56 protein-coding genes and 4 tRNA genes (2 of these 60 cut by a window edge) are annotated in these 55,645 nt (G+C 68.3%); 29 read left to right on the top strand and 31 right to left on the bottom strand.

Annotated features, from left to right (window positions below; genetic code table 11):
- Both FOH10_RS30640 and FOH10_RS30635 read left to right on the top strand, forming a co-directional pair.
- Positions 1-787, top strand: the 3' portion of a protein-coding gene (locus FOH10_RS30640; RefSeq protein WP_143983279.1) for an MFS transporter. Its footprint begins 680 nt before the window's first position; the window shows 787 of its 1,467 coding nt (coding positions 681-1,467); its start codon lies beyond the left edge, outside the window; it ends in the stop codon at positions 785-787.
- A gap of 209 nt (positions 788-996) precedes the next feature.
- Entirely contained in the window at positions 997-2,007 is a 1,011-nt protein-coding gene (locus FOH10_RS30635; protein WP_244961443.1) for an alpha/beta fold hydrolase, read from the top strand.
- A gap of 394 nt (positions 2,008-2,401) precedes the next feature.
- On the opposite strand, the gene FOH10_RS30630 is transcribed toward FOH10_RS30635, so the two are convergent.
- Positions 2,402-2,968 (bottom strand): dTDP-4-dehydrorhamnose 3,5-epimerase family protein, encoded by a 567-nt coding sequence (locus tag FOH10_RS30630; RefSeq protein ID WP_143983277.1) that lies wholly within the window; start codon positions 2,966-2,968, stop codon positions 2,402-2,404.
- A gap of 2 nt (positions 2,969-2,970) precedes the next feature.
- Complete coding sequence (gene rfbA, locus FOH10_RS30625; RefSeq protein WP_143983276.1) at positions 2,971-3,870, bottom strand: glucose-1-phosphate thymidylyltransferase RfbA; 900 nt, start codon at positions 3,868-3,870, stop codon at positions 2,971-2,973.
- 246 nt (positions 3,871-4,116) lie between these two features.
- On the opposite strand from rfbA, the gene FOH10_RS30620 reads away from it, so the two are divergent.
- Positions 4,117-5,103 (top strand): alpha/beta hydrolase, encoded by a 987-nt coding sequence (locus tag FOH10_RS30620; RefSeq protein WP_143983275.1) that lies wholly within the window; start codon positions 4,117-4,119, stop codon positions 5,101-5,103.
- A 65-nt stretch (positions 5,104-5,168) separates the two neighbouring features.
- Here the strand turns inward: FOH10_RS30620 and FOH10_RS30615 are convergent, their stop codons facing one another.
- Complete coding sequence (locus FOH10_RS30615; RefSeq protein WP_029930390.1) at positions 5,169-5,867, bottom strand: DUF8020 domain-containing protein; 699 nt, start codon at positions 5,865-5,867, stop codon at positions 5,169-5,171.
- 425 nt (positions 5,868-6,292) lie between these two features.
- On the opposite strand from FOH10_RS30615, the gene rfbB reads away from it, so the two are divergent.
- Complete coding sequence (rfbB, locus tag FOH10_RS30610; RefSeq protein ID WP_143983274.1) at positions 6,293-7,297, top strand: dTDP-glucose 4,6-dehydratase; 1,005 nt, start codon at positions 6,293-6,295, stop codon at positions 7,295-7,297.
- A gap of 63 nt (positions 7,298-7,360) precedes the next feature.
- Here the strand turns inward: rfbB and FOH10_RS30605 are convergent, their stop codons facing one another.
- Both FOH10_RS30605 and FOH10_RS30600 read right to left on the bottom strand, forming a co-directional pair.
- The gene (locus FOH10_RS30605) at positions 7,361-9,157 is read right to left on the bottom strand and encodes a DUF2142 domain-containing protein (protein ID WP_143983273.1); all 1,797 of its coding nucleotides are present in this window, start codon (positions 9,155-9,157) and stop codon (positions 7,361-7,363) included.
- Complete coding sequence (locus FOH10_RS30600) at positions 9,154-10,128, bottom strand: glycosyltransferase (RefSeq protein WP_143983272.1); 975 nt, start codon at positions 10,126-10,128, stop codon at positions 9,154-9,156. Before FOH10_RS30600 ends, FOH10_RS30605 begins: the two co-directional genes overlap by 4 nt.
- 246 nt (positions 10,129-10,374) lie before the next feature.
- On the opposite strand from FOH10_RS30600, the gene FOH10_RS30595 reads away from it, so the two are divergent.
- The gene (locus tag FOH10_RS30595) at positions 10,375-10,869 is read left to right on the top strand and encodes a GtrA family protein (protein WP_244961442.1); all 495 of its coding nucleotides are present in this window, start codon (positions 10,375-10,377) and stop codon (positions 10,867-10,869) included.
- 123 nt (positions 10,870-10,992) lie between these two features.
- Positions 10,993-12,897, top strand: a complete 1,905-nt coding sequence (locus tag FOH10_RS30590; protein WP_143983270.1) for a glycosyltransferase — start codon at positions 10,993-10,995, stop codon at positions 12,895-12,897.
- Between the two features lie 97 nt (positions 12,898-12,994).
- Here the strand turns inward: FOH10_RS30590 and FOH10_RS30585 are convergent, their stop codons facing one another.
- A complete protein-coding gene (locus FOH10_RS30585; protein ID WP_143983269.1) occupies positions 12,995-13,585 on the bottom strand; it encodes a TetR/AcrR family transcriptional regulator in 591 nt (196 codons plus the stop codon).
- A gap of 21 nt (positions 13,586-13,606) precedes the next feature.
- Here FOH10_RS30585 and FOH10_RS30580 point away from each other — a divergent pair, with 21 nt between their 5' ends.
- Positions 13,607-13,984 carry a hypothetical protein gene (locus tag FOH10_RS30580; RefSeq protein WP_143983268.1) on the top strand — a complete coding sequence of 126 codons (378 nt, stop codon included), beginning with the start codon at positions 13,607-13,609 and terminating at the stop codon, positions 13,982-13,984.
- Complete coding sequence (locus FOH10_RS30575; RefSeq protein WP_143983267.1) at positions 13,981-14,481, top strand: hypothetical protein; 501 nt, start codon at positions 13,981-13,983, stop codon at positions 14,479-14,481. Before FOH10_RS30580 ends, FOH10_RS30575 begins: the two co-directional genes overlap by 4 nt.
- A 42-nt stretch (positions 14,482-14,523) precedes the next feature.
- On the opposite strand, the gene FOH10_RS30570 is transcribed toward FOH10_RS30575, so the two are convergent.
- The 7 genes from FOH10_RS30570 to FOH10_RS30540 all read right to left on the bottom strand — a co-directional run bounded on the left by FOH10_RS30570 (position 14,524) and on the right by FOH10_RS30540 (position 20,931).
- On the bottom strand, positions 14,524-14,979 hold the full coding sequence (locus FOH10_RS30570) for a hypothetical protein (protein WP_143983266.1): 456 nt from the start codon (positions 14,977-14,979) through the stop codon (positions 14,524-14,526).
- Between the two features lie 91 nt (positions 14,980-15,070).
- Complete coding sequence (locus tag FOH10_RS30565; RefSeq protein WP_143983265.1) at positions 15,071-15,919, bottom strand: SDR family oxidoreductase; 849 nt, start codon at positions 15,917-15,919, stop codon at positions 15,071-15,073.
- 197 nt (positions 15,920-16,116) lie between these two features.
- Complete coding sequence (gene rsgA, locus FOH10_RS30560; RefSeq protein ID WP_244962135.1) at positions 16,117-17,250, bottom strand: ribosome small subunit-dependent GTPase A; 1,134 nt, start codon at positions 17,248-17,250, stop codon at positions 16,117-16,119.
- 221 nt (positions 17,251-17,471) lie between these two features.
- Positions 17,472-18,398: a galactofuranosyltransferase GlfT1 gene (gene glfT1, locus FOH10_RS30555; RefSeq protein ID WP_143983263.1), complete on the bottom strand. Its 927-nt coding sequence runs from the start codon at positions 18,396-18,398 to the stop codon at positions 17,472-17,474.
- On the bottom strand, positions 18,395-19,216 hold the full coding sequence (wzt, locus tag FOH10_RS30550; RefSeq protein ID WP_143983262.1) for a galactan export ABC transporter ATP-binding subunit Wzt/RfbE: 822 nt from the start codon (positions 19,214-19,216) through the stop codon (positions 18,395-18,397). The genes glfT1 and wzt overlap by 4 nt, the downstream gene beginning before the upstream one ends.
- Before the next feature lie 4 nt (positions 19,217-19,220).
- The gene (wzm, locus tag FOH10_RS30545) at positions 19,221-20,054 is read right to left on the bottom strand and encodes a galactan export ABC transporter permease subunit Wzm/RfbD (RefSeq protein ID WP_052373382.1); all 834 of its coding nucleotides are present in this window, start codon (positions 20,052-20,054) and stop codon (positions 19,221-19,223) included.
- Positions 20,055-20,334: 280 nt separating this feature from the next.
- Entirely contained in the window at positions 20,335-20,931 is a 597-nt protein-coding gene (locus tag FOH10_RS30540; protein ID WP_029930374.1) for a bacterial proteasome activator family protein, read from the bottom strand.
- A 110-nt stretch (positions 20,932-21,041) separates the two neighbouring features.
- On the opposite strand from FOH10_RS30540, the gene FOH10_RS30535 reads away from it, so the two are divergent.
- A complete protein-coding gene (locus tag FOH10_RS30535) occupies positions 21,042-22,247 on the top strand; it encodes a cysteine desulfurase-like protein (protein WP_039808579.1) in 1,206 nt (401 codons plus the stop codon).
- A gap of 175 nt (positions 22,248-22,422) precedes the next feature.
- Here FOH10_RS30535 and FOH10_RS30530 read toward each other — a convergent pair whose 3' ends face one another.
- Positions 22,423-23,424 carry an NAD(P)H-quinone oxidoreductase gene (locus FOH10_RS30530; protein ID WP_143983261.1) on the bottom strand — a complete coding sequence of 334 codons (1,002 nt, stop codon included), beginning with the start codon at positions 23,422-23,424 and terminating at the stop codon, positions 22,423-22,425.
- 313 nt (positions 23,425-23,737) lie between these two features.
- Here FOH10_RS30530 and FOH10_RS30525 point away from each other — a divergent pair, with 313 nt between their 5' ends.
- From FOH10_RS30525 to FOH10_RS30510, 4 genes are all read left to right on the top strand, one after another.
- On the top strand, positions 23,738-24,913 hold the full coding sequence (locus FOH10_RS30525; protein ID WP_143983260.1) for an alpha-hydroxy-acid oxidizing protein: 1,176 nt from the start codon (positions 23,738-23,740) through the stop codon (positions 24,911-24,913).
- 136 nt (positions 24,914-25,049) lie between these two features.
- On the top strand, positions 25,050-25,463 hold the full coding sequence (locus FOH10_RS30520) for a MarR family winged helix-turn-helix transcriptional regulator (protein WP_081592153.1): 414 nt from the start codon (positions 25,050-25,052) through the stop codon (positions 25,461-25,463).
- Positions 25,464-25,562: 99 nt separating this feature from the next.
- Positions 25,563-25,650 (top strand) — tRNA-Ser (locus FOH10_RS30515).
- Between the two features lie 251 nt (positions 25,651-25,901).
- Complete coding sequence (locus FOH10_RS30510) at positions 25,902-26,936, top strand: alpha/beta hydrolase (protein ID WP_186000630.1); 1,035 nt, start codon at positions 25,902-25,904, stop codon at positions 26,934-26,936.
- Between the two features lie 9 nt (positions 26,937-26,945).
- Here FOH10_RS30510 and FOH10_RS30505 read toward each other — a convergent pair whose 3' ends face one another.
- The 4 genes from FOH10_RS30505 to FOH10_RS30490 form a co-directional block, all read right to left on the bottom strand.
- Positions 26,946-27,680, bottom strand: a complete 735-nt coding sequence (locus FOH10_RS30505) for a helix-turn-helix domain-containing protein (protein ID WP_143983259.1) — start codon at positions 27,678-27,680, stop codon at positions 26,946-26,948.
- 245 nt (positions 27,681-27,925) lie between these two features.
- A tRNA-Arg gene (locus FOH10_RS30500) sits at positions 27,926-27,998 on the bottom strand.
- 36 nt (positions 27,999-28,034) lie between these two features.
- Positions 28,035-28,124, bottom strand: a tRNA-Ser gene (locus tag FOH10_RS30495).
- A gap of 107 nt (positions 28,125-28,231) precedes the next feature.
- On the bottom strand, positions 28,232-28,921 hold the full coding sequence (locus FOH10_RS30490) for a dienelactone hydrolase family protein (protein WP_143983258.1): 690 nt from the start codon (positions 28,919-28,921) through the stop codon (positions 28,232-28,234).
- A gap of 64 nt (positions 28,922-28,985) precedes the next feature.
- Here FOH10_RS30490 and hisC point away from each other — a divergent pair, with 64 nt between their 5' ends.
- The gene (hisC, locus tag FOH10_RS30485) at positions 28,986-30,065 is read left to right on the top strand and encodes a histidinol-phosphate transaminase (protein WP_143983257.1); all 1,080 of its coding nucleotides are present in this window, start codon (positions 28,986-28,988) and stop codon (positions 30,063-30,065) included.
- A 71-nt stretch (positions 30,066-30,136) separates the two neighbouring features.
- Here hisC and FOH10_RS30480 read toward each other — a convergent pair whose 3' ends face one another.
- From FOH10_RS30480 to FOH10_RS30465, 4 genes are all read right to left on the bottom strand, one after another.
- Positions 30,137-30,865, bottom strand: coding sequence for a maleylpyruvate isomerase family mycothiol-dependent enzyme (locus FOH10_RS30480; RefSeq protein ID WP_143983256.1), 729 nt, complete (start codon positions 30,863-30,865; stop codon positions 30,137-30,139).
- Between the two features lies 1 nt (position 30,866).
- The gene (locus tag FOH10_RS30475; RefSeq protein WP_308212897.1) at positions 30,867-31,619 is read right to left on the bottom strand and encodes a DUF998 domain-containing protein; all 753 of its coding nucleotides are present in this window, start codon (positions 31,617-31,619) and stop codon (positions 30,867-30,869) included.
- Between the two features lie 350 nt (positions 31,620-31,969).
- The gene (locus tag FOH10_RS30470) at positions 31,970-32,404 is read right to left on the bottom strand and encodes a very short patch repair endonuclease (protein ID WP_143983255.1); all 435 of its coding nucleotides are present in this window, start codon (positions 32,402-32,404) and stop codon (positions 31,970-31,972) included.
- Between the two features lie 118 nt (positions 32,405-32,522).
- Positions 32,523-33,665, bottom strand: a complete 1,143-nt coding sequence (locus FOH10_RS30465; RefSeq protein ID WP_143984414.1) for a DNA cytosine methyltransferase — start codon at positions 33,663-33,665, stop codon at positions 32,523-32,525.
- A gap of 405 nt (positions 33,666-34,070) precedes the next feature.
- On the opposite strand from FOH10_RS30465, the gene FOH10_RS30460 reads away from it, so the two are divergent.
- Positions 34,071-34,586: a putative glycolipid-binding domain-containing protein gene (locus FOH10_RS30460; RefSeq protein ID WP_051036660.1), complete on the top strand. Its 516-nt coding sequence runs from the start codon at positions 34,071-34,073 to the stop codon at positions 34,584-34,586.
- Positions 34,587-34,588: 2 nt separating this feature from the next.
- On the opposite strand, the gene FOH10_RS30455 is transcribed toward FOH10_RS30460, so the two are convergent.
- On the bottom strand, positions 34,589-35,539 hold the full coding sequence (locus tag FOH10_RS30455; protein ID WP_143983254.1) for a prephenate dehydrogenase: 951 nt from the start codon (positions 35,537-35,539) through the stop codon (positions 34,589-34,591).
- A gap of 58 nt (positions 35,540-35,597) precedes the next feature.
- Here FOH10_RS30455 and FOH10_RS30450 point away from each other — a divergent pair, with 58 nt between their 5' ends.
- The 3 genes from FOH10_RS30450 to FOH10_RS30440 all read left to right on the top strand — a co-directional run bounded on the left by FOH10_RS30450 (position 35,598) and on the right by FOH10_RS30440 (position 36,760).
- A complete protein-coding gene (locus FOH10_RS30450; RefSeq protein WP_029932879.1) occupies positions 35,598-36,137 on the top strand; it encodes a tRNA adenosine deaminase-associated protein in 540 nt (179 codons plus the stop codon).
- A complete protein-coding gene (locus FOH10_RS30445; protein ID WP_051036661.1) occupies positions 36,138-36,623 on the top strand; it encodes a nucleoside deaminase in 486 nt (161 codons plus the stop codon). It begins immediately after the preceding gene.
- Positions 36,624-36,669: 46 nt separating this feature from the next.
- A tRNA-Ser gene (locus FOH10_RS30440) sits at positions 36,670-36,760 on the top strand.
- Positions 36,761-36,846: 86 nt separating this feature from the next.
- Here FOH10_RS30440 and FOH10_RS30435 read toward each other — a convergent pair.
- The gene (locus FOH10_RS30435) at positions 36,847-37,917 is read right to left on the bottom strand and encodes a tyrosine-type recombinase/integrase (RefSeq protein ID WP_143984412.1); all 1,071 of its coding nucleotides are present in this window, start codon (positions 37,915-37,917) and stop codon (positions 36,847-36,849) included.
- 99 nt (positions 37,918-38,016) lie between these two features.
- On the bottom strand, positions 38,017-38,712 hold the full coding sequence (locus tag FOH10_RS30430) for a hypothetical protein (protein WP_143983253.1): 696 nt from the start codon (positions 38,710-38,712) through the stop codon (positions 38,017-38,019).
- Positions 38,713-38,809: 97 nt separating this feature from the next.
- On the opposite strand from FOH10_RS30430, the gene FOH10_RS30425 reads away from it, so the two are divergent.
- The 5 genes from FOH10_RS30425 (at position 38,810) to FOH10_RS30405 (ending at position 43,169) form a co-directional block, all read left to right on the top strand.
- Complete coding sequence (locus FOH10_RS30425) at positions 38,810-39,028, top strand: DNA-binding protein (RefSeq protein WP_143983252.1); 219 nt, start codon at positions 38,810-38,812, stop codon at positions 39,026-39,028.
- The gene (locus FOH10_RS30420) at positions 39,025-39,792 is read left to right on the top strand and encodes a bifunctional DNA primase/polymerase (RefSeq protein WP_143983251.1); all 768 of its coding nucleotides are present in this window, start codon (positions 39,025-39,027) and stop codon (positions 39,790-39,792) included. The genes FOH10_RS30425 and FOH10_RS30420 overlap by 4 nt, the downstream gene beginning before the upstream one ends.
- 254 nt (positions 39,793-40,046) lie before the next feature.
- Positions 40,047-41,024 carry an AAA family ATPase gene (locus tag FOH10_RS30415; protein WP_186000629.1) on the top strand — a complete coding sequence of 326 codons (978 nt, stop codon included), beginning with the start codon at positions 40,047-40,049 and terminating at the stop codon, positions 41,022-41,024.
- A gap of 219 nt (positions 41,025-41,243) precedes the next feature.
- Positions 41,244-41,510, top strand: coding sequence for a hypothetical protein (locus FOH10_RS30410; RefSeq protein ID WP_143983249.1), 267 nt, complete (start codon positions 41,244-41,246; stop codon positions 41,508-41,510).
- A gap of 462 nt (positions 41,511-41,972) precedes the next feature.
- Positions 41,973-43,169, top strand: coding sequence for a phage major capsid protein (locus FOH10_RS30405; protein ID WP_143983248.1), 1,197 nt, complete (start codon positions 41,973-41,975; stop codon positions 43,167-43,169).
- Positions 43,170-43,310: 141 nt separating this feature from the next.
- Here the strand turns inward: FOH10_RS30405 and FOH10_RS35075 are convergent, their stop codons facing one another.
- Together FOH10_RS35075 and FOH10_RS30400 are read right to left on the bottom strand one after the other, a co-directional pair.
- Positions 43,311-43,472 (bottom strand): hypothetical protein, encoded by a 162-nt coding sequence (locus tag FOH10_RS35075; protein ID WP_186000628.1) that lies wholly within the window; start codon positions 43,470-43,472, stop codon positions 43,311-43,313.
- Positions 43,469-43,717, bottom strand: a complete 249-nt coding sequence (locus FOH10_RS30400) for a hypothetical protein (protein ID WP_143983247.1) — start codon at positions 43,715-43,717, stop codon at positions 43,469-43,471. Before FOH10_RS30400 ends, FOH10_RS35075 begins: the two co-directional genes overlap by 4 nt.
- A gap of 254 nt (positions 43,718-43,971) precedes the next feature.
- On the opposite strand from FOH10_RS30400, the gene FOH10_RS30395 reads away from it, so the two are divergent.
- Positions 43,972-45,093: a helix-turn-helix domain-containing protein gene (locus tag FOH10_RS30395; RefSeq protein ID WP_143983246.1), complete on the top strand. Its 1,122-nt coding sequence runs from the start codon at positions 43,972-43,974 to the stop codon at positions 45,091-45,093.
- Between the two features lie 224 nt (positions 45,094-45,317).
- Here the strand turns inward: FOH10_RS30395 and FOH10_RS30390 are convergent, their stop codons facing one another.
- The 3 genes from FOH10_RS30390 to FOH10_RS30380 all read right to left on the bottom strand — a co-directional run bounded on the left by FOH10_RS30390 (position 45,318) and on the right by FOH10_RS30380 (position 48,176).
- Positions 45,318-46,109, bottom strand: a complete 792-nt coding sequence (locus FOH10_RS30390; protein ID WP_221937897.1) for an alpha/beta fold hydrolase — start codon at positions 46,107-46,109, stop codon at positions 45,318-45,320.
- Positions 46,110-46,362: 253 nt separating this feature from the next.
- A complete protein-coding gene (locus FOH10_RS30385) occupies positions 46,363-47,028 on the bottom strand; it encodes a response regulator transcription factor (RefSeq protein ID WP_143983245.1) in 666 nt (221 codons plus the stop codon).
- Positions 47,025-48,176 carry a sensor histidine kinase gene (locus tag FOH10_RS30380; protein ID WP_143983244.1) on the bottom strand — a complete coding sequence of 384 codons (1,152 nt, stop codon included), beginning with the start codon at positions 48,174-48,176 and terminating at the stop codon, positions 47,025-47,027. The genes FOH10_RS30385 and FOH10_RS30380 overlap by 4 nt, the downstream gene beginning before the upstream one ends.
- A 152-nt stretch (positions 48,177-48,328) precedes the next feature.
- Here FOH10_RS30380 and FOH10_RS30375 point away from each other — a divergent pair, with 152 nt between their 5' ends.
- Positions 48,329-48,886: a hypothetical protein gene (locus FOH10_RS30375; RefSeq protein ID WP_143983243.1), complete on the top strand. Its 558-nt coding sequence runs from the start codon at positions 48,329-48,331 to the stop codon at positions 48,884-48,886.
- Between the two features lie 21 nt (positions 48,887-48,907).
- On the opposite strand, the gene FOH10_RS30370 is transcribed toward FOH10_RS30375, so the two are convergent.
- Positions 48,908-51,241, bottom strand: coding sequence for an MMPL family transporter (locus FOH10_RS30370; protein ID WP_143983242.1), 2,334 nt, complete (start codon positions 51,239-51,241; stop codon positions 48,908-48,910).
- A 277-nt stretch (positions 51,242-51,518) separates the two neighbouring features.
- Here FOH10_RS30370 and FOH10_RS30365 point away from each other — a divergent pair, with 277 nt between their 5' ends.
- The 4 genes from FOH10_RS30365 to FOH10_RS30350 form a co-directional block, all read left to right on the top strand.
- A complete protein-coding gene (locus FOH10_RS30365) occupies positions 51,519-52,040 on the top strand; it encodes a TetR/AcrR family transcriptional regulator (protein ID WP_244961441.1) in 522 nt (173 codons plus the stop codon).
- A gap of 36 nt (positions 52,041-52,076) precedes the next feature.
- The gene (locus FOH10_RS30360) at positions 52,077-52,625 is read left to right on the top strand and encodes an RrF2 family transcriptional regulator (protein WP_081592155.1); all 549 of its coding nucleotides are present in this window, start codon (positions 52,077-52,079) and stop codon (positions 52,623-52,625) included.
- 102 nt (positions 52,626-52,727) lie between these two features.
- Positions 52,728-54,461 carry an ABC transporter ATP-binding protein gene (locus tag FOH10_RS30355; protein ID WP_143983241.1) on the top strand — a complete coding sequence of 578 codons (1,734 nt, stop codon included), beginning with the start codon at positions 52,728-52,730 and terminating at the stop codon, positions 54,459-54,461.
- Positions 54,462-54,528: 67 nt separating this feature from the next.
- Positions 54,529-55,645 carry the 5' portion of an ABC transporter ATP-binding protein gene (locus tag FOH10_RS30350; protein ID WP_143983240.1) on the top strand. It continues 845 nt past the right edge of the window, so the window shows 1,117 of its 1,962 coding nt (coding positions 1-1,117); its start codon is at positions 54,529-54,531; the stop codon falls past the right edge of the window.

Genomic DNA, 55,645 nt, shown 5'->3' with positions numbered 1-55,645 from the left:
CACCGTGGTCACCGCCCCCGAGGTGGGTTGGGCGTCGGCGCGCACCATCGGCTCGTTCGTACTGGCCGCGGCGCTGTTCGCCGGATTCATCGCGGTCGAGAAGCGGGTGCGGTATCCGCTGGTCCGCCTGGGCATCCTGCGCAAGGCCACCCTGGTCCGCGCCAGCCTCGCCATCATCGCGGTGGGCGGTTCGTACTTCAGCTGGCAGTTCATCACCACGCTGTACTTCCAGGACACCCTCGGCTGGTCGCCGCTGCACCTGGCGCTCGCCCTGCTGCCGGTGGGTCTGCTGGTGGTCACCTCGGCCTTCGTCTCCGACAAGCTGGTCGACCGCTTCGGCACCGGGCCGATCATCGCCATCACCATGGCGGTCATGGCCGTCGGCTACCTGATGTTCCTGCGCGTCGACACCGCCCCGAACTATCTGACGGTCCTGCTGCCCGCCATCCTGCTGATCGGCATCGGCTGGGTCGGCTTCCCGGCCATCAATATCCAGGCCACCAGCGGTATCGACAATGACGAGCAGGGGCTCGCCGCCGGCGTGCTGCAAACCGCCATGCAGGTCGGCGCGGCCATCGTGCTGGCGGTGACCACCGCCATCGTCACCTCGGGCGCGCACACCGACCCCAGCCCGGCCGCCATGCTGGACACCTACCGTCCCGGCCTGGAATTCGCCGCGGGCGTGGCCATTGTGGGAGCCCTGGTCGCCCTCACGGTCTACCTGCCGAAGCGGCGCAAGAACCGTGCGGTCGAGCAGACGGAGGCCGAACTGCAACTCGTCGGCTGACCCGATCTCCGGCTCGGCGACGGCTCTCCCTCGTCGCCCGCCGGGCCGGATCGCTGGGGCGCATCGCACACGCGATGCGCCCCAGCGCTTTCAGCATCACCGGCGATATCGCCACCCGCCGCCCGGCGGTGACTCCTGTGTCCGTGACTCCTGTGTCCGTGCGGCGCGTCCTACCGTCGTTGCCGTGGTCGGGTTGTCACGATGTCAGCGTGAGTCGCGACAGGCTGGCTGCGGTGTTCGCACGTCGTCGGGCGCGGCTGCGGTCGCGGCGCTACGCCACCGCGGCGCTGAATCCACCCACCGCGCCCGGCGCGACCGTGCCCGTGACCACCCCGGACGGGGCGCGATTGCGGGTGCGCGTCTACGGTCCGGCCGAGGGGCGGCCGATCGTGCTCGTCCACGGCTGGGGCTGCTGCCTCGAATACTGGAATCCGCAGATCAACGCCTTCGCCGAGGAGTACCGCCTGATCTGCTACGACCAGCGCGGGCACGGGGAGAGCGGTCTCGGCGCGGATGGCCCGAGTATCGATCAGCTCGGCGACGACCTGGCCACCGTGCTGGCCGCCACCCTGCGTCCGGGTGAACCGGCGCTGGTGGTCGGGCACAGCATGGGCGGAATCACCGTGCAGGCGTGGGCCGCCCGCCACCGCGACCAGTTCGACTCCCACGCGGCGGGTGCGATCCTGGCCAACACCACCTCGGGCCGCATCGCCACCGGCACCGAACTGCTGCCCGGCTTCAATGTGCCCCTGCGGATTCTCGGCCGCCGCGTCCAACTCTCGGCCCGGCTGCTGGTGTCGCTGCTCGGTCTGCCGCTGCCGATTCCGGGCGGCCCACTGGTGAAGTGGCTGATCCGCTGGCGCATCATGTCCCGCAACGCCACCCCGGACGAGGTGGCCTTCGTCCTGAACATCGTGCGCTCCTGCCCGCCGCGCGGCCGCGCCCGCGTGGAGCGGATGCTCGCCGAATTCGATCTGGGCCCGGCCGCCGAACACCTCACCGTCCCGACCACCGTGATCGCCGGAGACCGCGACCGCCTGCTCCCCCTGGCCATGTCACGCGCCCTCGCCGACGCCCTGGCCCGGGTCGGCAGCCTGGTGGACCTCCACATCCTGCCCACCGGGCACGCCGCGAATATCGAAGCCACGAACCGTTTCAACGCCGAACTGGCAGCCGCGGCCCGCCGCGCCTTCGACACCCCGAGCGCGACCACCGGCTGATACCGGGCCACGCGGTCGCGACGCCGGCTGGGCGTCGGTTCTCGGCCTGCGGCGAACGGTCAGCGTCCTGACCGGGGTGCCATGAGCGGCGGGCGGCACGCCTCGCGAAGTGGTGGGTGCCGCGACCGTCCAGTCGCACGGCAAACCACGCGGATCCCGGCTCCGGACGTGGCGGCCGGTGTCATCGCGAGCGATCGGACGGCGCGGAGCCGGGGGTTTCGTGCGCCCGGGATTCTCAGTGCACCGGGATTGCCGGTGCACCTGGGTCGTCAGTACGACAGCGCACTTGGGTCGTCAGTGCGACAGCGCACCTGGGTCGTTAGCGCGACAGCGCACCTGGGTCGTTAGCGCGACAGCGCACCTGGGTCGTTAGCGCGACAGCGCACCTGGGTCGTCAATACAACAGCCGTGCGTCCGACAGTGGGGGTGCGGCGGCGTCCTTGGCCGAGCGGATGACCGTGAGCGGCTGCCCGTCTCGACCCACCGTCGGCCATTCGATGCCGATGGCCGGATCGAACGCGTCCACCTCACCGTCGAATTCGGGGGTGTACTCCAGGGAGCACAGGTACGTCACGGTGGAGTCGTCCGCCAGCGACAGCAGTGCGTGCCCCAGCCCCTCGGCCAGGAACACCGACCGGCGCGTCACATCGTCGATCACCACGGCGTCCCACCGGCCGAAGGTCGGCGAGTCGGGCCGCAGATCCACCACCACATCCAGGAACGCGCCCCGCACACAGGTCACGTACTTGGCCTGCCCCGGCGGATTCGCGGTGTAGTGGATGCCGCGCAGCACCCCGGCGGCCGAGGTGGAGACGTTCACCTGCTGGAGATCGAAGGGCCGCCCCACCGCCTTCTCGAATTCCGACGCCTTGAACTGCTCGAGGAACACCCCGCGCGCGTCACCGTGCAGCCGCGGCGTGAACTCCCACGCGCCGGGCACCGACAGTTCCCGTATCTCCACCGTCAGTGCTCCCGTCCCAGTGCGCCCTGCTCCCACTCCCGGCCGTGCTCCAGCAGATTCAGCAGGTAGGTGCCGTAACCCGAGCGTTCGAGCGGTTCGGCGATGGCGCGCAGCTGTTCGTCGTCGATGAAGTTCATCCGCCAGGCCACCTCTTCGGGTACCCCGATCTTGAGGCCCTGCCGCTCTTCGATGGTGCGCACGTAATTCGCGGCGTCCAGCAGTGAGTCGAAGGTGCCGGTGTCGAGCCAGGCGGTGCCGCGGGCGAGCACCTCCACCCGCAGTCTGCCCTGTTCGAGATAGGTGCGGTTGATATCGGTGATCTCGTATTCGCCGCGCGCCGAGGGCCGCAGCCCGCGGGCGATCTCGACGACGTCGTTGTCGTAGAAGTACAGCCCCGGAATGGCGTAGTTGGAGCGCGGCCGCTTCGGCTTCTCCTCGATGGAGATGGCCTTGCCCTCGGCGAATTCCACCACGCCGTAGGCGGTGGGGTCGGAGACCCGGTAGGCGAACACCGCGCCGCCGTCGAGCCCGTCGAAGCGGTGCAGCGTGGTGCCGAGTCCGGGTCCGTGGAAGATGTTGTCGCCCAGCACCAGTGCCGCGCAGTCGGTGCCGATGTGCTCGGCGCCCAGGACGAAGGCGCGGGCGAGCCCGTCGGGTTCCGGTTGCACCACATAGGAGATGGACAGCCCGAACCGGCTGCCGTCGCCGAGCAGGCGCGCGAAGGCGTCGCTGTCCTCCGGTGTGGTGATGACCAGGATGTCCCGGATTCCCGCCAGCATGAGCGTGGACAGGGGGTAGTACACCATCGGCTTGTCGTACACCGGGACCAGCTGTTTGCTCACCCCGCGCGTGATCGGGTGCAGCCGTGAGCCCGTGCCGCCCGCCAGGATGATTCCGCGCATGTCACAGCAGTCTGCCAGTTGGGTCGCGGGCGGGGGCGGGGAGGTTCCGACTCGACCGCGAATCGATCACGGCCGGTTTACCGCAATGCCCTTGTGGCCATTAAGTGTTGCGTACGTCACGTTCTCATGGTGTTCTGAAACGACGCTATGTGAGATGTCAGCGCCGACTCTCGCGCGCCGGGTGCCCGAGCCCTGTTCGGTCCCTGGACGAACGGCTCGGCGCGCCAACAACGAGGTAGGTGCGCGATGACAGCGACAAGTGACAGCGTCCCGGTGGCCAACCCGCACGGCATCAGCGTGTACGCACACGCCCTGGCGGCGGCCTGCCGCACCGTGGTCCGGCCGCTCGGTGGCCTGGTGCCCGTCAACGCGCGCACCATCCCGGTGGCGGCGACGGTGATCAACGGGCTGTCGAAATTCCGGCCGCAGCCGCGCGGGGTGGAGCGGGAGCAGGTGCGGCTCAGGGACTTCCGCATGGAGATCGTGCGTCCCGCCGGAGCCCGCAGTTCGCTGCGCGACGGCGCGATCATGTACATGCACGGCGGCGGCTTCTTCCTGTGCGGGCTGGACACACACCGCCCCGTGGTGGCCGCGCTGGCTCGGCGCACCGGGCTGCCGGTGGTGAGTGTGGAGTATCGGCAGCTGCCCGATACCGACATCTCCGGTTCGGTCGACGACTGCCTGACCGCCTACCGCTGGCTGCTCAGCCGGGGCGCGGATGCCTCGCGCATCGTCTTCGCCGGTGATTCCGCCGGTGGCTACATGACTTTCGCGACCGCCCTGCGCGCCCGCGATCAGGGGCATCCGGTGCCTGCCGGGCTGGTCGGCCTGTGCCCCGCCCTGGACCTGGACTGCACCGAGAAGCGCGCCCACCCGAACATGCGCCGGGACCCGCTCATTCCGCTGTCCGCGCTGGAATCGGTGGTGCGCATCGGAGCTACGGTCGACGGCTGCCTGGACCCGCGGCTGTCACCGGTCAACGGCGTGCTCGCCGGGATGCCCCCGGCCCTGCTCATCGTGGCCGAGGACGAGGTGCTGCGCCGCGACAGCGAACTCATGGCCCAGCGCCTGGCCGCCGCGGGCGTCCCGGCCACCCTGGAGGTCTGGCGCGGTCAGGTGCACGCCTTCATGGCCATCTTCCCGGGTATGCCGGAGAGCCGGGCGGCGCTGGCGTCGGTGGCCCGCTTCGTCCGCGCCCGCCTCGAAGCCGAGCAGCTGATGCGCACCGCCTGAGCGCCCCGAACACGGCGAACCCGCCCGGTCTCAGACCGGGCGGGTTCGCTTGTGGCGCTTGCCGATTACTTGGCCGGCGGCACGAAGGGCGAGTTGATGATGTTGAAGTAGTTGATGATCTCGACCACGGCCACCGGGGCGGTGATCAGGATGGTGCCGACGATGCCGACGAAGCTGGCGGTGGCGGCGGCGCCGACGAGGCAGCCGATGACCGGGCCCGCGCCGAACATGGTCGCGATCGGCAGGCTGGCGGCGAGGCCGACGGCAGCACCCAGCACACAGCCGACGATGCCGCCGAGCACGGTGGTGGTCAGGCCCGCCAGGGTGGCGGCCATGCTGATGTTGTCCTTCATGCGCGAGTAGGCGGCCTTCTCACGCTCGTACTCGTTCTTGAAACCGGCCTGGTCCTGGAACGGCAGGGCGACCGGCTTGTAGACGGCCTTGTCCATCTCGATCTCGGGGGTCAGGGTGGCGGTGTTGCCACTGATCTCCGCGGCGACCGGGAACAGGAAGTCGTCCACCTGGACCATGAGCGGGCCACCGGCCATCACGGTGCCATTGGCATCCTTGATCTTGAACAGACCGTCCTCGACGGCGACCGAGCCGCCGGCGGCCGAGATCTGGAGAGCCTTCTCCTTGACCTCGTAGGAGACCTCGACACCCTGGGCGGGGGCCGGAGCCGGGTCGGCGTGCACGGTGCCCGCGGTGACGCCCAGGGCAGCGATAACCATGGCCGACGTCGCGGCGAATTTCCTCATCAGCATTCTTTGAAACCTCGATACGAAGAGCTCGGGGGGACACGGGAATACAAATCGAGGTCAGCTAACGATCGGTGAACCTACTGTGACCGTTCATTCAATTCTTGTTCACCACAGCGCCGTACGCGTTGGTCGGCTCCTGGAAACACGCAGGTCGCGACCGGCTTTCTCGAACCTTCCGGACGGAATCGACAATCCGGACCGGCAAGTTTGTGTTCGAGATCACAAATAGTCGAGGTATATTCGTGACCGAATCGGGCGAATGTCGCGAGTTGGCGGCGAAATTGCGACATTTCGGCGCGGATTCCAGCCTACGGCGGTATTCGGTGTTTCCACCGCGTATCCGAATGCGCGCAGCCGGAACGCCGCCGCTGTGCTCGTCGGGTTACCTGACCGCCCCGGCCCGCCGCGAAACTCGGTAGGGTTCTGCTGTGCGACTGCTCGTAACCGGTGGCGCCGGCTTCATCGGCGCGAACTTCGTTCATCAGACCGTGAACCGACGGCCCGGCGTTCATGTCACCGTGCTGGACAAACTCACCTATGCCGGAAACCGGGCCTCACTGGACCCGGTGGCCGACCGCATCGAGTTCGTGCACGGTGACGTCGCCGATGCCGCGCTGGTGGACCGGCTGGTCGGGGGCGTGGACGCGGTGGTGCATTTCGCCGCCGAATCACACAACGACAATTCCCTCGCCGATCCGTGGCCGTTCGTCCAGACCAATATCGTCGGCACCTTCGCGCTGCTCCAGGCGGTGCGCAAACATCAGGTGCGCTACCACCACATCTCCACCGACGAGGTGTACGGCGATCTGGAACTCGACGATCCGACCGCGTTCACCGAGAACACGCCATACAACCCGTCCAGTCCCTATTCGGCCAGCAAGGCGTCCAGCGACATGCTGGTGCGCGCCTGGGTGCGCTCGTTCGGCATCCGGGCCACACTGTCCAACTGCAGCAACAACTTCGGCCCGTACCAGCACGTCGAGAAATTCATTCCGCGGCAGATCACCAATCTCATCGACGGTATCCGCCCCCGCCTCTACGGCGCCGGACATCAGGTGCGCGACTGGATCCACGTGGACGACCACAACAGCGCGGTATGGGAAATCCTGGAGCGCGGGCGCATCGGTCAGACGTATCTCATCGGCGCCGACGGCGAACGCGACAACAAATCGGTGGTGCGGCTCATTCTGGAGGCATTCGGCCGCGATCCGGACGACTTCGACCACGTCACCGACCGCCCCGGCCACGACCAGCGCTACGCCATCGATTCCACGCTGCTGCGCACCGAACTCGGCTGGACACCGGAATACCGCGACTTCCGCGCGGGACTGGCCGCCACCATCGACTGGTATCGCGCCAACGAATCCTGGTGGCGGCCGCAGAAAGCCGCCACCGAAAGCGCCTACGCGGCCGCGGGCGAGAAGGTTCTGTAAGCCGCGGAAGTCCGGTAGGCCGCGCGATATCCCGCACGCCGCGCGGCTTCTACCCCGGCTACCTCAGCCCCAGACGATGGAGCAGTATTTCGCGGCCGCGGCGATGAGCGCGAATACGGTGGCGGCCACGATGACGACGGCCGGTCCGCGTGACGGCGTCCGCCCCTCGGAATCGGTGAGCCGCAAGGGCATCCAGCGCAGCACCACCGCCATGGCGGCAATGGCCAGCGGCACGAAATACCGGCCCTGCACACCGTCGATGATGTAGTAGCCCACCGGGGTGAAGGACATGTACAGCGTCACGTAGATCATGGCGACGCTGGCCAATACGGTCAGCGCCACAATGGCGGTGCGCGCGTTACTCGCCCCCGGCAAACGATCGGCAATGCCGACGCTCACCGCGAAGGCGAGCAGACAGGCCAGCATCGTGATGGCCGGAACATCGATGTAGGCGAAGCCCAGTTCGCCGAAGAACTGGGTGAACCAGCGCTGGTCGCGCAGCCACACACTGTCGCCGAACACGCTCAGGAAGCGCAGCGGATCGCTCAGGATCTCCGAGAGCTGATCGCCCGGCCGCACGGTGCCCCACTGGTGCCGGGGCCGCATCAGGCTCATGCCCTCACCGGTCGGGGCGGCGACCTTCATCCACGCCGCGAACACGCCCGCACCGACGGCCGCGACCACCCAGGGCAGGAAGCGCAGCGGTCCGCGCAGACCGTAGCGCCGCGCCGGAATCAGCACGGTCAGCATGGCCAGCAGCACGTAGGTCGGCTTGCTGATCGGCAGCAGCACCGTGGCGGTGAGCGCCGCGACGGTCTCCGGCCGGGTCAGCCGGTCGCCGAGGAACAGCCCCTTCACCAGCAGCGCCGACACCAGGATGGCCAGCGCGTTGGTCATGGTGTCGGCGGTGACCGTGCCCGCCTGGAAGACCGCGATGGGCAGCACCGCCACCGTGAACGCCAGCCACTGCACCCGGTGCCCGCGCAGCGTCCGCAGCGCGAAGCCGACGATCAGCACGTAGGCCAGCAGACCGGACAGCCGGGTCACGGTATTGAGCGCGCCGACACTCAGGTCGAGCGCCTCGGAGAGCCGAATGCCCAGGGCCGCGGGGACATACGGAACGGGGGAGTAGGCGGCGGTATTGGTGAACCACACATCCCGGGTCTCCGACGTCACCGGTGCCGCGCCCAGGCGGTCGTAGACGCCCGGATCGGCGACCATCGGATCGGGTTCTTCGGGATTGTTGTTGTAGTCCTGGAATGCGTAGCTCATCAGCGCGTCGATGCTGGTCGGCACCTGACCGCCGTAGGCCACGTCGCGATCGTCGGCGATCTGTTCGGGGGTGAACCCGCCGTGCGCCACCTGATACGCCCGCCCGAACTGGGTGATCTCGTCGTGGCCCCAGAACGGCGGGGTGGCGACGGCGAACAGCGCCCCGAAGACCCCGGCAACCACGACGAAGGCCAGCGCCGCCGTACCGAACCGCCGTTCGACGGCGTCGACGATGCCGCTCATCCGACCGGCCCGCGTCGCACCGACTCCCACCTTGGCGGGCTGCGCGCGCTCGTCGGCGGCGACGGCCGCGTCGGTCGCCGTCGACGTGGCGCTCACGTCTTCGGGCGCAGCCGGTTTCGCGGCGCTCACCGCGTTCGGCCGCCGCACCTCGTCCCAGATCGGGGTATCGGTGGCAGCGGCCGGTCCGTCGCTTTCCGATGCGGCAGCGGCTGTCGTATCGGAGGTCGTCGCGGTGCTGTCGCCGCGCGTCCCGTTGCCGTTCTTCGATTCCACCGCGCCATTCTCCGACTCCACGGCCGAGTCTCCGGCCGACGCCGCGCCGGATTTGTCGGATACCGAGGTCATCGGCGCGAACCGCCGGAATGCTCGGGCTCCCGTTCTCCGGCTCCGACGGCCGAGTAGCGCAGATAGATCAGTCGCGCGGCCTCGTGCCGGGAGCGCTTGATGCCGTCGAGAATCAGACCGGCCGTCCACGCGAGCGTGCCGAACAGCAGCAGCGTGAAGCCGAGGAACAGCGTGGGGAATCGCGGCACCTCGTGAATCCGATAGAACTCCACCACGATCGGAACGATCAGAACGACCGACAGCAGCCAGGCCAGCGTGCCGAACAGCCCGTAGAAGGCGACCGGCCGCTCGTGCCGCGCCAAACCGATGATCAGGCGCAGGATCTTGAACCCGTCGTGATAGGTGCGCAGTTTGGATTCACTGCCCGCCGGGCGATCCCGGAAGCCGACCGGCACCGCGGTCTGCGGCACCCGCAGATGCTGCGAATGCACCGTCAACTCGGTCTCGATCTCGAACTCGCGCGACACCGCCGGGAAGCTCTTCACGAAACGCCGGGAGAACACCCGGTACCCGCTCAGCATGTCCTCGACGTTCTCGCCGAACACCTTGCCGACCACGCCGTTGAGCACCTTGTTGCCGGTCTCGTGACCGACCCGGTACGCGGACTCGCCCGCGAGTTCCCGCCGCACCCCCAGTACGTGGTCGTACGGACCCTCCAGCAGCGTCTTGATCATCAGCGGTGCGGCCGCGGCGTCGTAGGTGTCGTCGCCGTCGATCATCAGATAGATGTCGGCCTCGATATCGGCGAAGGCGCGGCGCACCACGTTGCCCTTGCCCTTGCGGTACTCGGTCCGCACGATCGCTCCGGCCTCGCGCGCCCGCTCCGCGGTCGCGTCGGTGCTCAGATTGTCGTAGACGTACACGACGATGCCCGGCACGGCGGCCTTCAGGTCGGTGACGACCTTCGCCACCGCGGCCTCTTCGTTGTGGCACGGCACGATGGCGGCAATGCGAAGCTCGGTGGACTCCACCCGGTCAATCCTTGCGATCGGAAGGGATAACGACATCGGGAGGGTACAGGCAGTGACCCCCGCCGCACCCGCTCACCCTCTCATCCCTCCGGCATACCCGCACCCCGAGGCCGCATGCCTCGCGTGTCGGCTCCGACTCGCCGTACGACGGCGCTGCTGCCGCCGCCCGGCCGGGTGTGCGCGGTCCGGACTGTCTCGAGCCCGCGACGGATCGCGCATCTCCGTTTCTGCGGTACCGTCGGCCCGGTGTCCACCAGTGAGCCCACGGTCACCGAGCCGGATCGAGGCGTGTCCCTGACCGGCAAGGCGCGCGCGTTCCTGCGCAAGGGCGGCGCCTTCCTGGTGGTCGGCGCCATCGGATTCCTGGTCGACGCGGGCACCTACAACGTGCTCGTGTTCTGGGGTGGCGAGGGCCCGCTGTTCCACGCCCCGCTGCCCGCCAAGATCATCGCCATCGGCGTGGCCACCGTCGTCACCTATTTCGGCAACAAATGGTGGACCTACTCCGATCACGGGGGCGAGACCGGCACCCGCCACATCCTCGTCTACGCCCTGCTCAATGTCATGGCCATCGGACTGCAACTGAGCTGCCTGGGTTTCTCCCGCTATGTGCTCGGGCTCGACAGTCCCTTGGCGGACAACATCTCCGGAACTCTGGTGGGCCAGGCGGTGGCCATGGGCTTCCGATTCTGGGCGTACGGGAAGTTCGTATTCACCGGCCCGCGCGACAATGACGGCTAGCGCGGGTTCACGGTGCTCGGCGGCGGACGCATTGATATTCTCGCCCCGCCGAGCGCGTTCGTGGAACTGCGTCCACGTCATGGTTGAGCCGGTTTCTGTGGTAATTCGAGGGATAAGGGATTCATGGTGGACCAGTCGGGTGGGCAGGCCGTGACCGAGATCAGCGACCGGGAGACCGTGGCCGCGCCGGAGGCCCTGCGTGCCGATCACGCCGCACCGGAGCGGCTCGTGCTGGCGCGCGGCGTCTTCACCGGCCCCGCGCCGCGTATCAGCGACGATCTGTACGCGGTCGTCAAGGGCGGCAAGGCGACCCGGGAACGCTTCACGCTGCGCCTGCCCAAGGGCGCGAGCGCGCACACCAACACCTACTTCGGCCGTTTCGCCGCCAGCTACTGGCAGCGCTGGACCACGGTCACCGAGGTCGAGGCCACCCTCACCCTGGAGGTGACGGGCAAGACCCTGGTCCGCCTGGCCGCCTCCGACATCGCGGGGCACCGGCGCGTGGTCGCCACCGCGGAGACCCGGGAGAGCGGCCGCGTCGCGCTGCGCGCCGCCCTGGACATGTATGTCGACGGCGGGGCCATGTGGCTGGAGATCGACGCCGTCGGCGGTGAGGTGCTGATCAGCGACCTGCAGTGGACCGCGCCCGCGCCGGAGCGGGTGCGCCCGGTGGCCATCGCCATCTGCACCTTCAACCGGGCCGAGGACTGCGCGCACACGGTGGCGGCGCTGGCCTCGGATCCGACCGTGCTCGACGCCATCGACGCCGTCTACGTCGTCGACCAGGGCACCGACCTGGTGCAGGACCGCCCGCTGTTCCAGCAGACCCAGCCGCGTCTGGGTGACAAGCTGCGCTACATCCGGCAGCCGAATCTCGGTGGGGCGGGCGGCTTCACGCGCGGGCTCTACGAGGTGTCGGCGGCCAATGAGCACGCCGACGTCATCCTCATGGACGACGACATCCTGTGCGAGCCCGAAACGGTGCTGCGGCTCAACGCCTTCGCGAACGTGACCGTGGAACCCACGCTGGTCGGCGCGCAGATGCTGTTCCTCTACAACCCCGATTACCTGAACGTCGGTGCGGAGGAGACCGATCTCGGCAAGCTGCGGCACGGCCAGAAGGTGTCGAAGGCGCTGCGCAACACCAGCATGCTCAAGAAGCATCAGGAGCGCCGCGTGGACGCCGGGTACAACGCCTGGTGGACCTGCCTCATCCCGGCCGAGGTGGTGGCGCGCATCGGGCTGCCGGTGCCGATCTTCTTCCAGTGGGACGACGTCGAATACGGTCTGCGCGCCCGCGAGCACGGGTTCGTCACCGTCACCCTGCCGGGCGCCGCCGTCTGGCACGCGGACTTCTACTGGAAGGACTTCGACGACTGGGCGCGCTACTTCTCCTCGCGCAACTCCCTCATCGTCTCCTCGCTGCACGCCGACCTGGACCCCAAAGCCGTTACCCGGCAACTGCTCCGCGAGATCGGCGAGTACCTGGTCGGCATGCAGTACGGCCTGGCGCACACCACGCTCCAGGGCATCGAGGACTACCTGAAGGGGCCGGAGGCGCTGCGCGACGGCGGCCAGGCCGCGCTCGCCGCCGCCCGCTCCTCCCGCGCCGACTATCCGGAGACCGTCAAGCATTCGGCCGCCACCGCCCCGGTTCCCAACGCGCACATCGGCATCCGCCGCGCGGGCGGTGAACCCAGCCGCCCCCTGCTGATCCTGTTCAAGCGTGCCATCACGCAGTGGACCGGTCGCACCCAGCCCGGACCGGTCGGCGTCACCCGCGAGGACGCGCACTGGTGGCACATCTCGCTGTTCGACCACGTGGTGGTCACCGACGCCTCGCAGTCCGGCGTCCGAATCCGCAAGCGGGACAAGGCCACCGCCCGCCGCCTGCTGCTGCGCGCCATCCGGGTGCTGCGGCAGCTCCGCCGCGAACTCCCCGACCTGCAACGCCGCTACCGCGCCGCCATGCCGGAACTCACCAGCCGCCGGAACTGGGAGCGCCTCTACGGCATCGACGCCGAGTGACGACGCGCTGATCCCCCCGCCCCCACAGCGATCCGGCGACGCTTCGCCCCATTGAATCTGCCACGCCCGCCGCGCACCTGCAACCGGGTTTCAGGGCCTACCGCGCGGCGGTGAGCAGTGCGCGGGTGGCCGATGGCAGGTCTGCTTCGAGCCAGTCGGGCAGGCCGTCGCCGTGGGCGTGCCTGCGGATGGCGGCATAGGGCAGGTCGACGATGGCGCGGGCCACCGCGTCGAGTTCGCGCGGGCCGTCGCTGCCGTAGATGCCGCGGGCGATGCGGTGCAGGTGCTCGATGAGCGGCGCGTTCATGGTGGTGAGGCGGTCGCCGAACGCGGTGTCGGGTGCCCCGTCCAGCAGGTCGCTGGGCCGCAGGTTGAGCAGCAGGCGGGCATCGTCGAGGGATTCGCGGCCGAAGGCGACGGAGGCGGCGCAGATGGCCACCGCCGCCTCGATCGGATCGTCCACGGCGGCGGCCTCGAGCACCCGGGCCTGGAAGCGCTCCAGCGCGCGGATCCACGCGGCGGTGAGAACCCCGTTTCTGTTGCCGAAGCGGTGGTAGAGGGTGCCCACGGGCGCGCCGCTGGCCTCGGCGATGGCGGCCACCGAGGCCGCGCGCGGGCCGTCACGCAGCACCAGCGAGCGGGCTGCGTCGAGGATCACGTCGGTGTCGTGCTTCCGGGGAGGTGCCATGAACTAGTACAGTCCTTCTATATGGAGCGTTTGCCCTATATTGATCAGCATTCCAGGATAGTCGCCGCCGATCGGGAACGGACCTGGGCAGCCCTGCTGCGATCGGCCAGCGGTAATCCCGACGATCTCAGCACACTGCCGCACGGATTCGGGCTCGACGAGGCCGAGCCGCCCCGACGTTTGACGCTCACCGGCGCGAATCGGATCACCAGCTACGGCATCACCTGGCGGCTGGAGGAGGTGGACGCGCACCGCACCCGGCTCACCGCCGAGAGCCGCGCCGCATTCCACGGCCGTATCGGAAAGCTCTACCGCGCGCTGGTCATCGGGACCGGCGCGCACGCCTTCGTCGTGCGGCGATTGCTGCGCCGCACCGCGGCCGCGGCGGCCCGGTCATGACGCCCGGACAGGTGTGGGGCGCCGACTCCGGCGAACTCGCCGCGCGCATGCCCTGCGACAGCCTGATTTCCGGGCCGTCGTTGATCTGTGACCGGGCGGTCGCCATCGACGCCCCGCCCTCCGTGGTCTTCGCCTGGCTGTGCCAGCTGCGCAAGTCCCCGTACAGCTACGACCTGCTCGACAACTTCGGCCGCCGCAGCCCCCGGGTACGCGATCCGGAATTGACGAATCTGGCGGTGGGGCAACGCTTCATGGGCGCGTTCGACCTCGTCGACTTCACGCCCGGCGAGCACATCACCCTGGGCACGTCGCACGTGGCGGTCACCTACGCGGTGCGGGTGCACGCGGACGCGGGCAGCCGCCTGCATGTCCGGGTGCTCTTCCGGGGGCCGCGCGTCATCACCGTCCCGCTGGCATTCGGCGATTTCGTCATGATGCGCAAGCAGCTGCTCACCCTGAAGGAGTTGGCCGAGCGGGAGGCACGGGCGGCGGCCTGACCCCTCGGCGCTGCGGAGAGCCGAGGGGTCGGGCCGTCTCGATCAGCCGGCGGAGCCGCTGGGGCCCGAGGCGGGCGGATCGTTGTCGACCTCGGCGTGGTCGTGACGGATGGTCTGCGCGAACGTCGGCACCGGGCGACCCGGCTCGAATACGGGCGGTGGCACGTCCACGGTCCCGTCCAGCCGCGTCGTCGGCGGCTGCGACTCCCAGCTGCCCGGCTCGGTGAAGGCTGGGCAGTTCACCTGCACGTCCACCGTCGCGCGGGGCGATACATAGGTGGATACCGGCACACTGTCGTAGATCGTGTTGCCGCCTACCCCGCAGGTCGCGACCGAGTCGATCCGGTACGTGTCGTCGGTGTCGTTGCGACAGGTGAAACCGTCGCAGGAGACGCCCGGCGCGAGTTCCTGAGCGGTCGCGGCGGGTGCCGTCATGGCGACGGCACCCGCGAACAGTGTGGCGGTGCCGATCCCGATGAGAAAACGTCTCTGCCCCATAGGAATTGCCTCCTTCGGTCTGAAAACTTCCTTACCGAAGGCTTATCGGGCGAAGATCATTTCAGTTACGCAGCGACGCAAGCTGTTTCGTTCACAGGAAGAGATCCGTGGTCAACGGCCCATCGCCCGGCACCACCCGGTACCTGTCCAGATCGGTGACCCCGTGCGCCGCCAGCACCTCGTCGTCGATGAAGAAATTGCCGCTGGTGTCCTTGGCAGGGGAGGTGAGCACCAGATAGGCCGCGTCCGCGTAGATGTCCGGCGTGCGGGAGGTGGCGATCATCTGTTCCCCGCCGAGCAGATTCTTCACCGCCGCGGTGGCGATGGTGGTGCGCGGCCACAGCGAGTTCACGCCGATGCCGTACTTGCGCAGTTCCTCGGCCAATCCCAGCGTGGTGAGCGACATGCCGTATTTGGCGATGGTGTAGCCGAGTGAACTGCCCGCCCATTTCGGGTCCAGGTTGAGCGGCGGGGACAGGGTGAGGATGTGCGGGTTGCGGCCCGCCGCGGCGGAATCCTTCAGCGCCGGGATGCAGAGTTTGGAGAGCAGGAAGCTGCCTCGGCAGTTGATGTCCTGCATGAGGTCGTACTTCTTCATGGGCAGCACCTCGGTGGGCGACAGGTCGATGGCCGAGGCATTGTTGACCACCATGTCGATGCCGCCGAAGCGCTGCGTGGTGAGCTGGACCGCCTCGGCCACCGCTTCGTCGTCGCGGACGTCGCCGACGAACTTGAGTACCTGGCCGCCCGCCTGCTCCAACTCGGCCGCCGCGGTGTGGATGGTGCCCGGCAGCTTCGGATGCGGCGTATCGGTCTTGGCGATGAGCGTGATGTTCGCCCCGTCCGCCGCCGCCCGCCGGGCGATCTCCAGCCCGATCCCGCGGCTGCCACCCGACATGATCATGGTCTTGCCCGCCAGCGGCTTCGCAGCGTCTGTCATGGGTACCACTCCTGTTCGTCTGCCTTCGCCCCGTTTCGATCATCCGCGCGTCGGCACGCGAACGGGGTGAAAACCTGCCGAATCGGACACTAAGCCACGGTCGGTCTATATGCAACTAGGTGCATAGTGACCGCACGACCGATGCTGAAAGACCGGACGGTCGGCGGCGCCCCCGCCGACCGTCGCGGTTCTCGCCCTCAGTGGTGGCCGCGGTCCTTGTACATGCGCCGCTGCTGCTTGGCGATATCCCGCCGGACCTTCGTGCGCTCCGCCCGCAGCCGGTGATCGGTCCGCGCCGCCATCCACTCGTTCTCCCGCGAAAGCTTGCGGTAGCTGTCGAAGCGGCGCTGCGGCAGCGCACCCGAATCGAGGGCCTCCCGAACCGCACACCCGGGCTCCCGTTCGTGCGCGCAGTCGCTGAAACGGCATGCCGCGGCGAGGGATTCGATATCGCTGAAGGTGCGGCCGATACCCGCGCTCGCATCCCACAGGCCGACCGAGCGCAATCCGGGCGTATCGATCAGCGCGCCCCCGCCGGGCAGCGGGCGCAGCTCCCGGTGCACCGTGGTGTGCCGCCCCCGCTTGTCGTTCGCGCGCACGGCCTCGGTGGCGAACACCTCCGCGCCGAGCAGTGCGTTGGCGAGCGTGGATTTTCCGGCTCCGGACGGACCGATGAGCGCGACCGTGCCGGTCAGCACCGACACGAGCACATCCATCCCCAGTCCCGTCGACGCGCTGACGCCCAGCACCGTCGCCCCCGGCGCGACCGCCCGCACCTGCTCCAGCGGAACGGTCACGGCCGCATCGGCTTTGGTCAACACCACCACCGGTCGCGCCCCGGATTCCCAGGCCAGTGCGAGCAGGCGCTCGATCCGCCCGAGATCCACATCGCCGTCGGCGGGCGAACAGATGAGCACGGTGTCCACATTGGCCGCCAGCACCTGATCGGCCGACCGCGCCCGGGAATCCGAATGCCCCGACACCGCCGCCCGCACAATGGCGGTGCGGCGCGGCAGCAGCATGCGCACCACCGCGTCGTTCAACATCCGCCGGGTATCCGGCCGCGCACCGGAGTCACTGCCCAACCCGACCCAGTCGCCGGTGCACAGCCCGCTCACCTCGGAGTCGGCGCGCGGGCAGCGGGCGCGCACGACCACCGCCGTCATCCGGTCGGGCAGTCGGGTATCGGAAATCGGTACCGCCACTTCGCATTCGCTGCGCTCCATGCGCAGCACACGGGCCGGTACGAGGGTGTCGCCGAGCAGCGGCAGGCAGTCGGCGGCGACGGCCGGAGTCCAGCCGTAGGGAATGAGCAGGTCGTAATCGACCACAGACATGATGGGAGAGTCCTCGATAGGGCACCGAGCCCTTCCCGGGACTCAGTGCGGGCAAGTGGAGATGGATACGATCCGGGCGAAACCTCGCCCCGGCACGACAATCCGCGGTGTCGTTCGCACGTGTATCCACCTCCCATCTCTCCTCGAGCGGTCACCGACCGCGAGCCCGACAACGAACGGCATCACCCTGCCAGCGGCGGGGCGACGACCGCAACCTATTTTTCCGGCGTCGGCTTGTGGAACTGTTCGCGGCGGCCCAGCCGCTGCAACCGCAGCCACTCCATGAGTCCGGCCGGGTCCTTCTGCTGGATCAGGAAGAACCACCCGAACCGCGCCACCTCCTGCGGCAGCAGCTTGCGCATCCCCGGCTGTGACATCAGATACCCGCGATTGCGGTAGGTGAAGTACCGCTTCACCGGATCGTCCGGGTACTGGGTGTGCATGCGCCCACCGAGAATCGGCTTGAACTCCGCCGACCCGTTGGGATGCAGGTAGGCGGTCTGCAAGCAGGTGCCGAACGGCAGCCCGGAGCGCACCAGCCGCCGATGCACCTCCACCTCGTCACCGCGCACGAACAGCCGCAGATCCGGCACGCCGATCACATCCACGGCCTCCGCGGAGACCAGCGCGCCGTTGAACAGCGAGGCGATACCCGGCAGGAAATCCTCCTCGCCGAGTTCGGAGCGCAGCCGCCGCCACACCAGGCCGCGCCGCAGCGGGAAGGCCAGCCGATCCGGTTCGTCGATATCCGCCACCACCGGCGACACCTCGACCAGACCGTGCCGCTTCGCGCAGTCGAACAGCGTCTCCAGCACCTCCGGGCCCTCGGGCCGACCGTCGTCGTCGGCCAGCCACACCCAGTCCGCGCCCATGGTGAGCGCGTGCAGAATGCCCAGCGCGAAACCGCCCGCACCGCCCAGATTGTGTTCCGAGCCCAGGTAGGTGGTCTCGATGGGCTGCTCCCGGACCAGCTCGCCGACCTCGGGTTCGTTGCCGTTGTCCACCACGATCAGGTGATCGATGGGGCGAGTCTGCGCGCTGAGTACCTTCAGTGACTCGGCGAGCAGTTCGCGGCGCTTGTGGGTGACCACCACCGCGATGATCCTGGCACCGTCGTAGATCGGCGAATGCTGATCGGTCATGCGGGATTTCGCTCCATCTCACGTTCGCGTTGCAGTTCACGCAGCACATGCGCCACGTGATCCCCGGCTTCGTCGCCCTCGTAGGCGCGCACCACTTCTTCGATTCCGCCGTGCATCCGAACATGCCCGTGGTCGATCCACAATGCCGAATCGCACAACTGGGCAAGAAATTCGTTCGAATGACTGGCGAATACCAGGATGCCCGAACGTGAAACAAGTTCTTGGAGGCGCACCCGCGCCTTCTTCATGAATTCCGCGTCGACCGCGCCGATGCCCTCGTCCAGCAGCAGGATTTCCGGGTCGATGGAGGTGACCACGCCCATGGCCAGGCGCACCCGCATGCCGGTGGAATAGGTGCGCAGCGGCATCTCCAAATAGTCACCCAGCTCGGTGAATTCGGCGATCTCGTCGATCTTGGCGAGCATCTGCTTGCGGGTCTGCCCGAGGAACAGGCCGCGGATGATGATGTTGTCGTACCCGGAGATCTCCGGATCCATGCCGACGCCCAGATCGAAGACCGGCGCGACGCGGCCGCGAATGCACGCGGTGCCTCGACTCGGCTCGTAGATGCCCGAAAGCAGGCGCAGCAGCGTCGATTTGCCCGCACCGTTGTGGCCGACCAGACCGACCTTGTCGCCCTCCTTCAAGGACAGCGAGATGTCGCGCAGCGCCTCCACCACCACCACATCGGACTGGTTGCGCCCGATCGCGCCGCCCGCCTTGCCGAGGAACGCCTTCTTCAGCGACCGCGACTTGGCGTCGAAGATCGGGAACTCCACCCACGCGTTCTGGGTCTCGATACTCACATGTTCGGTCATGCCATCACACCCAGTACGGGACGCGGGAACGGAATTGCTTCATAGCCAGTATCGCCACCGCCCAGCCGACAACGGTAATCACCGCCACCACGATCCAGCTGCGCAGATGGATCGGGTCGCCCAGCAGCGGGGCGCGCACGATCTCCAGGTAGTGATACGTCGGCACCAACTCCACCAGTTTCGCGCGCTCGCTCACCGCGCCGCCCTGATCGTGCAGCGCCTTGGTGGTCCACATGACCGGGGTGAGCACGAACAGCATGAGCGTGGTGCTGCCGAGGATCGGCGCGATATCGCGATAGCGGGTGCTGAAGATGCCGAAGAAGATGGTCACCCACATGGCGTTCAGGAACAGCAGCAGAATGCCCGGAATCGCCAGCAGGATGGTCCAGTCCAGATTCCGCCACACGCCGAACAGCACCAGCATCAGGATGTAGATGGCGGCGTTGTGGATGAAGAAGAGGAACTGCCGCCACACCAGCCGGTAGACGTGCACGCTCAACGCCGAGGGCAGTTGCTTGATGAGGCCCTCGTTGGCGATGAACACATCCGAGCCCTCGAGGATGCTCGCCGAGATCACGCCCCACACGATCAGGCCGACCGTGACATAGGGCAGGTACTCGCGCAGCGGCTGATCCAGCAGCGTGGAATAGAGGATGCCCATCGCCGTCGCCTGCATACCCGTGGCGATGGTGATCCAGAACGGTCCCAGCACCGATCTGCGGTAGCGCTGCTTGATGTCCTGCCAGCCGAGCGACAGCCACAACTCGCGCTGGGAGAAGCCCTGGCGGAAATCCTTGAACGCACGGCGGAACGACTGGGAGTCCGACACTAGCGGCACCGGGGAGTCGGCGGTGGGCGCCTCGAGCGTCGCCGAGTCGGTGGGAGCAGCAGCAGGCACAGCACCTGACTGTACCGCCTCCCCGAATCTTCAGCGGGCGGCCGTCAGCCGTTGGCTGTTGTGCATCCGTGCCTGCGTTGGGAGCCGAGTCAATTCTGGGCGTACCCGGGGAGTTACCCGCATCGTGCGAGATCAGTTGTCACGTTCGATGCAGCGGGGTGCTGGTGTGGCTGGTGTCGGGCGGGTTGGGAGCGCGGGCGCTCCCAACCCGGTGTTCAGATCAGAGATACTGCCCGCTGCCGCCGGTTACGCCGCCGCCGGGGTGGCGGGGGTCGGGGGTGTGGGTGCCTGGGGGGAGTTGGCGCATTTGCTCGAGTTGGGCTCGGGCGGCCATCTGTTGGGCGAAGAGGGCGGTTTGGATGCCGTGGAAGAGGCCCTCGAGCCAGCCGACCAGTTGGGCCTGGGCGATGCGGAGCTCGGCGTCCGAGGGGACGGTCTCGTCGCTGAAGGGGAGGGCCAGGCGTTCCAGCTCGTCGCGCAGCTCCGGGGCGAGGCCCTGCTCCAGTTCCTGGATGGAGGTGCGGTGGATCTCGGCCAGGCGGGTGCGGCTGGCGTCGTCCAGCGGCGCGTGCCGGACCTCCTCGAGTAGCTGTTTGATCATGGTTCCGATGCGCATGACCTTGGCGGGCTGCTCGACCATATCGGCGAGCGACTCTTCTTTTTCGTCGGATTCGCCGGTTTTGTCGTCGCCCATCACATCGCCGGTGAGCGCTTCGTCGCCGGTCGAACCCGATTGCGCGCTCGCCGGAATGATCAACGGTCGGCCCTCGGGACCAATCACGACAATGGAATCCGGTGTCCCGTCCGATTGCGTCATATTCCCTATCCTGCCGTCTCCCGGTCGAACGCGCTAAGGCACCCGCCGACGGGAGTCGAACACAGCAACACGGTTACGCCGGTCTGGCAACTGCCTTTAGAGTGGCCTGCATGACTTACGACGTCGCAAGGGTGCGGGGCCTCATACCGTCCCTGGGCGACGGCTGGATCCATCTCGACCCGCAAGCCGGCATGCTGGTCCCGGATTCGGTATCGCGGGCCGTATCAACAGGTTTCCGGACCTCCGCCTTCTCGCACACCAACCGGCACGGCGCCGCCAAGCGCAGTGCCGCCATCCTGGAGGCCGCCCGCGAGGCGGTCGCGGACCTGGTCGGCGGCGATCCGGCGGGCGTGGTGCTCGGCCCCGACCGGGCGGTGCTGCTGGCCTGGCTGGCCGAGTCGCTGAGTTCCCGGCTGGGTCTGGGCACCGGGATCGTGCTGTCGCGTCTGGACGACGAGGCCAATGTCGCGCCGTGGCTGCGGATCGCGAATCGGTATGGCGCGCACGTGCGCTGGGCGGAAGTGGAGATCGAGACCTGCGAAATGCCCGCGTGGCAGTTCGAGGAGCTGATCGGACCCACCGCCCGGCTGGTCGCGCTGACCGCGGCGTCACCGATCGTGGGTTCGGCCCCGGCGGTGCGGGTGGCGGCCGACCGGGTGCACGAGGTGGGCGGCCTGCTGGTGGCCGACTGCTTCGGCGCCGCCCCGTACGCGCTCATCGACATCGACGAACTGAATGCCGACGTCGTCGCGCTCAGCGCCCCGGCCTGGGGCGGCCCGCAGATCGGCGCGCTGGTGTTCCGTGACCCGGCCTTCCTGGACCGCATCCCCTCCATGTCGCTCAACCCCTACGCCAAGGGTGCGGAACGGCTGGAGGTCGGCGGCCACCAGTATGCCCTGCTCGCCGGGCTGACCACCTCCATCGACTACCTGGCCGGCCTGGACGAGCGCGCCACCGGCACCCGCCGTGAACGCCTCGAGATGTCCATCACCTCCCTGCAGGACTACCACGACCAGCTCTTCGAGCACCTCATGGAAACCCTGGACACCATCCCCAACCTCACCGTCATCGGCCGCGCCTCCACCCGCATCCCCACGGTGTCGTTCACCATCGCGGGCATGCAGGCCGAGAAGGTCTCGGCCAAACTGGCCGACGCCCGCATCGGCACCCTCAGCGGGTCACACGGCGGCAGCCGCCTGCTCGACGCCCTCGGCGTCAACGACGAAGGCGGCGCGGTCACCATCGGCCTGGCCCCGTACACCACCAGATTCGAGATCGACCAACTAGGCCGCGCGCTCGCGGCGCTCGACACCTAGCGGTCGCGGCGAACAGCACCCGCCGTCGGGGCGGGTACGGGCTCGGCCCGTGCGTGACCCATGGCTGATAAGTGCCATTCGCCCATCAGCGCCATCCGGGTGGGTCGGCCACCGTCGCGCGATCACGGGTGAACGGCGTTGCGGTACCCGTTCCGCCGAACCCGCAGGGGCCCGCTCATCGGTGTGTGCTCTCGCCGATCGCGAGGATGACCTTGCCCACCGTCTTGTCGGAGTCCAGCAGCCGGTGGGCTTCGCCCACCTCGGTCACCGGCAGCTCGGCGTGCACGACCGGCGTCACCGTCCCGTCGGCGACCAGGGGCCACAGGTGCTGCCGCAATTCGGCGATGATCTCGGCCTTGGAGCCGCGTCCGGTGGCGGGGCGGCGGCGCAGATTGGTGGCGTGGATGGTGCCGCGCTTGCCCAGCAGCGCGCCCAGATTCAGTTCGGCTTTCACGCCGCCCTGCATGCCGATGACCACCAGCTGCCCGTCCTCGGCCAAGGCGTCGACATTGCGAGACAGATAGGACGCGCCCATCACGTCGAGAATGATGTCCGCGCCGGAACCCTCCGCCCGCAGCACCTCCACGAAATCCTGTTCCCGGTAATTGATGAGAATGCTCGCGCCCAATTCCGCGCAGGCGTCCAGTTTCAACCGCGAACCGGCGGTCACCGCCACCCGCGCCCCGCGGCTCACCGCCACCTGAATGGCGTGCGTCCCGATCCCGCTGCCGCCACCGTGAATCAGCAGCAACTGCCCGGCGTGCAGCCCGGCCCGCATGACCAGATTCGACCACACCGTGGCCGCGACCTCCGGCAGCGCCGCCGCGGCGGCCAGATCCAGCTCCGCCGGCACCGGCAACACCTGTGTCGCGGGCACCACCACGCGCTCGGCGTACCCGCCACCGGACAGCAGCGCGCACACCCGGTCGCCGGGGCGCAGATCCCGCACTCCCGCACCGACTTCCGCGATCACGCCGGAGCACTCCAGCCCGATGATCTCGCTGGCTCCCGGCGGCGGCGGATAGAACCCCTGCCGCTGCAGCAGATCCGCCCGGTTGACCCCGGCGGCCACCACCTCGATCGCGACCTCACCCGGCCCGGGCGCGGGCAGGTCGGGAACCTCCGCCCACCGCATGACCTCGGGCCCGCCGAATCCGTCCAGAGTCACCGCGTACATACCAGCGAGCCTACGACGCCCGCCGCTGCCGGATTCCCATCCAGCGCTCGGGCAGCGCACAGCATCCTGTCAGCTTCTACCGGCAGGCTGGGACCCGCAGCTCGAGAAAGGAGTTCCCATGGTGGGATTCATCGTGACGCTGGCCATGTTCGGAATGCTGCTCATGATGGCCGTGTCCGCACCGCTGGCCGGTACCTCGTCGCGCGCCCTGGTACGGGTGCGCCGCCGCTGATCCTGCGACCGGAGAGCCGAATTTCCGCAAGGTTTTCCGACGTCGACGCGCCGTGTGGTCCAAACCACTAGCGTCTCGTGAATGAGCAGTTTCGTCGACTTCCAGTTCGAGATCTACTTTCAGGGCCTCGGCGGTACCGTCCCCGCACTACCGATGACCGCGGCCGGACTGGAAGCACGCGCCCGGGAGGTGCTCGACCCCGCGGCGTTCGCCTATGTGGCGGGCAGTGCCTCGGCGGAACGCACCGCCGCCGCCAATCTCGCCGCCTTCGACACATACCGGCTGCTGCCGCGCATGCTGCGCGGGGCCACCGGACCCGGTGTCCGTGACCTGTCGGTGGAGGTGCTCGGCACCCGCTTCGCCGCGCCCGTGCTGACCGCGCCGATCGGCGTGCTCGGGCTGTTGCACGAGCGCGGTGAGACCGTGGTCGCCGACGTGACCCGGGAGCTGGGCATCGGCATGGTGCTGTCCACCGCCGCCTCCTCCACCATCGAGGAGGTGGGCGAGCGGGCGGGCGACTGGTGGTACCAGCTGTACTGGCCGAACGATCCCGAACTCGCCCGCTCCTTCGTCGAGCGCGCCGAGAAGGCCGGAGCCAAGGCCATCGTGGTCACCGTCGACACCCCCGCGCTCGGGTGGCGGCCGCGCGACCTCGAGCACGGACATCTGCCGTTCCTGCACGGCAAGGGCATCGCCAACTACCTGTCCGATCCGGTCTTCCGGGCCCGGTTGGCCGCCGCGCCCGAGGAGGGCGAGGAGGCCATGCGCAATGCCATCCTCACCTGGGCCGGACTCTTCGGCAATCACGCCCTGCGCCCGGCCGATATCGGCCACCTGCGCGAATGGACCGAGCTGCCGATCGCGGTGAAGGGCGTCCTGCACCCCGACGACGCCCGCCAGTGCGTGGACGCCGGAGCCGACGGCGTGATCGTCAGCAATCACGGCGGCCGCCAGGTGGACGGCGCGGTCGCCGCCCTCGATGCGCTGCCGACCATTGTCGCGACCGTCGGCGACCGGGCCGATGTGCTCTTCGACTCCGGGATCCGCACCGGGTCCGATGTCATGGTCGCGTTGGCGCTGGGTGCGAAGGCCGTCCTGCACGGGCGGCCGTGGGCGTACGGTCTCGGCATCGCGGGAGCCGACGGTGTCCGCCACGCGCTGCGCTGCCTGCTCGCGGATTTCGATGCGGCCATGGGGCTTTCGGGTTGCACGTCGGTCGGCGACCTGTCCCGCACCATGATCTCCTCCTTCCGTTGACACCATGCGCTCGGCAGCACCCAGACCGGCCGGAGCGCCGGAATACAATGAGCCGGTGGTCGACGGTCCCGGGGGTCGCACAGCGACCGAACCGAGGTGGCTCACCCCGGCGCAGCAGCGTGCGTGGCGGGCCTATATGGAAGGCTCGCAGCGCCTCATGGCCGAACTCAACCGGCAGCTGCTGGCCGACAGCCGACTATCCCTGGCCGATTACCGCATCCTGGTGAAACTGTCCGAGGCGCCCGGCCGCGCCATGCGCATGAGCGACCTGGCCGACGGCGTGCTGTCCTCCCGCAGCCGCCTCACCCACCAGATCCGCCGCATGGAAGCCCAGCACATGGTGCGCCGCACCTCCGCCGAGGAGGACGGCCGCGGCGTCCGCGCCCACCTCACCGAGGAGGGCATGCGCCGCCTGCGCGCCGCCGCACCCGGCCACGTCGACGCCGTCCACCGCGACTTCATCGACCTCCTCACCCCCCAGCAACTGGAAGCCGTAGCCGCCGCCTTCACCCTGATCGGCCGCGCCCTCGACCAACGCCCACCCCCGTAACCACCGATCTCGCCGATCCGCTCCGAGCCGCCGCCCCCACGCGGCCGGCCCGGAGCGCGGCGGGGGCGATCAATCCACCACTGCTAATATCGGTGCCCTGGAAGCGTGGCAGAGCGGCCGAATGCACTCGCCTTGAAAGCGAGCGTCGTGAGAGCGACCGGGGGTTCAAATCCCTCCGCTTCCGCCAAGTCCGAGCGGGTCGGAACCAGTTCCCGAAACCGGTGCCGACCGCCGGTCACCACAGCGGTCGACGGGCGGCCGGTGGATCGGATCACCCCTCCGGTGCCACCGACGAAAGCCCTTCGGCCGCTTCCGAACTCGTTCCCCGCGTAAGCCGCCGCACCCCAGTGTTCCGATCGGTCGGCTTGTGTGCGGTGTCACGACACGATCGCTTCGGCGTCAGGCTTGCCTCACGATGCCTCTGGCACACTGGCGACCGTGCCCCGCCACCAGTGGTGTCGTCTCGTCGGCGCGATCGCCTGCGCCGCACTGATACTCGGTGCGGCGTCTCCGGTCGCCGCCCGCCCACCCGCGGATTCCGGTTCGGCGGAAGGTAATTCGGCCGTCCCGGAGGTCTCCGTCGCCGCGGCGCCCGCCATCGAACGGGTGGAACCCATCGACGACCGCTTCCTCACGGTCTTCGTGCGCTCCCCGGCCATGGGCCGTGTCGTCTCCGTTCAGGTGCTGCTGCCCGCCGACCGCAGCCGACCCCGCCCGACCCTCTACATGCTCGACGGCCGCAGCGCCGCCGAGGACGTGAACAACTGGACCGCCCGAGGCGGCGCCCTCGAATTCTTCGCCGACAAGCCGGTGAACGTGGTCTTCACCCTCGGCGGCGCGTCCAGCTACTACACCGACTGGAAACGCCCTGATCCGCATCTCGGCGTCAATCAGTGGGAGACCTTCCTCACCCGCGAACTGCCGCCCCTGATCGACGCCCACTTCGACGGCAACGGCCGCTACGCCGTCCAGGGCGTCTCCATGGGCGCGGAGGCCGCCATGATGCTGGCCGTGCGCCGCCCCGGCCACTTCTCCGCCATCGCCGCCCACAGCGGTTGCTACGCGGTCAGTTCCGACTACGGCCGCGCCCAGGCTCAGGCCGTCGTCACCACCGACGGCGGCGACACCGCCAACATGTTCGGTGAGGAGGACGACCCCCAGTGGGCCGCCCACGACGTCCACGCCCACGCGGAAGCCCTGCGCGGCACCAGCATCTACCTCTCCGCCGGTATCGGCCTGCCCGGCCTGCACGACCTCCCCGGCACCCCGGAATACCCCGACTCCATCCTCTTCGGCGGCCCCCTGGAGGCCGGCGCCTACGCCTGCACCCTCCAACTCATCGACCGCCTCAGCCAGATCGGCATCCCCATCACCGCCAACCTCCGCCCCACCGGCACCCACTCCTGGCCGTACTGGCGCGACGAATTGCCCCGCGCTTGGCCCACTCTCGCCGCGGGGCTCGGTATCGGCTGACCGCCGCGGTCAGAGCGTGTCGTCACGTATCGGCACGAGCCGGTAGGTGACCCAGGAACTGAACGGGAAATGCGGTTTGTCGATCTTGACGCACAGTCTCCGGACCTCCCCGGTGGCGGGCGATACGACGGGCAGCTCCGGCCGCGCCGCGACGGGGTCGGGTGGATCGGTGGTCCACATGCGTTCGAAGTCCGGATGTGCGCTACAGCGGTCGACGAGCTCGGTGACAGCGGTCTCCGGCACCGAGATCGGACCCATGACGCGCAGTCCGTAAGCGAAGCCGTGCGCCAGCCGCTCCCAGGTCGGCAGGATCTCGCTCGCCTGCGGTGCGGTGAACAGCCAGGTGAGCAGATTCGCTGTGGTCCCCATCCCCGGAAACGTCTCGGCCCACGTGGAATTGGCGCCGAGCACATCGCCCTCGGGCAGGGTGAGGTAGGCCGCCGGATACGGCAGATCCTCCAGGTCCGCGAGGGCGTCGGCATCGGGTCGGCTCGGTGACGGCCCCAGAATGCGGGTGAGTGTCCCCGGATACAGGGCGGCGATGATCCGCTCCCGATAGAGGTAGGCGATGGCGAGCGCGTCGAACAGTGCCCCCACGAACTCCAGACTCGGAACCAGCCGTCCCGCCTCGACCTTCTCGATCGAGGATTTCGACCACCCGGTCGTCGCCGCCAGCTGCGCCTGCGTCATCCCCAGCGCCTTCCGCCGGGTCCGCACGAACTCGGCCAACCGCCCTCTGGACATCGAACTTCCACTCTCCTGTAGGCCAACTCACAGCGTCCCCGACCCGAAGTCGCACCCGTACTGCGACTCCGGTGCGTTGACACCACCGCCACCGGAAACCAGGCTCTATCCGGAGCTCGATCGAGCCCGCGCACCGGGGGTCGGTGCCCTGGAGGGGAGCGCACCGACCCCCGTCCGAGCAACCCGAACCACCACCCGGAAACGCGAAAACCCCCACAGCCATTGGCAGCGGGGGTCTTTCACTGCGCGCCCGGAGAGACTCGAACTCCCAACCTTCTGATCCGTAGTCAGATGCTCTATCCGTTGAGCTACGGGCGCAGGACTATTCATTTGTGACGCCCGGCGAACCGGGCTTGGCGGAGGCGAGAGGATTTGAACCTCCGGTCCCCGTGAAGGGACAACTCATTAGCAGTGAGTCCCATTCGGCCGCTCTGGCACGCCTCCTGGACGCCTTCTTGCGAGGCCGCCGGTCCTTTCGAACCGCCGGGGACAAAGGTTACACAGCAGCCGACCAAGACGCAAAACGGCTGGTCAGAGGAATGAAATGGGGGTCAGCGGAGGTGGCTGTCGAACCAGTCGAAGATTCGGGTCTGGGCGTCGATGACCGCATCGTCGTCGAAGGCGTCGCGATCGAAGCCGGGATGGTCGGGGCGGTGGCGCAGGCCGGGGTAGCTGACCACCAGGGTGGCGACGGCGGCGCGGGCGGCGGCGTCGCGCAGCTGTTCCACATGGTGGGGCGGGGTGACGGGGTCGTCCTCGCCGTACAGGCCGAGCCAGGGGGCCTTCAGTTTCGGTGCGGCGTGGACCAGGGCGTCGGCCTGCGGTGTCAGCGGGCTGTCGATACCGGGCGCGGCGATGCTCACGGCCGCGCCGATGGGTCGGCTGGTCGCCACCAGCAGGGCCGCGGTTCCGGCGGAGTCGAAGCCGAGCACGCCGACACAGTCGCGGAAGACGCCGTGTCCGATCAGCCAGTCGAAGCAGGCGTCGAAGTCGGCGAACAGGTCGTCGCCGAAGACCTTGTCGGCCTGCGCGCCATTGGTGCGGTGGAACAGGTCCGGGGCCAGCACCGTCCAGCCGTCGTCAGCCAGGGACCGCATCATGTCCAGCAATGGATCGGTGAACTCACGTGATTCGTGCAGCACCACGATGCCGCCCCGGGCGTGACCATCCGGTTCGATCACGGTGACGGGGACCCTCGTGGTGTCGTGGACGGGGGCCAGATCTCGGTAAACGCCCGACATAAAGCCAGGGTAGTGAAGCTAGGTAAAGTTCCGGATAAATCCTGGGCCGACATAGGGTGGAGGCGTGAGCGCGCACATTCGTCCGGACCTCGACGCCATCCCCGCGTACGTCGCGGGCCGCAGCCTGCCCGGTGTGGTGAAACTGGCCAGCAACGAGACCACCTTCCCGCCGCTGCCGTCGGTGGCCAAGGCCATCGCCGAGGCCGCCGAACAGGTCAACCGGTACCCGGATATCACCGCCACCGAACTGCGCACCGCCATCGCCGAATTCCACGGCGTCGGCATCGAGAACGTCGCGGTCGGCTGCGGCAGTGTGGCGCTGTGCCAGGAGATCATCCAGATCACCTGCGGCGAGCACACCGACGAGGTGGTGTTCGCGTGGCGTTCCTTCGAGGCGTACCCGATCGTCACCCGCATCGCCGGGGCGCGCGCCGTCCAGGTGCCGCTGGACCACGGCTACGCGCACGATCTCGACGCTCTCGCCGCGGCCGTCACCCCGAACACCCGGGCCGTGTTCGTGTGCAACCCCAACAACCCGACCGGGACCGCGCACGGCCGCGCCGCCGTCGAACGCTTCCTCGACGCCATCCCGGACACCGTGCTGGTGGTCCTGGACGAGGCGTACTACGAATACCTGCGCTTCCCGGCCGATCAGCATCCCGACGGTGTCGAACTCGGCCGCACCCGCCCGAATGTGCTTGTGCTGCGCACCTTCTCGAAGGCGTACGGGCTCGCGGGCCTGCGCGTCGGCTACGCCGTGGGCGATCCGGCCGTGGTCACCGCGCTCATGAAGGTGCGGGTTCCGTTCAGCGTCAACCGGCTCGCCCAGGCCGCCGCCATCGCCTCACTGGACGCCCGCCACGAACTCCTGGAGCGCACCGACGCCGTGATCGCCGAACGCGAGCGCATGCGCACGGCCCTGGCAGCGGCGGGCTACCGGGTGGCCGACAGCCACGCCAACTTCCTCTGGCTCCCCCTCGGCGACCGCAGCGCCGAATACGGTGAGGCCAGCGCCGCGGCGGGCGTCCTGGTCCGCCCCTACGGCATCGACGGCGTCCGCGTCACCGCCGGTGACCCACACGAGAACGACCTGTTCCTCGCCTTCGCCACCCACGCCGATACCGTCGCCCGCTTCCTGAGCTGACGCCGCCGCGGTGAAGTATCACGAGTGCTGAGCGGTTGTCCCGCACCTGATGCGGTGCGGGACAACGGCGTTCACTTCCAGGCGGTCAGATCGGGCAGATCGCCGTTCAGGTCCGAGCCGTCCGAGCGGCCGATCAGCCAGGTGGCGAGAGCCGTTGCGGTACCGGTGATTTCGGTGACGGCGGTGGAGCCGACGGTGGCGGTGTAGCCGGTATCGGTCGCGGTGATGGTGAAACCGGGCGCGTCGGGGGCGGCGGTGCGGGCGCGGTCGGCGAGTGCCTCGGTGAGCAGGCGGGTGGTGAACGGGGTGGGCCAGTCGGCGGGGGAGTAGGCCACCGCCAGATCCACATGGTGGATCTCCACCTCGAGCAGGCGCATCCACACGATGCGGGTGGCCGGGATCTCCGTGCCCTGGCGGTTGCGGACGGAGGTGGCCCAGCGGTCCTCGGGCAGCACTCGGGCCAGGTCCAGCCAGCGGTCGGAGGCGGCCCGCAGATCGTCGAGCTGTTCGCGCAGCGGACGCGGCGCACCGGCCTCGATATCGGCGTCGCGCAGGTACGCGCTGGCGTACTGCGGGGTCTCGATGCCGGTGCGGGCCCACAGCAGCAGGTTGACCAAACTGTCCGCATTGCGGGACAGATGGGACAGCACATGGCCGCGGGTCCAGCCGGGCAGGAGCGAGGGTTCCACCAGATCGGCGTCGCGCAGGTCGGCGACGGTGGTGAGCAGGCGCTCGGTCGCGGTGGCGACAGTGTCGAGCTGCGTGGGGATCGCGGTGAATTCCGGTGCGTCGCTGGTCACATCACCCGACCATACCCACGGGCGGGGTGGCGCGCCGGTTCGCCGCCGCGACCTGCGCGCCCAGCGCCAGCAGCCACAGCGACATCGCCCCCACCTGCACGCGCTGCGCGATCCCGAGCCCGTGATCGCCGGGCAGATTGTCCGCGATCAGCAGCCACGCCGTGGCCACCGAACCGATCACCAGAATCCACAGCCCCGCATGCCGCACGATCGGCCACTGCCGATACCGGAACGCCGCCACCGTGAACGCCAGCATGGCGATGAAGATCGAGAACACCGCCAGCGTGCTGGTCAGCGCATGGACCTGATGCAACTGCGGAAACAGCGGACTCTCTCCGGCCGGCACCTCGGCCGCCGGATCCAACGGTGCCTGCGCATCGGCGATGGTGGCCGCCCCGAAACACCCCAGGGCGACCCAGCCGACGGTGGTGTACCCGCGCCGCGGGAACAACAGCAGCCCGCCGCCCGCGGCGACCACCAGCATGGCCCCGGTCAGCGTGTCCGCCGTGGTGAAGACACCGCGAAACGGCGCACCCCGCTCGGCGAGCTGGCTGAGAAACGAGGTGAACGGATCGACCCCCACCGGCAACACGAACTCCAGCACCCACGCCGAGTAACTGCACCCCGCCAACCCGATGACCACCGCGAGCCCCCACCGCAGCACCCGCCGGAGACGCGATTCCGACGCTTGTCGGCCCATACCCGCGGCCACGTCGCCCGCGTTCTCACCCCGCTCATTCTCGGGAGGCGTCATCGCCACTCGCTTTCGCCGCCGCACCGCCCTTCGTCACGCGCACCGCCGCCGCACGGACGGCCCGGCACATCACGCACTCCAGACCGCCCAGGCGGTTTCCTCATTCTCGCCCATCCAGCCGCCCTCGCCGACGCGCCGCGCGGGCTCACCGCATCCCATCGGCAAGCGCCACCCGCTCCAGCGTGGGCCAGGTTGCGGCCTGCCGGCTTGCCACCCAGCACATCGCAGTCTGTTGTCGCGGCAGAAGTCGTTCGCCGCTCGATCCGGTGTCCGCTGCGTTCGACTCGGTTCGGTGGTGCACCCTGCGGGCACAACTCGCTGGTCCGCACCCGACCCACGCGAGCGCGCCTTCACTCCGTGCGCCCCAACGCCTTCCACACCAGATCAGCCGCGCTCTCGGCTCGCTCGTGCTCCCACACCCGAACGACCGTCCACCCCGCCTCCCGCAACCGCGCGTCGGTATCGCGGTCGCGCGCCACATTGCCCGCCAGCTTCTCGGCCCACCATTCGGCATTGTTCTTGGGAAAGGTGGCGTGCTCGGGACAGCTGTGCCAGAAGCAGCCGTCCACGTACACCGCCACCCTGCGGCGCGGGAACACGATGTCGGCCCGCCGCCGCAGCCCCCGCACCGGAGCCCGATCCACGAAGAACCGCGCCCCCCGCCGATGCAGTTCCCGCCGCAGCGCGACCTCCGGCGCGGTCCCCACGCGCCGCTGCCGCGCCATCCGCGCACTCGTAGCCGCATCCGTCCGCGGCCGTCCCGTCGCCCGCGCTCCCTCGCTCATCCCACCTCCCGGCTCGACCCCCCATCCTCCCGCCCGGAGCGCACCGCCCACCACTCGGCGACGGGGAACTGGTGGCGGCATCGCCCGGGAGGGCTCCGCCACCAATTCCCCCTCGGCGCTACGCCGCCTCGCTGGGGCGGCCGCCCATGCGGTCGAGGTGATTTTCGACGTCGTCGATGAAGCCGGGTGGGAAGCGGAGGGAGCCCATGCGGGTGCGGCGGAGGAAGCCGGCGGTGGCGCGGGCGGACAGGAGGCTGGAGTCGTCGAGGAACCAGCGCAGGTCCTCGTAGGGCGCGTGCACCGGCCAGGTGGAGACCGGGACGCGGTGCACGGTGCCCGCGTGGCCCCAGGCGGCGGTGGGCCAGCGCTGGCCGGGCAGCAGGGGTTCGCCGGGGATGGCGTCGGTGGCGGGGGCGGACAGGCAGGCGCCCACCCAGGAGGCCATGCGCACCGCCACGGCATTGCCGACGAGTTTCCAGCGGTGGCCTTTGCGCACGGTGGGCACCGACAGCGCGGGGGCGGTCCAGTCGCGGTCGAAACCCTGGAGGCGTTCGGCGTCGGTGATGCCCGGGGTGACGATCTCTCCGGAGGGCAGCCGCACCGCGGGCGGGCTCGCGATGCCCAGGGCGGAGCCGCCCTTCAAGGTCGGCACGGCGTTGACGGCCCAGCCCAGCCCGCGGGTGCCCTCGGTCCAGTAGAAGCCGCACGGATCGTGATCGGCGGAGCCGACCACCCGCTCACCGGCGTCGGTCCCGAACAGCACCGGCCGGGGATCCTCGGTGCGCGAGGCCAGCATGAGCACCCGCTCACGCCGCTGCGGCAGTCCGAACGCCCGCGCGTCCACCACCCGGTACGCCCACAGGTAGCCGAGTTCCTCCAGTGCGGTGGTGATGTGCCGCATGGCCGCCCCGCCGCCCAGTTGCAGCATGAACGGCACATTCTCGATGAGCAGCCAGCGCGGTCCGCGTTTGCGCCGCACCAGCCGGAACACCTCGTCCACCAAACCCGAACGGGAGCCGGTGATTCCGGCGGTGCGCCCGGCCTGCGACAGATCCTGGCACGGGAATCCGGCGGCCACCAGCTCGGTTCCGGCGGGCAGCGCGCGCAGCCGGGTGACATCGGAATGCACGGGCACATCCGGGAAGTGCGCGCTCAGCACCGCCTGCGCGCCCTGGTCGATCTCGCACAGCAGTTCACTGCGCCAACCGTGCGCGGCGAGCCCGAGTTCCAGTCCGCCGATACCGGCGAACAGGCCCACCATCCGCGCCACAGCTGTCCTTTCACCCCGAGTACCGATATGTCGTCAGAACGTTACTCGAGTCGCGGCGAACCGGCGGTGATCCACACCGCGCCCGCCACCCGCCCGGCCCCCGCGCTCGACAACACGCCGACGGAATTCCATCACCCCGCACGGCCTGTCGCGCATGTCGCCTCGGCGAACACGAAATGCGGCGTGCGCCGCCACCGCTCCCGGCGAGCGGCCGGTGGTCGCGCATTTCCGGACACGCCGTGGCGAACTCGCTGAACGCTGCCGTGTGTTCGCCGGGCGAGCGGGGGGTGGACGTACGGTAGATGCGTGACGACGGACAGCAACGGCGAGGAAATCCGGGCCGGGGGCACCCGGTGGCCCGCGATCCTCACCTGGCGGGCGCACAACGGGTCCCGGATGGAGTCGGTGCGGGTGGTGCTGAACGGCAACCGGATTCGCGCGGCGGGCCGCATCATCGCCGGTGCGACCGAGGAGAGCGAGGCGTTCAGCGCGTCCTACGACCTCGTCACCGACGAGAACGGGGTGACCAAGCGCCTCTCCCTGCGCAGCACGGTCGCGGCGGGGGAGCGGCACGCCTCCATCGCCCGCGACGAGGAGAACTACTGGCTCATCGACGCGGGCGCCACGCACGTGCGCTCCACTTTCGGCGGCGCGCTCGATGTCGACATGGTGCTGAGCCCGTTCTTCAATACGCTGCCGATTCGCCGCCACGGCCTGGCGCACACCTCCGAGGACATCCAGGTCCCGGTGGTCTATGTGCGGCTGCCGGACCTGCTGGTGCAGGAGGCCAGTCTCACCTACAGCTCCGGCCCGGACGGCATCCACGTGCTGTCCCCGGTCTCCAGCGCCACGGTCACCGTCGACGCCGACGGCTTCCTGCTCGACTACCCGGGGCTGGCCGAGCGCATCTAGGGCTACTCCAGGGCTTCGATGACGCCGCCGCGGCGTCCGGCCTCGGCCAGCTTCGCCAGCCAGTCGTGGTCGCCGGGCCGAATGCCCTCGATCGCCCACCGCCGGAAGGTGTCGTAGTCGTTGCGCGCGTCGTGTCCGGCCTCGGTGAGCTGGGCCAGGGAGTCGGTGTCGCGCAGGCTGTCCCGGGCGGCGGCGAGCACCCGCAGGGTGTCGTCGAGCACCTCGAGCAGCGCGTCGGCATTGGGTTCGCAGATGGCGCGGACCAGGGCGGGCGCGGTGGCGGCCACCCGGGTGCCGTCGCGGAAGGACCCGGCGGCCAGTCCGAGTGCCAGCGCGCCGCCGCCCGCACCCTGGATGGCGAGGGCTTCGGCCAGCACATGCGGCAGGTGAGAGATGCGGGCGACGGCGCTGTCGTGTTCGGCGGAGAGCACCGGCACCACTACGGCCCCGCAGCCCAGCGCCAGCCGCGCCACCCGGGTCCACGGGTCGGCGTGTACGCCCGGATCGACGCTGATCGCCCAGGCCGCGCCCTTGAACAGGTCGGGTGTGGATGCGGCCCAGCCGGACTCGCTGGTCCCGGCCATGGGATGCCCGCCGACGAAGTGTGCGCCCAGTTCGTGCCGGTGCACGGCATCCAGGACGGGCTTCTTCACACTGATCACGTCGGTGAGCGGACACGCCGGGGCGAAACTGCGCACATCCGAGAGCACGGTGTCGAGGGCGGGCTGCGGCACGCCGATCACGATCAGCGCGTCGCGGTCCGCGGCCCGGCCCAGTACCGCCCCGATGTCGGCGCTCACGTCGAAGCCGTCGGCGCGCGCGGCCCGCACACCCGGCTCCGACCGGTTGAATCCCCACGCCTCGTACCCCGCGGCGACGGCGGCACGCAGCACCGAACCGCCGATCAAGCCCGTCCCGAGGACGCAGACAGCTGGTTTCCGATCGCCCGTCATGGCACCAGATTCGCATACGACTTCAACATTTCCCCCGAAGCGGACTACCGTTGCGCCCATGGCAGCACAGCGCTCGAGCACGAATAGGGCGACGTCGGACGATTACGACGACGTGGAAGGGTTCGCAGTGGCGGTTGTCCGCGAAGAGGCCACCTGGAAGGTCACGCCGTTGACTCAGGCGGCACTCTCCAGTTTGACCGAGGCCGAGCGGGAATTGCGCGAGTTGCGCAGTTCCGGCGCGGTATTCGGTCTGCTCGACGTAGACGACGAATTCTTCATCGTCCTGCGTCCAGCGCCGACCGGCAGCCGTCTGCTGCTGTCGGACGCCACCGCCGCCATCGACTACGACATCGCCGCCGAGGTGTTGGAGGCGCTGAATGTCGAGATCCCGGATATCGATCCGGACGAACTCGACGACATCGAGCCGTGGGAGGAGGGCGACCTCGGCGTGCTGGCCGACCTCGGACTGCCGGAGCCGGTGCTGAGCGTCATCCTCGCCGAAACCGACCTCTACCCCGACGAGCAACTCGGCATGATCGCCCAGCGCCTGGGTTTCGCCAACGAGTTCTCGGCGGTCCTGGACAAGCTCCCCCGCTGAATGAGCGCGGCCGGATCTCGCGGTGCCGCCGAGCGGGCCGATGAGACGCTGATCCGCGCGGCGATCGCGGCCGCCGCGGCCGCGGACCCGCGCGACGTCCCGGTGGGCGCGGTGGTCTTCGACGCCGCGGGCCGCGAGCTGGCGCGTGCCGCCAACGCCCGCGAGGCCCTCGGCGACCCCACCGCGCACGCCGAGGTCCTGGCCCTGCGCCGGGCCGCCGCGGTGCACGGCGACGGCTGGCGGCTGGAGGGTTGCACCCTCGCGGTCACCCTGGAGCCCTGCACCATGTGCGCGGGCGCGCTCACCCTCGCCCGCATCGGCCGCCTGGTCTTCGGCGCCTGGGAACCCAAAACCGGTGCGGTCGGCTCCCTGTGGGACGTCGTCCGTGACCGACGTCTCAATCATCGCCCCGAGGTCCGCGGCGGTGTCCTCGAATCCGATTGCGCCGCACTGCTCGACACCTTCTTCCACGCCCAGCGCCCCTGAGGAGGCGATTTCGGTTTCCGCGGGGTCGTCCGGTAAAGTCACCAGCGGTGGCGTGTCCGAGCGGCCTAAGGAGCACGCCTCGAAAGCGTGTGAGGGGTAACCCCCCTCCGAGGGTTCAAATCCCTCCGCCACCGCCAGAGCCCTTGGCCTGCTAACGCAGGTCAGGGGCTTTTTCAATCCCCCGCTAGGTCGCTGAGACCCGATTTCCTAACGATTTCCCAACTCAGGCCGCGTATGCGTCGTGCATGAGCTTGGCGGCCTTGTCGAGATCGGAGTCGAACAGGTCGGCGTACACACGCAAGGTGACGGCCGGGTCCTTGTGCCCGAGCATCCGCGCCAGGGCGAGTACGTTGACGCCCGCGCTGACGGCCAAGCTCGCGCAGGTGTGCCGAAGGTCGTGCGGTGTGATCTCCTGGACCTTCGCCCGGTTGACTGCGCCGGTGAACCACCCGTCTGCCGACTTCGGGCGCGGCAAGAACTTCTCCGGGGCGTCCGGATGAGGGAACACGAGCGCATCACGCGCTCTGCCTGAGCACACCACCGACAGCTCATCGAGCACGAACTTCGGCACGGGCACGGACCGAACGGCCTTGCCCTTCGTCTCGCCCACCGCATGGTCTACGCCCAGTTGCACGGCGTTGTCCGCGACGGTCAGGCGACGACGCAGGAACTCGATATCTTGGACTCGTAGCGCTATCGCCTCACCCCAGCGCAGCCCGCAGTAGGCCAGCACCAGGACGAGAACACGGTGCCGCTTGGATTCCTTCGCGAGTTTCGCCACGTCAGCGCTCGTCAGGTAGATATGGCGTTTGCGGGTCTTCCGGGGAAGGTTTTCGACACCGCGAACGGGATTGGTCCGTAGGCGCTTCTCCTTCACTGCGGAGTCGAGTACTCCGGCGAGCACGCCGTATGCGCGGATTACGACGGTTGGGCTGCATCCACGCTCGACCATTTCGGCAATCCAGGTCTCGACAGTGCCGACATTCAGTTTGGCCTGATCGCCGATTTGCACTGTGCCCCAACGGGTTTTGACGTGCACTCGCCACGACGATTCAAGTGTTCGGTAGTTCGACGGCGCTGTATCGGCCTTCTTTCGGCGTAGCCACCCGGCCGAGGCTGGGTCGCCGTCAGGGCCTGCCGCGAGTTCGGCGATTGTGATGCGCCCTAGCGCCGGATTGACATATTCGCCGGTAGATTTCTGAACCTCGAGGTTGTGCTGGAACGCCTTCGCGTCCCGCAAGGTGGAGAACGGCTTACTCGGGCCGGGGTGGGGCTTACCGGGTGCTCGGTGCATGACGACGTACCGGCGACCCTTGGTCTTCGTGTCGTACCAGAAGATTCCGGGATGCTTGGTCTTGTTGTACTTCGGTCGGGCCGTGCTCGTTCCGCTCACCTACGCCTGCGCCTTCTGGTCGTCTGAAATAGCCTGTCGCAGTTCGTGTTTCATGTCACGTGACACTCGTCCTCGCTTTTGTGCATTGGCGTCGTCGCCTGCGCGCCGGTCACGCTCCTGGGTGAAGGTCCCCTTCCAGAGTCGAGCCGACTCATAGGCCAACCGCAGAGTGCTGATTCCGAGATCGCGGGCGACCCGATCCTCTGTCGGCCCGGACTCCTTGAGGGCGGTCTGAATGTCCAGGGTGTCAGGGTCGTCAGGACGTGTCGGGAGTTCCTTCCATGCGGCATGGGACTTCTTGAATGCTGCTATGGTCTGCTGCTTTCCGCCCCGCAGGTGGCCGACCTTCAAGCCGATCGGCTGGCCGCCGAGTGCTTCGAGCACCAAGTCTGCGCGCACCGCCGGGAAGTCGTCGTTCAGTTTGACGAACCCCTCAGCCTCGAAGAGTTCCGTCAGCGCCACCGGACGCCCAAGCAGGCCGCCGAACGCGAAGGTCAGCGCCAGCAAGGTTGGAACCGTAGGGCTGATCCGTCCGGCCTCGAGATCGGTCACGCGTCCGGTGTTCCACCGCAATCCGACCTGCTTGGCGCACTTGGCAAGCGCCTCGGTGTTGTGGTCCGCGCGAAGCCGCTTCGCGTTGTGTCCGACGATCTCCGCCAGCGTTGGCGACCCGTCGTCTTTGTCATCTGCTGTCATGTCGCGTCACGCTACTCGGAAAATCGAGCCTTGACAACGGGGCATTTGTACTGCTGTCCTGTCATTACTCGAAATGTCGAGCGTTGATGGAGGATGGATGAGCAAGACATCGCGTCGTTCGCCGCTGGCGACGCCGAAGGAAGTCGCCGAGTTCCGCCGGAGTACCGAGGCGGCCCTGGCTCAAGAGCGGTTCCGGGGCACCGGGCCGCGTTTTCGGAAGCTGAATCGTCGCGTGTTCTACGACTGGGATGATGTTTACGCCTGGGTCGATGCGAACGCGAAGCAGCGCACCGACGATCGGCCAGGCGCGGCGTGACCACTCTTGACGAACTGCGTGCACAGGTTGGCTGGTGGCAGTACCGAGACCACGCGCTCGCCTACGCCCGCGCTGGTCTGCCGGTGCTGCCGCTGATCGAGCAGGGCAAGGCTCCGGCGACCGCCCACGGTAAGGATGACGCCACCACCGACCCCGCACAGGTCGCTGCATGGTGGCCGCAGGGGTCATGCCGCAACATCGGCGTGCGACCTCCTGTCGGCGTCGTTGTGCTCGACGTAGACCCGCGCAGCGGTGGAACTCTGGAATCCCTTGGGGCACTGCCAGATACGTGGATCGCTGAAACGGGCGGCGGTGGCTGGCACTGCTGGTTTCGCCATTCGGGCAGAGTGCGTGGAAAGGTGGCTGGCCTGGCCGGTGTCGATATCAAGAGCAACTCCGGGTATCTGGTGATGCCGCCGAGTCAGCACCCCAACGGGGGGCATTACCAGTGGTTGACCGCGCATCCGATCGCGCCCCTGCCCGTCCACCTGGTCGACGCCGTGGCGGTGTCCGCGCCGACCCCGAGATGTCCGCCGACTGGCGCGGCGAGGGCCACCGATTCGGCGGGATTACTCGCCACTGTCGCCGGTGCTGGCGAGGGCAACAGGAACTCCGCGCTGTTCTGGGCGGCGTGCCGGGTGTTCGAGCAGTACGGCACCGACGCCGCGCGGCTCGCCCAGTTGGTCGACGCCGCCCGGTCGGCGGGGCTGTCCGATATCGAGATCGAGCGCACCCTACGGTCTGCGGAACGGAGGTGCGCGTGAGCGTCGACTATTCGTACGTCATGCGCGGTGTGAACTCCGCCGGGGACCGCTCTCAGGACCCGAGCGAGGGTAGTGGTCCCCGGTCCGCTGCCCCTAGGGTCGGGGACCAGGGACCACGGGCGAGTACTCGCGTTGACCAGGGAAAACCAGTGCTTTCGACGGTTCGTGATGGGGCAGTGGTCCCGGACCACTCCGAACCGATCGGTCCTCGTGGTCCCGGACCGGTCTCGGACCACGAGGACCATGCGCACACAGTGAACTACGGGCAGTACTACGACGTTGCCGCGATGCTCGCCGGGACGCTGCCCGAGCCACCGAGACCCAACTACGGCACCCGCACCGATGGGCGCGCGCTGTTCTACGCCGGTGAGGTCAATACGTTGTTCGGCGATCCCGAATCGGGAAAGACCTGGGTTGCGCTGTCGGCGGCGCGGGAGATCCTCGGCGAGCACGGAGACGGGCGGGTGCTGGTAGTCGACATGGACCACAACGGCCCTGTTGCGACGGTTTCTCGACTGTTGGCCCTGGGCGCCTCGACGGTGGCACTCGGTAATCGTGAACGGTTTCTCTACGTCGAGCCGGACAGTCGTTTGCACCTGTCGGCGATCGTCGCCGACATGGTGGTGTGGTCGCCGAACGTCGTTGTCGTCGATTCACTCGGGGAGCTGCTGCCGCTGTTCGGGTCGTCGTCGAACTCAGCCGACGAGTACACGCACGTGAATTCCGCTGTGCTCAAACCGTTGAGCAAGACCGGCGCGGCGGTGCTGGTGATCGACCATCTGGCCAAGGGTGACGCTTCGCGCAAGCTCGGGCAGAGCGGCACGACTGCCAAGCGCCGCGCCATCGGCGGCGTGGCTCTGCGGGTGACGGTGCAACACGCGTTCGCGCCGGGCTCGGGCGGATCGGCCTGGCTCACCGTGAACAAGGACCGTCACGGCGGCGTACGTCAGCACTGCCCACCTGGTCGCGAGCCCGTCGCAGGTCGATTCGAACTTAAACCCAGCAGTATCCAGGGGTTGCTCGAGCCGATCATTCACGAGCCCCAATCCGCCGATCGGGCACCGAGTTTCACGATTGGTGGCGAGCCACTGGACAGCCTGGCCGCCGACGTAGCCGAACTCGACAAGCTCGACCCGCCGCCGCAATCCAAGCGCGATGTCCAGGACCGCATGAGCTGGGGCGGTACCCGCGCCAGTCGAGCACTTGGGGCATGGCGACAGGCGCAGGGATGAACGCACGCCGGGGTAGGGGTCGCCATCGCTGGCCCCTACCTGACGGACCACGCGGCGGTAGTGGTTTTCCTCCGCGATCAACTCGAGACACAAGGGGGTACGCCCGACCGGAAATAGTTCCGGAACCCGATCGCACAGCAGGACAGCTGACCGTCCGGTGTCCGCTGTCCTCATCGCAAGTTTCGCAACCCCCATACCTCACAGCAGGAGGACTGTCGAATGATGGACATGGCCGACGCAATTCGGCCGATTGATCAGGCCCGCGCGGCGCGCGTGCTGCTCGGTGTGCTCGATGACGATATCGACATGGTCAACCGCGCGCTGCGGGAGGCGAACGACGAGCAGGCGGTACACCTGATGATCGCCTCATTGGCCCGCACAGCAACCGAATTGACCATCTGCATCATGGGCGAGGATAACGCGCGGGCAGTGGCTCAGCGGAGCGTTCTGGATGCACAACTGGCCGAGGGTGGTTCGCGTGAGTGAGCCGCTCGAGAGCGACACGAACGAACCGCCACCGCCCCGGCGGGTGCTGCTGCGCCGTGGTGGCCGAGGGTGGCCGCCCGAGCCGGACCAGTGGGCAACCGTGGGCGCGGACACAGCCGATCAATGGGACGAACGGGTTTGGCGGGCAAGGCCGTAGACTGTATTTGCCCCTCCTGGGCGTGTGTGTGGCGAGTGGCAATCCGTCCGTCACCCGGGTTCGGTCTGATCAACCGAGCGCCGGACTGACCAGCGGTACGGCTCGCCGCCCCGCCCCGTGGTGGGTAAGACTTGGACAAGGCCATCGGTACACGGGTCCGTCCCCTAGGTCGCGCTGATCACGCGGCGCTCGGTGTGGCCAGCCCAATCCGCCCGTCTGCCAAGCGATTCTGATACTCGCTATGCCTCACCCTGCCCGAATGCGCTGGCGCACAGGTGAGGCTGCACACGGAGGAACAAACCCCGATGATGACCAAGACCAAGCTCGCCGAGCTACAGAAGGCCGCTATTGCTGCGACCGACACCGCCCGCCGGATCGCCGAGGGCGCTGGACCCGACCATGCGGCCTGGGATGCCAAAGCCCGCGACGAATACGACTCGGAGATGACGAAGGCGCGCGGACTGCTCGAGCAGATCAAGACCGGCAAGCGCGACCTCGAAATCATGGACACCGCCAAGGGCCTGGCCGCCGACATCGGATCGCCGACCCGCACCGGTGACCACCGCAGCGGCAGCGCCGGGCATATCGCGCTGACCGGTACGTCGGTCAAGGCGATGGCGCACCGGATCGCCGAGCGCATGACGCCCGCCGACGACATGGGCCGCAAGGCCCTGCTGCCCGCTGGGTCGACCGTGACCACCGTGCCGATGCTGGCCGAGTCGCCGATCGCGCTCGGTCGGCCAGCGCTGTCGCTGCTGGACGTGCTCGGCGCTGTCCAGCGTGCCCCCAAGTACACCTACCTGCGGCAGATCACGCGCACCAACAACGCGGCCCCGGTCGCGCAGGGTGAGACCAAACCGACTTCGGTGCTGGGCCTCGAGGAAATCGACGCCGAGCTGCACGTCGTCGCGCACATGTCCGAACCGATCCCGAAGTACTGGCTCGAGGATACGACCGCGCTCGAACAGTTCGTCGCCGATGAACTGCTGTTCGGCCTGCGCCAAGCACTCGAGGCTCAGGTGATCACCGGTGACGGCCTAGGCGAGAACCTGACCGGCATGGCGAACGTGTCCGGTATCCAAACCCATGCGTTCGCCACCGATCTGCTGACCACCATGCGCGGCGCGATCACGAAGTTGGAGACTGTCGGGCATGAGGCGGGGGTATTCGTGCTCGCGCCGGCCGACTGGGAGAAGCTCGAACTCGCCCGCACCGACACCGCTGGTCAACTCGAGCTCGGCGGGCCGGTTGACCGCGCGGCCCGCAAGCTGTGGAGCGTGCCGGTCGTGCTGTCCCTCGGGTTGCCTGCCTCCACGGCGCTGCTGCTGGACCTCACCGCGGTCGATCTGTCCACCGACAGCGCGGGCGTGGAAACGAAGTGGTCGGAGAATGTGAGTGACGACTTCTCCAAGAACCAGCTCCGAGCGCGTGTGGAAGGCCGATTCGAGGTCGACGTACGTCAGCCACTCGGTGTGGTGAAGATCGCCACCGCAGCGGCGTAGCCCGCTCAGTCGGGTGTCCCCGCCCGGAAAATCAGGGACCCGGGGGTACTTGACTCGACGGTGGTCAGGGAATCTTTTTGTACGGGGCCGAGAACTGGCCGCACTGCCGCCGACGGGCCAGACCAGGGGCCGAATGCCGTATCAGGCCGTCGGTGGCTCGTCCTCGTCCTCGATGCGCTGTCGGATCGCCTCCACGGTCCGGTCCTTCGGAATTCGCTCGGGCCACCACACCACGGCCACCAGCACCGCCGAGGGCAGGCCGAACACAATGATCCATCCGAGCACGATCCATCCGCCACTCATCGAATCTCACTGTCCCGCACCGAGATCGGCTCAACGTCGATGACCTCGACGGCCACCGCAGCTATCGCCGACATGGCATCGGCGTGCAGCTCCGCATATTCGTCGAGACTGACCGGCCACCCGTCCGGACCGACCATCGACCATGTACCGTCCGCGTGCTGGAGATAGCGCGGTCCGTCGTCATCCGGTGCCAGCCGCAGCTTCCGAGCGTCTTCGCCATCGTCGCGCCGTGCGGGGACTCCCATCGCCCGCCCCTTCCCGCCGTCCGGTTGGTACGCACCCGCCGCCGGGGACCAACGGGGCACAGTGTCAACCCGGCGGCGGGGCTCGCACCGAGCCTCCCGTACGGGCGGGATGCGGCAAGAGTGGCAGGAAGGGTGGCAATATCGGGCGCACTCGCGGCCCGTCGCGCCGGACGAAACAGCGCTAGTGGCATCCGGGGTGGCATCCCTCGAGCAAGGGGCGCGCGGCGAGGGTGGATAGTGGCAGTCTTGGTGGCATGTCGGCCGACACGGGAACACTGATCAGGCAGTTGCGTGTTGCTAAAGGTTGGAGCCAGGGGAGGCTCGCCAGCGAGCTGTCCAAGGCGTCCGGATGCAACATGACCCGCGAGTACATCTCGCGACACTGGGAGTCGGGCAAGACCGAGCCGTCGCCGTTCTGGCTGGGACATCTCGCGACAGTGCTGGACTGCCCGCCGGAAGTGTTGGAGGCCGACGTGAATCGCCGCGAATTCCTATCTCATCTCGCCGCGACCTCGATAGCGCCTGTCGTCGCATCGGACCTTCTGTCCCAAGGGTTTACGACGAGACTGCACGATTCCGGTCCCAGCGTGGAGGCGTGGGAGGCGAAGCTTTCCCAGTACGGCACCGACTACATGCGCCAAGGCGCTGCGCAGATTCAGCAGCGGCTCGCCGCTGACCTGGTCGTGCTACAGCAGCAATTGGACTCGCCGCGCATGTGGGCTGTCGCGGCACGGCTTATGACCCTGTTCGCTAAGACGTACCCGGGCAGCGACGGGAACAAGGCGATCTCGTGGTACCGAATGGCTTCGGAAGCGGCCGACCGATCCGACGACACCGACCTTCGGGTCTGGGTGCGTGGCCGGGCCGCAATCGCGCTCGGCTACGAAGGTGCATCACTGCCCGTTGCCCATCGGTTCGCCGACCAGGCTCTAGCAATCAGCGATCGGCATAGCCTCGGACGCCTGAATGCCCTCTGGGGTAAGGCGCACGCGGCGTCCCTCCAAGGCGACATACGGACCGCACACGAATTGATCGACACGGGCCGCCGTGAATTCGACGTGTCCTACAGCGAAGAGCAGACCAGCGACTACGCCGTGCCCTGGTGGCGTGTGAATGTCTTCCTTTCCCTACTGGCTGCCCGCATCGGTGACGAACGGCTTGCCGTCAAGGCGCAGGACGACGCTCGCGCCGAACTTCCCCGAGAGCTGCCGAGATTCGCAACTCACCTCGACATGCACAAGGGGCTCATGCTGGTACGCGCCGGAGACCGAGACCAAGGTGTCAAGCTCGCCCGCGCCGCGCTCGACGCCCTACCGCCCGAGAAGCACTCACTGACCCTCCGAATGCTGATGGACGAAATCACAGGTGCGCGCTGAACAACCGTCATAAGGGCTTGACCTGCGGGAACCTTGCCACTCATTCCTAACGATTTCCCAACAACGGCCGCAAATCGGCGGTGGTCTCGCGTGAAACACAGTGATGTGATTTTGCAGCTCAGACAGCATTTCTGCCCCTGACCTGGGGTGGCGGATAGGGTTCAAATCCCTCCGCCACCGCTCCCGCCCCTCACCTGCTCGCGCAGGTGAGGGGCTTTTTGCTGTCACCGGATGAGCAGCTTCGCCACCGTTTCCGGGTGGTACACGAATCCCGCGTGGCTGGTATCGAGGCTGTCCACCTCGAAGTGATTCCCGGGCGTCGCCGCGTCCGCTTCCGCGATGAGCCGGTCCTGCATGTCGATGGGCAGGGACCGGTCCCGGATCAGCCGCACGTATTGCCGACGGACCTGCCCGCCGAGGTCGGGGTGCAGGCGGGCGTCGCCCATCATCGCGGCCAGGGATTCGTCGGGTTGCAGGGCGTTGAGGAAGGCGAGGAATTCCTGTTCGCTGCGGTCGGCCATCAGTGCGGCGTGCAGGCGTGCGAGTTGGTCTCGGTCGGCGCCGCGGTAGTTGGCGCGTCCTACGCCGAGTTCCATCGCGTCCCCGACGTTCAGGTCGGCGAGTCCGGGTAGCAGGCTCCGCGTGAACTCGGGTTCGGACATGTACTCGATCGGATTCGTCAACGTGGTGCAGGCCCACGCGGAGATGTACACGATCCGGTCCAGCAGATCCGGTACCTGGTTGGCGACGACGCTGATACTCGTGCCGCCGAGGCTCGCGCCGACGAGCACGACCGGGCCGTACTCGTGCACCCGCTCGACCACGGCTCGCACCGCGTCGGCATTGTCCTCGAGGGTGACCGCGGCGAGCGCGGACGGCTCGGTGGCGAGCCGGTCGAGCTGCTGCGGCGCCTGGTAGGCGATCGGGAACTGGGCCTCGAACCCGTGCCCCGGCAGGTCGACGGCGAGACAGCGCTGTCCCCGCAGCGCCAGTTCCCGTTGGATGGGTGTCCACATGGACGAACTGTTTCCCGAGCCGTGGACGAAGACGAAGGTGGGCATGCCAAAGGCAGAATTGCGCATAGGAATTCCTGTCGAGTGCGGTATCGGACTACTCGACGGCACGAACGTGGCGACGCGGGTACGCGGCCACGCTGGCAACCACGACGGGCTGCGGAGTGCGTCGAGTCAGCCGACGCGCAGGCGCATGAATTCGATGAGCACGGGGCGACTGTATCCGATCTTGATAGGCGTCGCCATCCGGAATTGCCTACCGTCCCCCCGATCCGGGGGTGACCAGCCCGGATTCATACGCGAGCACGACCAGTTGCGAGCGGTCGCGCGCCCCGAGCGTGGCCAGCAGGCGGCTCACGTAGGTGCGTGCCGTGGCGGGGCTGATGTGCAGACTCGCGCCGATCTCGCTGTTGCTCTCGCCCATGCCCACCCGGGTGAGCACCTCGCGTTCCCGCTCGGTGAGTCCGGCGACGAGTTCGGGTCGGATCGACCCGATGCCCCGCGCGACGCTGCTCAGAATCCGCCGGGTGATCGACGGGGAGAGCAGCGCGTCACCCGCGGCGAGGGTGCGGATGGCCGACCGCAGTCCGTCGGGGGTGATGTTCTTGAGCAGGAATCCGGCGGCCCCGGCGCGGATGGCTCCGAAAACGTTCTCGTCCTCGTCGAAGGTGGTCAGCACCACCACGCGCACACCGGCCAACTGCGGGTCGGCGACGATTTCGCGGGTGGCGGCGATGCCGTCCAGGATCGGCATCCGGATATCCATGAGCACCACGTCAGGGCGATATACGCGCACGACCGCCACCGCGTCGCGACCGTTCACCGCCTCGGCGACGACCTCGATATCGCCGTCGTGTTCGGCGAGCGCCCGCAAACCGGTGCGGACGAGTTCCTGATCGTCGGCCAGAACTATCCGGATCATTCGGTCACCTCGACGGGTATGCGGGCGTCGACCAGGAATCCGCCCTCCGCGCACGGACCAGCGGTGAGCGAACCGCCGAGCAGCCGTACCCGCTCCCGCATGCCGTCCAGGCCGGAACCGTGTACCGCGCCGGGTACCGTGGCCCGCCCGTTGTCGCCGACCGTGATCCGGAGCAGGCCGTCGCTCAGTTCGGCGGTGACCGTGGCCTCGGTGGCCCGCGCGTGCCGGACCACATTGGTCAACGCCTCCTGAACCAGGCGGTAGGCGGTCGCGTCCACCCGCGCGGGCAACTGTTCGGGGGTGGCGTCGAGTCGGCAGGTCGTCGTCAGCCCGGCCCGTTCGGCGGTGGCCGCCAGATCGGGAACGCCGGACAGCGACACCACACCCGTCTCGGCGTCGTCGCGCAGCAGCCGCACCATGGCGCGCATATCGTCCAAAGACCGGTCGGCGGTGTCCAGTACGTGGCCGATGGCGGTGCGTGCCGCCGCGTCGTCGCGCCCGACGGCCTCGGCGGCGACCCCGGCCTGCAACGAGATCACCGACATGGCGTGGCCGACCGTATCGTGCAGTTCCCGCGACAACCGCACCCGTTCGTTCTGGATTCGCCACTCGGCCCGAGCATTCGACTGCTCCGCGGTCAGCCGCGCGATCTCCGCCTGCTGCGCCGCCCGGGTGCGGCGGGATCGCATGGCGGCCCCGAGCGCGATGGCCACGGCGATCAGGGCCGCGTGCGAGACCCCTTCGTATCCGGCCAGATACGCCGTGGACTCCCCCTGCCCGATCCGGACGGCGAGCGACACCGTGAACACCAGCGCACCCGCCCCCACCGCCACCCATGTCCGGCCCGCGTCGGCGGCCGCGTAGAGCGCGGCGACCATGGGCACCGCCACGCCGATCGGCGGATGGTCCAGGGCGTGATAGGTGAAGGTCGCCGCCGCCGTCGCGACCACCACGACCACCGGCATCCGGCGGCGCAACAGCAGCAGCGCACCGAATCCGACCGCGAAGAGATACGCGCCCACGGACTGCCGCCCGCCGTGCCCGAAAGCGATGATCAGGACGATCACGCCGGTGACGGTGAAACCGAGCAGCGCGTCGCGCGGCCACGGCGCAACCCCGGTCCGCTCCGGACGCTCCGCTTCGGTCACGGTTCGATCCTACGAAGCGCCGCCCGCCGCGCATACGTCCGAAAGCGCCGACCGATATCGCTTCTCGACGTAATACCCAGCGTCGGAACGCGACCCGTATTCGATACCGGCACCGGATGTCGCGCCCCGCCGTGATTCCTAGCGTCGAGGACATGACTACGACCACTCGGCGCAGACGACACCGGCTGCCCGCACTCGCACTCGGCGGCTACGCGGTCATCGCGTCCTTCCTGTTCGCCACGGCGGCATCGGAGACGATGCTGCTCTACCCCAATGTCTTTCGCGATATTCCCGCATCGCTGGAGCTGACCGAGGAATTCATGAGCGCGGTCGCGGTCGGCGACGTCATGCGACCGCTCGGGGCCGCGGTCCTGGTGACCGCGCTCATCGCCGCCGCGGTCGCGGTGCGCTACCGGATCGCGCGGAAATGGCTGGCCGCCTCCCTGACGGCGCTGGTCAGCGGCCAGTTCTTGCTGTCGGTGCTGTACCAGTGGCCGCGGGCCACGGTCCTGTTCGACGAGCGCGGCAGCCACACCCTGGCCGAAATCGAACGCGCGGCAACGGAATTCCAGGTCGGTCAGTACCTGCGCCTCACCGCCGCCGGGTTGTCAGCGCTGTTCGCGATCCTCGCGGCCCTCGAATGCCATCGCACTCGGGTGCTGGCCGCCGCCGAGAGCGCGAAAACAGCTCGCCCCCCATCCGATGGATGAGGGGCGAGTCGATGAGCGTCGTCAGACGCCCGCTGGTTCCTTCTCCAGCGCCACCGCGGCGTCCTGCGCCCTGTTGTTCCGCATCTCGGTGAGCTTCGCGCCCTCCACGTCGATATCGGGGAGGATGCGGTCCAGCCACTTCGGGATCCACCAGGCGTAGGGGCCCATCAGCACCAGCAGCGCCGGGATCACGACCATGCGGACGATGAAGGCGTCGAAGAAGACGCCCGCCGCCAAGGCGAAGCCCATGGACTTGGCCACCACGTTCTCCTGGAGCATGAACGCGCCGAAGACGGAGATCATGATGATGGCCGCCGAGGTCACGACGCGGGCGCCGTGGTGGTAGCCGCTGATCATGGCGTGCTTGGAGGACTTGCCGTGCACGTACTCCTCGCGCATGCGGGTCACCAGGAACACCTGGTAGTCCATGGCCAGGCCGAATACCAGGCCGATCAGCATGATCGGCAGGAAGCTGACCAGCGGATGGCCCTCGAACAGCCCGAACGCGCCCTCCTGGAAGATCAGCACGGTCGCGCCGAAGGTGGCCGCCATGGACAGCAGGAAGCCGAGCGCGGCGGTCAGCGGCACCAGGATGGACCGGAACACCAGCACCAGCAGCAGGAACGCGGCCCCGGCCACCAGCGACAGGTACGGGACGACGGCCTTCAACAGCGCCGCCGACACATCCGCGTAGATGGCGGTGGTACCGGTGATGCCGTACTCCATGCCGTACTTGTCGTGGAACTCCCGCTCGGCGTCGCGGGCGTGCTCGACCAGATCCTTGGTGGTCTGATCGTTGGGTCCGGCATCGGGGACGCCGGTGAACAGCGCCGCGTTGCCGTCCTCGCTCGGCATGGTCGCGGTCAGGTAGTCCATGCCCTCGTAGCCCGCCAGCCGCTCACGCAGGTCGGTGACCGCGGCCTCGCGCTGGTCCTGCGGCACGTCGGTGAGATCCACCGCCACCATCAGGGTGCCGTTGGAGCCCTCGCCGAAGCCCTTGGTCTGCAACTCGTACGCCTCGCGCATCGGGTTGCCCTCGGGGAACGAGTCGCCGCCCGGCAGGCCCAGTTGCATATTCGCGGCGGGCGCGGCCAGCAGGCCGAGCACCACCACACCGGCGGCCAGCGCCAGCACCGGAGCCTTGGCGATCAGACGGGCGAACCGCATGCCGTTGGTGACGGCGGTGTCGTCCTCGGGATCGTGCTTGGCGACCAGCGGCAGCTTCGGCTTGAACAGGTACTTGCCGAACGCGCCCAGCAGCGCGGGCAGCAGGGTGACGGCCACCAGCACCGCGAACGCCGCCGCGACCGCGCCGAAAATACCCATGTAGGTGAGGAATCCGACGCCGACGATACTCAGCGCGGCCAAGGCGATGACGACCGTCAGGCCCGCGAAGATGACCGCGGAACCGGCGGTGCCGACCGCGGTGCCGGCGGCCTCCTCCGGCGAATCCGCCACGCTCAGCTCATGCTTGTACCGCGAGACGATGAACATGGCGTAGTCGATGGACAGCGCCAGGCCGATCATGGACGCCAGGATCGGCGTGAAGGTCGGCAGGGTGAGCCAGTGGGTGCCGAACAGGATCACCGAGATCGCGGAGCCCAGGCCGATGAGGGCGGTCAGCACCGGCACGAAGGCCGCCACGATGGCGCCGAACGCCACCGCCATCACCACCAGCGCCACCGCGATACCGATGAGCTCGGCCGCACCGCCGGTTTCCGGCTCCTGGGCGATGCTGCCGGTCAGGTACACCTCGAGTCCGGCCGCCTGCGCATCCGCGGCGACGTCGTGCGCCTTCTCCCGATCGGCCGGGGTGACATCGGCGAAACTCGGAATCGAGTACTTGACCTCGACGGTCGCCACCGAGTCCGGCACGGTCTCGCTGAGTACGTTCAGCGGCGCGCTGGCGCAGACGGCGGTGAAGCCGGGGCTGTCGCGGTCGCCGGTGAGGCAGTTGATGCCCGCGGGTTTGCCGATCTCCTCGGTGGCGGTGATCGGATTGACGACGGGCTTGCTCTTGTCGACGATGTCGAGGGCGGACAGCTTGTCCACGAACGCCTGCAGGGCCGCCGCGTTCCGCGGATCGGTGAGCTTCTCGCCCTCGGGCGCGCCGACCACATAGGTGCCGGTGACCACGTTCATGTCGAAGGCGGCCGACATGCCGGGGAAGTGCTCGTCGAGGATTTCGGTGGCCCGCTCGGACGGCAGTCCGGGCATGGTGAACTGGTCCTGGAACGGTTTGGAGAGCGCACCGCCGATACCGCCGAGCAGTATCAGCAGGGTCAACCACACCGGTATGACTATCCACTTTCTGCGGAAGGCGAACCTTCCCCAGCGATAGAGGTATACGGACACGAGGGGTCTCCTGGCGATTGGCTGTGCGTGTGCTGGTGTCGAGCTACTCGTAGACAGCACTCCCTGCGGGTGCCGCGTGCGCACTCCGCCTCCAGACTGACGTTTTCTGCCTACCGTGCGGTAGGTAGACTACCCAGCGCCTAAGCGGAGGAACAACCTCAATTCCGGTGGCGCTACTCGCAGTACAGACTAGTGGTGAGAGGATCATCCCATGACCGGACGAGAACCTGCTGTAGATATCGCCGCAGGTAGAGGCACTAAAGACGTCATCAGGGATGTGGCACTTCGGCTGTTCTCCACCAGGGGCTTCGAGCAGACCAGCCTGCGGGAGGTCGCCGATGAGGTAGGAATCACAAAGGCGTCCCTCTACTATCATTACTCCTCGAAACAGGATCTGCTGCTGGCCGTGATCGAACCGGTCTTCGCGGATATGCGCGCCATGGCCGCCGAGATCGACGAGCGGGAATACAGCCGCGACGCCGTCCGCGAGATCCTCACCCGCCAGCTGCGCTCCATGCTCGATCACCGCCCCATCGGCCGGATGTTCGTCAACGACGGCGTCGCGGTCGGCAATGCCATCGGCCGCAACTACGAGCAGATGCTCGAGATGCACAGCAAGCTGTGCCGGTGGCTGGCCGGACCGGACGCCGATCCGGAAGCGCTGCTGCGGGCCAGCGCGGCCCTGGACGTCGTCAAAACCGCGCTGTTGTCGCAGCAGATCGCGCCGGACGTGGACGAGGAGCTGGTCGAACGCGTACTCCTGGACGCGGCGCTCGGAGTTCTGATCCCGGCGCGCTAAATTCTTCTTTCGCCGTACCGAACTCAGGAGCCCCTTGTGCACATCACCGCGAAAGTCGACTACGCGGTGCGAATACTCGTCGAAATCGCCCGGGCGCAATCGCAATCGGTGAAGGCCGACGTGATCGTGGCCGCCCAGGAGATCCCGCCGAAGGTGCTGGAGTCGGTGGTCGCCGAATTGCGCAAGGCCGGACTGGTCACCAGCCGCCGCGGTCCCGAGGGCGGCTACCGGCTGGCCCGGCCCGCCCGCGAGATCAGCGTGGCCGATGTGATTCGCGCGGTGGAGGGGCCGCTGGCCTCGGTGCGCGGGCAGCGGCCCGAGGATGTGGTGTACCCCGGGGTGGCCGAGCCGTTGCAGCGGGTGTGGATCGCGCTGCGGGTGAACATCCGCTCGGTGCTGGAGCGGGTGAGCATCGCCGATATCGGCAACGATCTGCTGCCGACCTTCCTGGATGAACTGCTGCGTGATCCCGATGCCTGGACCCGGCGTCCGCGCCCGCTGGACACCGCCCCGCACGGGGAATGGCGCGACCCGGAGGCGGGCCCGCACGGCGAGTGGCGCGATCTGGACCGGCCGGATATCTGACCCGCCTGCGAAAGGATTCGTTTCACTTTTCTCGGCGGCGGCGCGCTGCCCCCACAATTCCCGGGGACGGGTGCGCCGCATCGGGGGTAGCCTGCGAACATCATGTTGATCAGACTTCTCCGCACCTTCCTGGCGCCCTACCGGTCACAGCTGGCGGGGGTCATTGTGCTTCAGCTGATCTCGGTCCTCGCCATGCTCTACCTGCCCAGGCTCAACGCCGACATCATCGACTACGGCGTCACCCAGGGCGATATCGGCTACATCTGGAACACCGGCCTGTGGATGCTGGCCGTGACCGGTGTGCAGATCGTGGCGCAGGCATCCTCGGTGTACCTGGGCGCGCAGGCCGCCATGGGCGCGGGACGCGATATGCGCGCGGCCCTGCTGCACCGCGTCGGCAGCTTCTCCGCGCGCGAGGTGGGCATGTTCGGCGCGCCCTCGCTGATCACCCGCAACACCAATGACGTGAACCAGGTGCAGCTGCTCATCCTGATGAGCGCCACCATCCTGGTGATGGCCCCGATCATGTGCGTGGGCGGCATCATCATGGCGCTGCGCGAGGATCTGGGCCTGTCCTGGCTGCTGCTCATCGCGGTGCCCGCGCTGGGGCTGTCGATGGCCTTCATCATCACCCGCATGGTGCCCGGCTTCCGGCGCATGCAGGAGCGCATCGACGCGGTGAACCGGGTGCTGCGCGAGCAGATCACCGGTATCCGCGTGGTGCGGGCCTTCGTGCGGGAGCGGCAGGAGACCTGGCGCTTCGGCGTCGCCAACTCCGAGCTGACCGAACAGGCGCTGTACGTCGGCCGCTATATGGCGCTGATGTTCCCGCTGGTCATGCTGATCTCCAATGTGACCGCGGTGGGCGTGATCTGGTTCGGCGGCCACCATGTGGACGCCGGGACCATGCAGATCGGTTCGCTCACCGCCATGCTGTCCTACATCATGCAGATCCTGACGGCGGTCATGATGGCCTCCTTCCTGGCCATGATGGCCCCGCGCGCCGCGGTGTCGGGCGAGCGCATCGGGGCGGTGCTGGACACCGAATCCTCGGTGCTGCCGCCGCCGCTGCCGCGGCCGTTCGAATCCGATCCGGGTTCGGTGGATTTCGCCTTCGCCGAATTCAAGTTCCCGGGTGCGGAGAAGCCGGTGCTGCGGGCCATCCGGTTCCGGGTGGATCCCGGCACCACCACCGCGGTGGTGGGCTCGACCGGTTCCGGCAAGACCACGCTGATCAATCTGATTCCGCGGCTCATCGACGTCACCGACGGGGCGGTCTACGTGGGCGGCACCGATGTGCGGCATGTCGACCTCGAGCAGTTGCGCGCGCAGATCGGCCTGGTGCCGCAGAAGGCGTACCTGTTCTCCGGGACGATCGCGTCGAATCTGCGCTACGGCAAGCCCGACGCCACCGACGCCGAACTCTGGCACGCCCTGGAGATCGCGCAGGCGGCCGACTTCGTGCGGGATATGCCGCAGGGCCTGGAAACGCCGGTGGCACAGGGCGGTACGACGGTGTCGGGCGGCCAGCGCCAGCGCCTCGCCATCGCCCGCGCCCTGGTGCGCAAACCACGTATCTACCTGTTCGACGACTGCTTCTCGGCCCTGGACGTGGCCACCGACGCCCGGGTCCGCGAGGCGCTGCGGCCGGAGACCGCGAACGCGGCGGTGATCACCGTGGCGCAACGGATCTCGACCGTGCGCGAGGCCGACCAGATCGTGGTGCTGGAGGACGGCGCGATCGTCGGCCTCGGCACCCACGACCGACTGCTGCGCGACTGCACCGAATACCGCGAGATCGTGGAATCGCAGCTGAGCCCGGAGGAGGCGCGATGAGACACACTGGGCGGAGCCTCTCGTCGCGCCGACCGGGCGCGGGTGTCCCGCAGGAAGGAGCGGCGAAGTGAGGCCCGGGGCACCGAATCCGGGCGCTCCGGACGCGAAAGCCAAATCGTTCGGACCGTCGCTGAAGCGGCTGCTGCGGCGGCTCGCGCCCGAACGGGCCTCGCTCACAGTCATTTTCGTGCTCGCGGTGGTCTCGGTCGTGCTGAACACCCTGGGGCCGCAGATCCTGGGCAAGGCCACCAACCTCATCTTCGACGGTGTGGTGGGCAAACAGCTTCCGGCCGGACAGTCCAAGGAGCAGGTGGTCGAGCAGCTGCGCGCCAGCGCCGACACCACCTTCGCCGACATGCTCTCCGGCATGGACGTGGTTCCCGGTGTGGGCGTGGACTTCTCGGCCGTCGGCATGGTCCTCACCGGGGTGCTGCTGCTGTTCATCGGCGCGTCGCTGTTCGGCTGGCTCCAGTCGTACCTGCTCAATATCGTCATCAACCGCACCGTGAAGCGGTTGCGCGGCGATATCGAGGCCAAGATCCACCGGCTGCCGCTGCGCTACTTCGACCAGCTGCCGCGCGGTGATCTGCTCTCGCGCGTCACCAATGACGTCGACAATGTGTCACAGACGTTGCAGCAGACCATGAGTCAGCTGGTCACCTCCACGCTGACGGTGATCGGCGTGCTGTTCATGATGTTCTGGATCTCGCCGCTGCTGGCGCTGATCGCGCTGCTGACGGTGCCGCTGGCGGTCATCGTGACCGCCCAGATCGCCAAGCGCTCCAAACCGCACTTCGTGGACCAGTGGAAGTACACCGGCCAGGTCAACGCCCAGGTCGAGGAGGCCTTCACCGGTCACGAGATCGTCACCGCCTTCGGCCGTGGCCGCGAGGTCGGCGCGGAGTTCGACAAGACCAACGCCAAGCTCTACCACGCCGCGTTCCGGTCGCAGTTCATCTCCGGCCTGATCATGCCCGCCATCATGTTCCTGGGGAACCTGAACTACGTGCTCATCGCCGTGGTGGGCGGTCTGCGCGTGGCCTCGGGCAATCTGTCGCTGGGCGAGGTGCAGGCGTTCATCCAGTACTCGCGCGGTTTCACCCAGCCGCTCACCCAGATCGGCTCCATGATCAATCTGTTGCAGTCGGGTGTGGCGTCGGCCGAGCGCATCTTCGAGATCCTGG

This window comes from Nocardia otitidiscaviarum (genome assembly GCF_007362295.1).
Lineage (GTDB): Bacteria > Actinomycetota > Actinomycetes > Mycobacteriales > Mycobacteriaceae > Nocardia > Nocardia otitidiscaviarum.
The sequence above is the reverse complement of the archived record's forward strand: the minus strand, read 5'-3'. Positions and strand labels throughout refer to the sequence as shown.

Excerpts from the sequence above, each read along its gene's own strand:
- rfbA (WP_143983276.1), bottom strand. The coding sequence starts at position 3,870 with ATGCGCGGAATCATCCTGGCGGGCGGCACGGGCTCACGGCTGCACCCG.
- FOH10_RS30620 (WP_143983275.1), top strand. The coding sequence starts at position 4,117 with ATGACAGCGACAAGTGACAGCGTCCCGGTGGCCAACCCGCACGGCATC.
- FOH10_RS30615 (WP_029930390.1), bottom strand. The coding sequence starts at position 5,867 with ATGCTGATGAGGAAATTCGCCGCGACGTCGGCCATGGTTATCGCTGCC.
- FOH10_RS30605 (WP_143983273.1), bottom strand. The coding sequence starts at position 9,157 with ATGACCTCGGTATCCGACAAATCCGGCGCGGCGTCGGCCGGAGACTCG.
- FOH10_RS30590 (WP_143983270.1), top strand. The coding sequence starts at position 10,993 with ATGGTGGACCAGTCGGGTGGGCAGGCCGTGACCGAGATCAGCGACCGG.
- FOH10_RS30585 (WP_143983269.1), bottom strand. The coding sequence starts at position 13,585 with ATGGCACCTCCCCGGAAGCACGACACCGACGTGATCCTCGACGCAGCC.
- FOH10_RS30580 (WP_143983268.1), top strand. The coding sequence starts at position 13,607 with ATGGAGCGTTTGCCCTATATTGATCAGCATTCCAGGATAGTCGCCGCC.
- FOH10_RS30575 (WP_143983267.1), top strand. The coding sequence starts at position 13,981 with ATGACGCCCGGACAGGTGTGGGGCGCCGACTCCGGCGAACTCGCCGCG.
- FOH10_RS30570 (WP_143983266.1), bottom strand. The coding sequence starts at position 14,979 with ATGGGGCAGAGACGTTTTCTCATCGGGATCGGCACCGCCACACTGTTC.
- FOH10_RS30565 (WP_143983265.1), bottom strand. The coding sequence starts at position 15,919 with ATGACAGACGCTGCGAAGCCGCTGGCGGGCAAGACCATGATCATGTCG.
- glfT1 (WP_143983263.1), bottom strand. The coding sequence starts at position 18,398 with ATGACCGATCAGCATTCGCCGATCTACGACGGTGCCAGGATCATCGCG.
- wzt (WP_143983262.1), bottom strand. The coding sequence starts at position 19,216 with ATGACCGAACATGTGAGTATCGAGACCCAGAACGCGTGGGTGGAGTTC.
- FOH10_RS30540 (WP_029930374.1), bottom strand. The coding sequence starts at position 20,931 with ATGACGCAATCGGACGGGACACCGGATTCCATTGTCGTGATTGGTCCC.
- FOH10_RS30535 (WP_039808579.1), top strand. The coding sequence starts at position 21,042 with ATGACTTACGACGTCGCAAGGGTGCGGGGCCTCATACCGTCCCTGGGC.
- FOH10_RS30530 (WP_143983261.1), bottom strand. The coding sequence starts at position 23,424 with ATGTACGCGGTGACTCTGGACGGATTCGGCGGGCCCGAGGTCATGCGG.
- FOH10_RS30525 (WP_143983260.1), top strand. The coding sequence starts at position 23,738 with ATGAGCAGTTTCGTCGACTTCCAGTTCGAGATCTACTTTCAGGGCCTC.
- FOH10_RS30520 (WP_081592153.1), top strand. The coding sequence starts at position 25,050 with ATGGAAGGCTCGCAGCGCCTCATGGCCGAACTCAACCGGCAGCTGCTG.
- FOH10_RS30505 (WP_143983259.1), bottom strand. The coding sequence starts at position 27,680 with ATGTCCAGAGGGCGGTTGGCCGAGTTCGTGCGGACCCGGCGGAAGGCG.
- FOH10_RS30490 (WP_143983258.1), bottom strand. The coding sequence starts at position 28,921 with ATGTCGGGCGTTTACCGAGATCTGGCCCCCGTCCACGACACCACGAGG.
- FOH10_RS30475 (WP_308212897.1), bottom strand. The coding sequence starts at position 31,619 with ATGACGCCTCCCGAGAATGAGCGGGGTGAGAACGCGGGCGACGTGGCC.
- FOH10_RS30470 (WP_143983255.1), bottom strand. The coding sequence starts at position 32,404 with ATGAGCGAGGGAGCGCGGGCGACGGGACGGCCGCGGACGGATGCGGCT.
- FOH10_RS30465 (WP_143984414.1), bottom strand. The coding sequence starts at position 33,665 with ATGGTGGGCCTGTTCGCCGGTATCGGCGGACTGGAACTCGGGCTCGCC.
- FOH10_RS30460 (WP_051036660.1), top strand. The coding sequence starts at position 34,071 with ATGGAGTCGGTGCGGGTGGTGCTGAACGGCAACCGGATTCGCGCGGCG.
- FOH10_RS30455 (WP_143983254.1), bottom strand. The coding sequence starts at position 35,539 with ATGACGGGCGATCGGAAACCAGCTGTCTGCGTCCTCGGGACGGGCTTG.
- FOH10_RS30450 (WP_029932879.1), top strand. The coding sequence starts at position 35,598 with ATGGCAGCACAGCGCTCGAGCACGAATAGGGCGACGTCGGACGATTAC.
- FOH10_RS30445 (WP_051036661.1), top strand. The coding sequence starts at position 36,138 with ATGAGCGCGGCCGGATCTCGCGGTGCCGCCGAGCGGGCCGATGAGACG.
- FOH10_RS30435 (WP_143984412.1), bottom strand. The coding sequence starts at position 37,917 with ATGCACCGAGCACCCGGTAAGCCCCACCCCGGCCCGAGTAAGCCGTTC.
- FOH10_RS30430 (WP_143983253.1), bottom strand. The coding sequence starts at position 38,712 with ATGACAGCAGATGACAAAGACGACGGGTCGCCAACGCTGGCGGAGATC.
- FOH10_RS30425 (WP_143983252.1), top strand. The coding sequence starts at position 38,810 with ATGAGCAAGACATCGCGTCGTTCGCCGCTGGCGACGCCGAAGGAAGTC.
- FOH10_RS30410 (WP_143983249.1), top strand. The coding sequence starts at position 41,244 with ATGATGGACATGGCCGACGCAATTCGGCCGATTGATCAGGCCCGCGCG.
- FOH10_RS30405 (WP_143983248.1), top strand. The coding sequence starts at position 41,973 with ATGATGACCAAGACCAAGCTCGCCGAGCTACAGAAGGCCGCTATTGCT.
- FOH10_RS35075 (WP_186000628.1), bottom strand. The coding sequence starts at position 43,472 with ATGAGTGGCGGATGGATCGTGCTCGGATGGATCATTGTGTTCGGCCTG.
- FOH10_RS30400 (WP_143983247.1), bottom strand. The coding sequence starts at position 43,717 with ATGGGAGTCCCCGCACGGCGCGACGATGGCGAAGACGCTCGGAAGCTG.
- FOH10_RS30395 (WP_143983246.1), top strand. The coding sequence starts at position 43,972 with ATGTCGGCCGACACGGGAACACTGATCAGGCAGTTGCGTGTTGCTAAA.
- FOH10_RS30390 (WP_221937897.1), bottom strand. The coding sequence starts at position 46,109 with ATGTGGACACCCATCCAACGGGAACTGGCGCTGCGGGGACAGCGCTGT.
- FOH10_RS30385 (WP_143983245.1), bottom strand. The coding sequence starts at position 47,028 with ATGATCCGGATAGTTCTGGCCGACGATCAGGAACTCGTCCGCACCGGT.
- FOH10_RS30375 (WP_143983243.1), top strand. The coding sequence starts at position 48,329 with ATGACTACGACCACTCGGCGCAGACGACACCGGCTGCCCGCACTCGCA.
- FOH10_RS30355 (WP_143983241.1), top strand. The coding sequence starts at position 52,728 with ATGTTGATCAGACTTCTCCGCACCTTCCTGGCGCCCTACCGGTCACAG.